At 66.8% G+C, this 55,555-nt stretch carries 54 protein-coding genes (2 of these 54 cut by a window edge); 16 read left to right on the top strand and 38 right to left on the bottom strand.

The window, feature by feature from the left end:
- The 5 genes from AAID08_RS01335 to AAID08_RS01315 all read right to left on the bottom strand — a co-directional run.
- A protein-coding gene (locus tag AAID08_RS01335; protein ID WP_054503682.1) for a DUF799 domain-containing protein crosses the window boundary here: on the bottom strand, positions 1 to 526 show its 5' portion. 122 nt of this gene lie to the left of the window's left edge; 526 of the gene's 648 nt are visible here — the first part of the coding sequence; the start codon lies at positions 524 to 526; the stop codon falls past the left edge of the window.
- A gap of 1 nt (position 527) precedes the next feature.
- On the bottom strand, positions 528 to 1,013 hold the full coding sequence (locus AAID08_RS01330; protein ID WP_054503683.1) for a DUF4810 domain-containing protein: 486 nt from the start codon (positions 1,011 to 1,013) through the stop codon (positions 528 to 530).
- Positions 1,014 to 1,024: 11 nt separating this feature from the next.
- Positions 1,025 to 1,702, bottom strand: a complete 678-nt coding sequence (locus AAID08_RS01325) for a CsgG/HfaB family protein (RefSeq protein WP_054503684.1) — start codon at positions 1,700 to 1,702, stop codon at positions 1,025 to 1,027.
- Positions 1,703 to 2,049: 347 nt separating this feature from the next.
- A complete protein-coding gene (locus tag AAID08_RS01320; protein ID WP_064528775.1) occupies positions 2,050 to 2,958 on the bottom strand; it encodes a DUF4261 domain-containing protein in 909 nt (302 codons plus the stop codon).
- 130 nt (positions 2,959 to 3,088) lie between these two features.
- On the bottom strand, positions 3,089 to 3,865 hold the full coding sequence (locus tag AAID08_RS01315; RefSeq protein ID WP_175143661.1) for a fused MFS/spermidine synthase: 777 nt from the start codon (positions 3,863 to 3,865) through the stop codon (positions 3,089 to 3,091).
- Between the two features lie 177 nt (positions 3,866 to 4,042).
- Between AAID08_RS01315 and AAID08_RS01310 the strand changes: the two genes are divergently transcribed.
- Together AAID08_RS01310 and AAID08_RS01305 are read left to right on the top strand one after the other, a co-directional pair.
- Entirely contained in the window at positions 4,043 to 5,134 is a 1,092-nt protein-coding gene (locus tag AAID08_RS01310; RefSeq protein WP_395757276.1) for a hypothetical protein, read from the top strand.
- Between the two features lie 138 nt (positions 5,135 to 5,272).
- A complete protein-coding gene (locus AAID08_RS01305) occupies positions 5,273 to 5,767 on the top strand; it encodes a hypothetical protein (protein WP_240317273.1) in 495 nt (164 codons plus the stop codon).
- A 49-nt stretch (positions 5,768 to 5,816) separates the two neighbouring features.
- Here AAID08_RS01305 and AAID08_RS01300 read toward each other — a convergent pair whose 3' ends face one another.
- From AAID08_RS01300 to AAID08_RS01275, 6 genes are all read right to left on the bottom strand, one after another.
- Positions 5,817 to 6,086: a hypothetical protein gene (locus AAID08_RS01300; protein WP_175167256.1), complete on the bottom strand. Its 270-nt coding sequence runs from the start codon at positions 6,084 to 6,086 to the stop codon at positions 5,817 to 5,819.
- Positions 6,087 to 6,860: a hypothetical protein gene (locus tag AAID08_RS01295; protein ID WP_395757275.1), complete on the bottom strand. Its 774-nt coding sequence runs from the start codon at positions 6,858 to 6,860 to the stop codon at positions 6,087 to 6,089.
- A gap of 73 nt (positions 6,861 to 6,933) precedes the next feature.
- Positions 6,934 to 8,415 (bottom strand): methylenetetrahydrofolate reductase C-terminal domain-containing protein, encoded by a 1,482-nt coding sequence (locus AAID08_RS01290; RefSeq protein ID WP_054503694.1) that lies wholly within the window; start codon positions 8,413 to 8,415, stop codon positions 6,934 to 6,936.
- A 77-nt stretch (positions 8,416 to 8,492) separates the two neighbouring features.
- The gene (locus tag AAID08_RS01285; RefSeq protein ID WP_054503695.1) at positions 8,493 to 9,002 is read right to left on the bottom strand and encodes a flavin reductase family protein; all 510 of its coding nucleotides are present in this window, start codon (positions 9,000 to 9,002) and stop codon (positions 8,493 to 8,495) included.
- A gap of 107 nt (positions 9,003 to 9,109) precedes the next feature.
- Complete coding sequence (locus tag AAID08_RS01280; RefSeq protein ID WP_175143653.1) at positions 9,110 to 10,138, bottom strand: methionine synthase; 1,029 nt, start codon at positions 10,136 to 10,138, stop codon at positions 9,110 to 9,112.
- A gap of 25 nt (positions 10,139 to 10,163) precedes the next feature.
- Positions 10,164 to 11,147 (bottom strand): DUF1852 domain-containing protein, encoded by a 984-nt coding sequence (locus AAID08_RS01275; protein WP_054503697.1) that lies wholly within the window; start codon positions 11,145 to 11,147, stop codon positions 10,164 to 10,166.
- Between the two features lie 277 nt (positions 11,148 to 11,424).
- Between AAID08_RS01275 and AAID08_RS01270 the strand changes: the two genes are divergently transcribed.
- Together AAID08_RS01270 and AAID08_RS01265 are read left to right on the top strand one after the other, a co-directional pair.
- Positions 11,425 to 12,210: a helix-turn-helix domain-containing protein gene (locus tag AAID08_RS01270; protein ID WP_395757274.1), complete on the top strand. Its 786-nt coding sequence runs from the start codon at positions 11,425 to 11,427 to the stop codon at positions 12,208 to 12,210.
- Between the two features lie 65 nt (positions 12,211 to 12,275).
- Positions 12,276 to 12,887 carry a GNAT family N-acetyltransferase gene (locus tag AAID08_RS01265; protein WP_336236032.1) on the top strand — a complete coding sequence of 204 codons (612 nt, stop codon included), beginning with the start codon at positions 12,276 to 12,278 and terminating at the stop codon, positions 12,885 to 12,887.
- 82 nt (positions 12,888 to 12,969) lie between these two features.
- Here the strand turns inward: AAID08_RS01265 and glmS are convergent, their stop codons facing one another.
- Positions 12,970 to 14,802 carry a glutamine--fructose-6-phosphate transaminase (isomerizing) gene (glmS, locus tag AAID08_RS01260; protein WP_064524576.1) on the bottom strand — a complete coding sequence of 611 codons (1,833 nt, stop codon included), beginning with the start codon at positions 14,800 to 14,802 and terminating at the stop codon, positions 12,970 to 12,972.
- 151 nt (positions 14,803 to 14,953) lie between these two features.
- On the opposite strand from glmS, the gene AAID08_RS01255 reads away from it, so the two are divergent.
- The gene (locus AAID08_RS01255; RefSeq protein ID WP_054503700.1) at positions 14,954 to 15,442 is read left to right on the top strand and encodes an Lrp/AsnC family transcriptional regulator; all 489 of its coding nucleotides are present in this window, start codon (positions 14,954 to 14,956) and stop codon (positions 15,440 to 15,442) included.
- Between the two features lie 102 nt (positions 15,443 to 15,544).
- Positions 15,545 to 15,895, top strand: a complete 351-nt coding sequence (locus AAID08_RS01250; RefSeq protein WP_240806481.1) for a hypothetical protein — start codon at positions 15,545 to 15,547, stop codon at positions 15,893 to 15,895.
- Positions 15,896 to 15,904: 9 nt separating this feature from the next.
- On the opposite strand, the gene AAID08_RS01245 is transcribed toward AAID08_RS01250, so the two are convergent.
- The 6 genes from AAID08_RS01245 to AAID08_RS01220 form a co-directional block, all read right to left on the bottom strand.
- Positions 15,905 to 16,975: a glycosyltransferase family 4 protein gene (locus tag AAID08_RS01245; protein WP_395757273.1), complete on the bottom strand. Its 1,071-nt coding sequence runs from the start codon at positions 16,973 to 16,975 to the stop codon at positions 15,905 to 15,907.
- Positions 16,972 to 18,294 (bottom strand): UDP-glucose/GDP-mannose dehydrogenase family protein, encoded by a 1,323-nt coding sequence (locus AAID08_RS01240; RefSeq protein ID WP_064524573.1) that lies wholly within the window; start codon positions 18,292 to 18,294, stop codon positions 16,972 to 16,974. The genes AAID08_RS01245 and AAID08_RS01240 overlap by 4 nt, the downstream gene beginning before the upstream one ends.
- 132 nt (positions 18,295 to 18,426) lie before the next feature.
- The gene (locus tag AAID08_RS01235; protein ID WP_054503703.1) at positions 18,427 to 19,827 is read right to left on the bottom strand and encodes an MFS transporter; all 1,401 of its coding nucleotides are present in this window, start codon (positions 19,825 to 19,827) and stop codon (positions 18,427 to 18,429) included.
- A complete protein-coding gene (glmU, locus tag AAID08_RS01230) occupies positions 19,824 to 21,197 on the bottom strand; it encodes a bifunctional UDP-N-acetylglucosamine diphosphorylase/glucosamine-1-phosphate N-acetyltransferase GlmU (protein ID WP_175167261.1) in 1,374 nt (457 codons plus the stop codon). Before glmU ends, AAID08_RS01235 begins: the two co-directional genes overlap by 4 nt.
- 63 nt (positions 21,198 to 21,260) lie before the next feature.
- A complete protein-coding gene (locus AAID08_RS01225) occupies positions 21,261 to 22,064 on the bottom strand; it encodes a PhaM family polyhydroxyalkanoate granule multifunctional regulatory protein (protein WP_343720017.1) in 804 nt (267 codons plus the stop codon).
- Positions 22,065 to 22,107: 43 nt separating this feature from the next.
- Positions 22,108 to 22,767, bottom strand: a complete 660-nt coding sequence (locus AAID08_RS01220; protein ID WP_175167263.1) for a glycine zipper 2TM domain-containing protein — start codon at positions 22,765 to 22,767, stop codon at positions 22,108 to 22,110.
- 131 nt (positions 22,768 to 22,898) lie between these two features.
- On the opposite strand from AAID08_RS01220, the gene AAID08_RS01215 reads away from it, so the two are divergent.
- Entirely contained in the window at positions 22,899 to 23,120 is a 222-nt protein-coding gene (locus AAID08_RS01215) for a DUF3717 domain-containing protein (RefSeq protein WP_054503707.1), read from the top strand.
- 85 nt (positions 23,121 to 23,205) lie between these two features.
- Here AAID08_RS01215 and AAID08_RS01210 read toward each other — a convergent pair whose 3' ends face one another.
- Genes AAID08_RS01210 through AAID08_RS01190 form a run of 5 tightly spaced genes read right to left on the bottom strand, consistent with a single transcriptional unit; the run spans position 23,206 to position 27,247 of the window.
- Positions 23,206 to 23,811 (bottom strand): SCO family protein, encoded by a 606-nt coding sequence (locus AAID08_RS01210; protein ID WP_054503708.1) that lies wholly within the window; start codon positions 23,809 to 23,811, stop codon positions 23,206 to 23,208.
- 18 nt (positions 23,812 to 23,829) lie between these two features.
- The gene (cyoE, locus tag AAID08_RS01205) at positions 23,830 to 24,720 is read right to left on the bottom strand and encodes a heme o synthase (protein ID WP_006392377.1); all 891 of its coding nucleotides are present in this window, start codon (positions 24,718 to 24,720) and stop codon (positions 23,830 to 23,832) included.
- Between the two features lie 13 nt (positions 24,721 to 24,733).
- Positions 24,734 to 25,768 carry a heme A synthase gene (locus AAID08_RS01200; RefSeq protein ID WP_054503709.1) on the bottom strand — a complete coding sequence of 345 codons (1,035 nt, stop codon included), beginning with the start codon at positions 25,766 to 25,768 and terminating at the stop codon, positions 24,734 to 24,736.
- A gap of 21 nt (positions 25,769 to 25,789) precedes the next feature.
- Positions 25,790 to 26,404 carry a hypothetical protein gene (locus AAID08_RS01195; protein WP_231132921.1) on the bottom strand — a complete coding sequence of 205 codons (615 nt, stop codon included), beginning with the start codon at positions 26,402 to 26,404 and terminating at the stop codon, positions 25,790 to 25,792.
- 45 nt (positions 26,405 to 26,449) lie between these two features.
- Positions 26,450 to 27,247, bottom strand: coding sequence for an SURF1 family protein (locus AAID08_RS01190; protein ID WP_054503711.1), 798 nt, complete (start codon positions 27,245 to 27,247; stop codon positions 26,450 to 26,452).
- A gap of 36 nt (positions 27,248 to 27,283) precedes the next feature.
- Here AAID08_RS01190 and AAID08_RS01185 point away from each other — a divergent pair, with 36 nt between their 5' ends.
- Entirely contained in the window at positions 27,284 to 27,484 is a 201-nt protein-coding gene (locus AAID08_RS01185; protein ID WP_006392373.1) for a twin transmembrane helix small protein, read from the top strand.
- A gap of 153 nt (positions 27,485 to 27,637) precedes the next feature.
- Here the strand turns inward: AAID08_RS01185 and AAID08_RS01180 are convergent, their stop codons facing one another.
- The 5 genes from AAID08_RS01180 to coxB all read right to left on the bottom strand — a co-directional run bounded on the left by AAID08_RS01180 (position 27,638) and on the right by coxB (position 31,810).
- Positions 27,638 to 28,513 carry a cytochrome c oxidase subunit 3 gene (locus tag AAID08_RS01180; protein WP_026383359.1) on the bottom strand — a complete coding sequence of 292 codons (876 nt, stop codon included), beginning with the start codon at positions 28,511 to 28,513 and terminating at the stop codon, positions 27,638 to 27,640.
- A 38-nt stretch (positions 28,514 to 28,551) separates the two neighbouring features.
- The gene (locus AAID08_RS01175) at positions 28,552 to 28,776 is read right to left on the bottom strand and encodes a DUF2970 domain-containing protein (protein ID WP_006392371.1); all 225 of its coding nucleotides are present in this window, start codon (positions 28,774 to 28,776) and stop codon (positions 28,552 to 28,554) included.
- A 6-nt stretch (positions 28,777 to 28,782) separates the two neighbouring features.
- Complete coding sequence (locus AAID08_RS01170) at positions 28,783 to 28,911, bottom strand: cytochrome oxidase small assembly protein (protein WP_020925592.1); 129 nt, start codon at positions 28,909 to 28,911, stop codon at positions 28,783 to 28,785.
- A 35-nt stretch (positions 28,912 to 28,946) separates the two neighbouring features.
- The gene (gene ctaD, locus AAID08_RS01165) at positions 28,947 to 30,554 is read right to left on the bottom strand and encodes a cytochrome c oxidase subunit I (RefSeq protein ID WP_049070636.1); all 1,608 of its coding nucleotides are present in this window, start codon (positions 30,552 to 30,554) and stop codon (positions 28,947 to 28,949) included.
- A 98-nt stretch (positions 30,555 to 30,652) separates the two neighbouring features.
- On the bottom strand, positions 30,653 to 31,810 hold the full coding sequence (coxB, locus tag AAID08_RS01160; protein ID WP_064524564.1) for a cytochrome c oxidase subunit II: 1,158 nt from the start codon (positions 31,808 to 31,810) through the stop codon (positions 30,653 to 30,655).
- 294 nt (positions 31,811 to 32,104) lie between these two features.
- Between coxB and AAID08_RS01155 the strand changes: the two genes are divergently transcribed.
- Complete coding sequence (locus tag AAID08_RS01155) at positions 32,105 to 32,911, top strand: NUDIX hydrolase family protein (protein ID WP_054503712.1); 807 nt, start codon at positions 32,105 to 32,107, stop codon at positions 32,909 to 32,911.
- Between the two features lie 99 nt (positions 32,912 to 33,010).
- Here AAID08_RS01155 and AAID08_RS01150 read toward each other — a convergent pair whose 3' ends face one another.
- Positions 33,011 to 35,857, bottom strand: a complete 2,847-nt coding sequence (locus AAID08_RS01150) for a cation:proton antiporter (RefSeq protein ID WP_054503713.1) — start codon at positions 35,855 to 35,857, stop codon at positions 33,011 to 33,013.
- Between the two features lie 189 nt (positions 35,858 to 36,046).
- On the opposite strand from AAID08_RS01150, the gene cpdA reads away from it, so the two are divergent.
- Complete coding sequence (cpdA, locus tag AAID08_RS01145) at positions 36,047 to 36,886, top strand: 3',5'-cyclic-AMP phosphodiesterase (protein ID WP_054503714.1); 840 nt, start codon at positions 36,047 to 36,049, stop codon at positions 36,884 to 36,886.
- 327 nt (positions 36,887 to 37,213) lie between these two features.
- On the opposite strand, the gene rpoH is transcribed toward cpdA, so the two are convergent.
- The 3 genes from rpoH to fghA all read right to left on the bottom strand — a co-directional run bounded on the left by rpoH (position 37,214) and on the right by fghA (position 39,942).
- Positions 37,214 to 38,098, bottom strand: a complete 885-nt coding sequence (gene rpoH, locus AAID08_RS01140) for an RNA polymerase sigma factor RpoH (RefSeq protein WP_006388088.1) — start codon at positions 38,096 to 38,098, stop codon at positions 37,214 to 37,216.
- Positions 38,099 to 38,292: 194 nt separating this feature from the next.
- The gene (locus tag AAID08_RS01135) at positions 38,293 to 38,982 is read right to left on the bottom strand and encodes a hypothetical protein (protein WP_054503715.1); all 690 of its coding nucleotides are present in this window, start codon (positions 38,980 to 38,982) and stop codon (positions 38,293 to 38,295) included.
- A gap of 96 nt (positions 38,983 to 39,078) precedes the next feature.
- The gene (fghA, locus tag AAID08_RS01130) at positions 39,079 to 39,942 is read right to left on the bottom strand and encodes an S-formylglutathione hydrolase (protein ID WP_395757272.1); all 864 of its coding nucleotides are present in this window, start codon (positions 39,940 to 39,942) and stop codon (positions 39,079 to 39,081) included.
- A 231-nt stretch (positions 39,943 to 40,173) separates the two neighbouring features.
- Here fghA and AAID08_RS01125 point away from each other — a divergent pair, with 231 nt between their 5' ends.
- The 5 genes from AAID08_RS01125 to AAID08_RS01105 all read left to right on the top strand — a co-directional run bounded on the left by AAID08_RS01125 (position 40,174) and on the right by AAID08_RS01105 (position 48,792).
- On the top strand, positions 40,174 to 40,965 hold the full coding sequence (locus AAID08_RS01125; protein WP_054503717.1) for a hypothetical protein: 792 nt from the start codon (positions 40,174 to 40,176) through the stop codon (positions 40,963 to 40,965).
- 368 nt (positions 40,966 to 41,333) lie between these two features.
- Positions 41,334 to 46,073 carry a glutamate synthase-related protein gene (locus AAID08_RS01120; protein ID WP_054503718.1) on the top strand — a complete coding sequence of 1,580 codons (4,740 nt, stop codon included), beginning with the start codon at positions 41,334 to 41,336 and terminating at the stop codon, positions 46,071 to 46,073.
- Positions 46,074 to 46,081: 8 nt separating this feature from the next.
- Positions 46,082 to 47,548, top strand: coding sequence for a glutamate synthase subunit beta (locus AAID08_RS01115; protein WP_054503719.1), 1,467 nt, complete (start codon positions 46,082 to 46,084; stop codon positions 47,546 to 47,548).
- A gap of 141 nt (positions 47,549 to 47,689) precedes the next feature.
- The gene (locus AAID08_RS01110) at positions 47,690 to 48,268 is read left to right on the top strand and encodes a chromate transporter (protein ID WP_054503720.1); all 579 of its coding nucleotides are present in this window, start codon (positions 47,690 to 47,692) and stop codon (positions 48,266 to 48,268) included.
- Complete coding sequence (locus AAID08_RS01105; RefSeq protein ID WP_054503721.1) at positions 48,265 to 48,792, top strand: chromate transporter; 528 nt, start codon at positions 48,265 to 48,267, stop codon at positions 48,790 to 48,792. Before AAID08_RS01110 ends, AAID08_RS01105 begins: the two co-directional genes overlap by 4 nt.
- Before the next feature lie 34 nt (positions 48,793 to 48,826).
- Here AAID08_RS01105 and AAID08_RS01100 read toward each other — a convergent pair whose 3' ends face one another.
- The 6 genes from AAID08_RS01100 to AAID08_RS01075 form a co-directional block, all read right to left on the bottom strand.
- Positions 48,827 to 50,164, bottom strand: a complete 1,338-nt coding sequence (locus AAID08_RS01100) for a cytosine permease (protein ID WP_054503722.1) — start codon at positions 50,162 to 50,164, stop codon at positions 48,827 to 48,829.
- 160 nt (positions 50,165 to 50,324) lie between these two features.
- Positions 50,325 to 51,314 (bottom strand): biotin-dependent carboxyltransferase family protein, encoded by a 990-nt coding sequence (locus AAID08_RS01095; RefSeq protein WP_049070609.1) that lies wholly within the window; start codon positions 51,312 to 51,314, stop codon positions 50,325 to 50,327.
- Positions 51,304 to 52,179, bottom strand: coding sequence for an allophanate hydrolase subunit 1 (locus tag AAID08_RS01090; protein ID WP_064524554.1), 876 nt, complete (start codon positions 52,177 to 52,179; stop codon positions 51,304 to 51,306). The genes AAID08_RS01095 and AAID08_RS01090 overlap by 11 nt, the downstream gene beginning before the upstream one ends.
- Positions 52,176 to 53,564, bottom strand: a complete 1,389-nt coding sequence (locus tag AAID08_RS01085; protein WP_395757271.1) for an acetyl-CoA carboxylase biotin carboxylase subunit — start codon at positions 53,562 to 53,564, stop codon at positions 52,176 to 52,178. Before AAID08_RS01085 ends, AAID08_RS01090 begins: the two co-directional genes overlap by 4 nt.
- A 3-nt stretch (positions 53,565 to 53,567) precedes the next feature.
- Positions 53,568 to 53,810, bottom strand: coding sequence for an acetyl-CoA carboxylase (locus AAID08_RS01080; RefSeq protein WP_049070603.1), 243 nt, complete (start codon positions 53,808 to 53,810; stop codon positions 53,568 to 53,570).
- A 39-nt stretch (positions 53,811 to 53,849) separates the two neighbouring features.
- Positions 53,850 to 54,620 (bottom strand): 5-oxoprolinase subunit PxpA, encoded by a 771-nt coding sequence (locus AAID08_RS01075; RefSeq protein WP_049070601.1) that lies wholly within the window; start codon positions 54,618 to 54,620, stop codon positions 53,850 to 53,852.
- A gap of 258 nt (positions 54,621 to 54,878) precedes the next feature.
- On the opposite strand from AAID08_RS01075, the gene AAID08_RS01070 reads away from it, so the two are divergent.
- A protein-coding gene (locus AAID08_RS01070) for a LysR family transcriptional regulator (protein WP_049070599.1) crosses the window boundary here: on the top strand, positions 54,879 to 55,555 show its 5' portion. Its footprint extends 241 nt past the window's final position; only the first 677 of its 918 coding nucleotides appear in the window; the start codon lies at positions 54,879 to 54,881; the stop codon falls past the right edge of the window.

Below are 55,555 nucleotides of genomic sequence, written 5' to 3'. Positions count from 1 at the left end.
CCACCTGGTCCACCACCGCCTGCACCAGCATGCCGATCAGGCCGCCGCCGCCATTGCTGGCCTGCACCACCTGCTTGCTGCCATCCCACAGCTTGGCGCCGGTGCGCAGATCGACCAGCGCGGCATCGATGGAGACCGTGATCGAACTGGAAAGGACGGCGTAGCTGGAGCCATACTGCTTGACGGTCATGTACAGCGCGGCATCGGCGCCGAAGATCTCGCGCAACCGCGGAGCCGGCAGCTCATGGATTTCTTCGGCGCTGGTCAGGCCGTTCTGCTTGAACGTCTCGTCCATCACCGCCACCGGGATCACGTAGTAACCCGATTCCGCCAGCGGCAAGGTTGCCTGCGACAAGACCGCGGCTGTCGCGGCCACGTCCACCGAGGTATTGAGCGGCGGCAGCACCAGGATAGACGCCGGCTTGCTCTCGCGGAAAGCGGCGTAGTCCACATTGCGTTGCGGCGCGGCGCAGCCGGCCAGCAAGGCCACCAGCGCCAGCACGGCGATACGGAGGGTCGTGGTCATGTCAGGCTCCCTTCTTGGTTGCTTGCTCAGGCGCGGCCTGGCTGGCGGGCGCCGCGGGTTTCGCCGCCTCGGGCTGGGCGGCCTGCGACGCGTTTTCCGCCGTCTTGCTGGCGTTGCGCAGCAGGAAGTCCATGAACGGCTTGGACTCCGGGAAAGCCGCCTTCTCGCCTTCCAACTGCTCCACGCCCTTGGCGCCTTCGCCCATCTTCAGATACAGCATGCCAAGATGCGCGCGGAAGCCCGGCGGCAGTTCCGCGTTGGTCGCCCGCGCGGTCTCGATGTTCTTTTCCATCGCCAGCGTCTGCGCCGCGTAATCGGCGCCGTCGTCCTTGAGGTAGGCGTAGACCGAAGGCTGGTATGACTGCCAGCTATACATGCTCTTGGGTTGCGCGCACGCAGTCAGCGCGCCCGCCAGGGCGGCCACCGCCAGGATGCGGCCGGCGCGCCCGAGCGCGACCGGGCGAACCATCGCCAGATTGTTCAACATGGGGCGCCCTTTCACTGTTGTACGGGCTGCCAGGCGCCCTGTTCGATACCGTCGACCAGGCGGTCGACGGCCTCGCGGATCGCCAGATCCAGCACCTTGCCGTTCAGCGTCGAGTCGTACCCGGCGGTGCCACCGAAGCCGATGACTTCGCGGTTGGACAGGCTGTATTCGCCGGCGCCGGACGCGGAATACACCACTTCGGACGTCGTCACGTCGACCACGTTCAGGTCGACCTTGGCATAGGCCACCTGTTCCTTGCCGCGACCGAGAATGCCGAACAACTGCTGGTCGCCCGTCACCTTGCGGCCGAAGGCGGTCACGTCGCCCGTCACCACGTAGCGCGCGCCCTTGATCTGGCTGGCCTTCTTGTTGAAGGCGGCTTCCTGGGCGATCTCGGAGAGGTTCTCGCGATCCATCACCTGGAACCGGCCGCTGCGCTGCAGGTGGCTGACGAGAATCGTCTTGGCCTGGCCGCCCAGCCGGTCCACGCCGTCGGAGAACACGCCACGCAGATAGTTGGTGCGGTTGTCGAACTTGCCTACCGAGATCGGGCTGCGCACGCCTTGATAGGGCTTGCTGGCCGCCGCCACGGCGGGGACCGCCACGGACTGGGAGCGTTCGGTGGCGCAACCCGCGACCACCAGCGACAACATCGTTACCGCGCCAAGCTGTACTGCCTTCTTCAACATGCCACTCTCCTGCTGGCCCGCGCCAAACCCGCCGGGCGTCGTTTGAAAGAAAGAAATCCGGCGGCGAGTATATACAATTGAATACAGAATTTATATTTGGAAGTGACGGATTGAAATGCGCTATTTCGTATTAATGGCCCCAACTTCGGCCATTTCCTCCTATGTGCGCGCTTCTATTTGTCCGATTTTTGAAATGCTGTGCCAGGGTGGAATTTTCTTGGGCCGCAACGCATCGGCAAGCGGCAGAATAATTTCCAAATGAAACGCAGCGAGAGGCAAGCAAGGTCATGTGACGGCGCCCCGGCCGGGGCGCCAATGGGCCGGACGAACGCCGGCCCGGCGGGACGTCAGTGTTGGGGGCCGGCTTCGGGCTGATTGATCTGCGAAGCGTCGATGATCTCCGCCACCAGCACCGGGCCAGGCCCCTGCAGGTAGTACTCGGCCTCCCGCGGCTCGCGCAGCTTCATGTAGCGGGCCTCGCCGATCTGCATGGTATGTCCGGCGGCCAACTCGGCGCCGCTGTCCAGCATGTAGGCCATGATGTTATTGAACATGCCGGAATACTCCTCGCCCTGGTGGTGACCCTCGGCCAGCACGGCGAAATCCGGCAGGCCGAAACGGTCGCCGCCGTAGGTGCGCATCCATACGCCCTGCACGCCTTCGACCTCGTATTTCACGAAGCCGCAATACAGCATGGTCAGCGGCAGCGAACGCAGCACCTCAAGGCTTTCGTCTCCCAGCGAATCGTCGGTGAACACGCCGGCGGGCAACGAGGTGTGCGCATGCTCGTTCAGCACCGCGACCGCGTTGAAGCGACCCAGCGCGCCAGCCACCGCGGCCATCGCCACGTACTGCTCCAGCGGATCCTCGTCGAAGCCCGCGTAGTACAGCAGAATGTGGCTGACGTGGGCGCGCACCTGCTCCTTGACCGGCGCGGGGTAGTGCGCGGGCGCCACGCAGACTTCCAGCGCCTCCTGGGGCAACGGCGCGTTCCAGCCCACCATGCGCACCACATGCCTGCCCCAGCCGACCATGCCCACCAGTTCCGGCATGTCCGGCTCGATCTCGGCGCGCGCCTGGCGCATTTCCGGGTGGTAGGCGCGCAAGGCCGCCGCCAGCGCGTCGGCTTTCAGGGCCAGCGGCGCCGCGAACACGACCTGCAGGCTCGATGGATTGTCGATATCGGGATTGGCCGTGAGGGCCGCGGTCTCGCCGGGCGTATCGGAGCGGCCGAAAAAGCGGGAGAAGATACTCATGGTGGGCGACCTGCCTGTCGGGGAAAGCGGGGATGCTATCAAGCCCTCGCGACACATTGGCCGGCCAGATGCAACCAAAGTCCGCCGCCCGCAACCAGATGTAGGGCGGCCGCGCAACCCGCCCCCGGTGCTACTTCAATTCCCGCGTGGCCCCGATCACGCGCAAGGTCGGCATCAACTGGCGCCAGGCATCCTTGGCGATCGCGGCCGGTCGCTTCAGGTCGGCCGCCGCGGGATCATCCAGCAGGTCGCCCTTGCAGGCGAAGACGATGCTGTTGGTCATGTCGTCGTCCACCACCTCGAACATGGCGCTGCCGAACGCGGTCCGCACCCGGTCCAGGTACTCGTGGTGATCCGGATGGTTGACGTGGAAGTTGATCACGAGGATGCCGTCGTCGCGCAGGGCGCGATGGCAGTCCGCGTAGAAATCCGCCGAACACAGCGCGTCAGGAATCCCGGCATCGTCAAAACCGTCGAGCAGCAGCACGTCGGCGGCCTCGCACAGGCCGCGCACATAATCGGCGCCGTCGGCCTGCACCACCCGGAAGCGATCGCTGTCGGGCGGGACCATGAACGCCTCGCGCAGCGCGATCACGGCCGGGTCGATCTCGACCACCGCGATGCGCGAACGCGTCAGGTAGCGATGGCAGAACTTGGCCAGCGAACCGCCGCCCAACCCCACCATCAGAATGTCGGCGGGCTCCGGGGCGAACAGCACGAAGCCCATCATCATCCGCGTGTACTCCAGGTCGAGCGCGTCGGGATTGAGCGTCGACATGCGGCTCTGGATGACTTTCTCGGAAAAATGCAGGGTGCGTGTGGTGCCGGCGGCCTGCACGTAGGGCCGGGCGACGTCTGGCGCCACCGGCGCGCTGGACAGGGACAAGGAGGAATCACGGGCGGACATGGGGCAGAAGATACCACCGCCGCCCGCCCGCGACGCGATCTCGGACCGATCCCCACCGCCTCCGGTTAAAGAATGCGCGCCGGACAGCCGTACATATCGTGTCACCTCGCCATCGCGGGCAGCGGCCGACCCGGCCCGCCCCCGATGCCATGTGCCCCGCCTTACCGGAACATCCCCATGCAGCCATTGGCCACCGACAACCTCCTTCCTCCCGCCGTCCCCGCCGGCAGCGACCCGCGCGCCGCCAGACGCGACGCCGACGCCGATGCCAAGGCGCAGAACCTGGAAACCACGACCAGCGACCGCCCGGTCTCGGTCCGCGTGGTGCTGAGCGACGACGCCCTCGAACGCGCCGCCAAGGCGCGCAAGGCCGCCTCGCAGATCGCCGTCGATGCGGCCCAGTCGCGCCAGGATTTCGCCCGTTCCCGCGTCTCGCAGATCAAGCAGCGCATCGAGATGCTCAAGAAAATGCTGATGTTCCTGGGCAAGGCCGCGGCCAAATCCATCCTTCTGGAACTACGTCAACTGGCCGGCGAACTCGGCCAGGCCGCCGCGGCGCTCAAAAGCAGCGCCAGCGCCGCGCCGGCCGCGAGCGCCGCCGACGCCACGGCGGCGCCCGTGGTGCAGGGTGCCAGCGGCCCCGCGACGGACGGCCCCGCCGCCACCGTCTCGCAGGCCGCCACGGCCGAAGACGCCAACGCCGCCGGGCCCGCGTCAGCCGATGCCGGCGACGCAGCATCGGCCCAGGCCGCCGTGCCCAGCGCCGCCACCGCCTCGCGCGCCGTGGCGGCCTATGCCGCCGCCAGCGACACCGCCGTCGCGACCGCCGCCGACACGGCCGAAGCGGCGGATCCCGCCCCCGCGGCGCAAGCCGCGACCCCGGCGCCGCGCGACGCCGCCAAGGACGTCTCGGTGCCCGGCGAGCAAGACAAACCCAATGCCGCCAGCGGCGACGACGACAAGTCGACGTCCGCCGCCGAATCCCGCCAGGAACGGCAGGTCGAGCAGAAGCGCCGCCAGGACGATGCCCAGGCGGTGCGCGACGCCATCCGCGCCATGAAGGAACTGCTCGCCATGCTCAAGAGCAAGCTGCGCATGCAGGACAAGGCCACCCAGAAACAGGTCGCCGAGGTGCAGGACGCCCTGGCCGACGCCGAAAAATCGGCCCATGCGATCGAAGGCGGCGGCCCGACCGGCGCCGGCCTGGACAGTGGCGGCGTGGGCGGCGCCAGCATGGAGGCCGGCGGCGGCATGACGGCGTCGGCCTGAGCGGCCGGCGGAATACCGCCACTCGCGGCGCCCGCGGTCGCCCCCTGACATTGCGCCCCGGCGGCGCGCACCCCGCGGCAAACGGCCTATGATGACGCTCCGTCCCTCTTGCCATGGCGGCCGCCGCCGCCCACCGCGATGTCCCTCATCCGCCCGCTCCTGCTCATCCTGCTGGCCCTGCCGTTTCCGGCCATGGCCCAAGCAGACGTCGATGACACCGCCGCACAGGCCCGTGCCACCCTGAAGCAGCGGTCGCTGGAACCCGAATGGATAGACGAGTGCTTCCTTGCCAGCAATCCATTCCGCTACTGCATCTATCTCGATAAACAAGCCGGCGGATTCCGTGTCGCCGACGTGCAATTGCACGAGCCCTACCAGGTCTACCTGTTCGACAACGGGCCTGACTATCCACAGGACGGGCGCTACCGCATCCGCCTGAACGGCAAGATCGGCTATGCCGACGAAGAAACCGGCGCCATCGTCGTCGCCCCCGTCTACGACTGCGCCTTTCCGTTCAAGGACGGCAGGGCCAGCGTGGGCTTCGGCTGCAAGGAAGAAAGCGATGGCGAGCATCGCTGGTGGTCGGGCGGAAACTGGCAGGTCATTGATAAGAACGGAAAGACCGTCAAATAAGAACCCGGTTACACGCCCGCGCCTTCATGATCCGGCGCGCCCCACGACATCATCGCGTCCAGCAGAACCACCGCAGGCGCGCCTGCGAATCGTGCGCGTCCGGGTCGTCATGCTCGAACCCCACCTCCACCCCACCGGCGGTGGTCACAACGAAGTGGAACTCGATATCGCCACAGGCGGTGATCAACGGAAAGCAGCGCGGATCGTCCCGCCGATAGGCGCGGTCCAGATCGCTGGGGTTGTAGAGCTCGTCCGCCATGCCCAAGGCGACGAACACGGCTTCGGGCGTGTTCGGGCCGCGCGGCATCCGGCGCGGCAATCATTCCATCCGTAGCGTATCGATGGTCGTCGTCGTCCTGGCCCTGGGCGTCGTGCTCTCGACGACCAGCGCGACTCCAAGCTGACGCAGGAAGGCATAGCGCAGCTTGCGCACCGACAAACCGCTTTCATTGGTCTCCACGCAATCCAAATCGATGGCTTGCCCGGGAATTCGCTCATGCACTTGATTCGCGGGATAATCCGTGCCGCTGGCGCAGGCGAGCGTTTGCCTGGGCCCGGTTCGCCGCCCTTCCCATCCGCCCTCGCTCTCGAGCGTGAACCGGGCATTTTCCGGCGGATTGGCCAACACATCGCCCGGCCATTGCTGGATGTCGCGCGCCATCCAGCGCGGCGGCACCTGCGCGGCCTTGAATCCGCCGGCCTGATGGATCAGCAGCGCCAGGCTGCGATAGTTGAGCGCCAACACGTAGTTGACCGGCAGGCCATTGAGCTTGCCGATATAGATACTGCGCAACGTGCCGTCGTCGCGATCATTGTGGAACGTCAATTCGTACTCGCTGTCCACCGCGACGTGGTCGATGCCGACGGTATGCTGGGTGCCCGTCATGCGCAAGGCGCGAAACCCCATGGGCTGCGTGCCCGCCGCCGGCAGCCTGGCCCGCACCGCGGGCGGCAGGGCATCGGGCAACAGGGTGCGCGCGGTGTAGGCATCGGCATTGAGCGCGACTTCGCGGGTCGACACGGGTTGCGCGCAGCCCGCCAGCACGGTAACGGCGGCCAGCAAGGCCAATCTGGAAATCGTCTCGACACGCATGGGATGGGCTCCACGTCAGGCAACAGGCAGGCAAACGCCAAGGCGTGGTGCATTCTGAGGGAGCATCGAGGTATCAACCAGACTTTGGCAACGATTGGCAATCATTGCCCCGCGTCGGATCCTCCGGCTTGAACCATTCGGGCCACGAGCTGCGATGCCGGTCGCCCGCCTCGATACAGGGAATCAACGTCTGCGCCAGCGCAGGCAACCGATCCGCGGACTTGGCGATCCGATACTTGACGCTGTGCACGCATTCCCGGTCGCCGAATTCGCATCGATTGAGCCGGGTGCCGCCGCAGGGGCCGTTCGCCAGGCCTTTGGGACAGGTCTCGGGGCAGACGTAGAGTGTGTCCTGCAAGCGGCAGGTGCCACAGGTGTCACAACCCACCAGCGGCCGCTTGAATGTCCGTTCGACCGCGAGCAGCGCCCGCGCCGCCACGCCGGTCTTCCAGAACGGCCGCGTCACACTCCAGCCAAAGGCGCTGCCGAGCCATCCCGTGCGATCGAAGAGCTGTTCATGCACCGTGGAAAGCAGCGTATAGCGCAAACGCTCCCCGGGAGTGGCCGCGACATCGGACTGCCCCAGCTCCCACGCGTCAATGCCAGGGGCGAAGCCTGTCTGGGGCATCCCGGGCATCCGCCAACTCGCCTGCCATCGATCCATCCAGTCGGACAGCGAGGCCACCGCATCCCGTTGCTCGGCGATCGCCTGCTCCAGCAACAACAATTCGTCCAGCGTGTGCACTCCGGACAGATGCACACCGGCATAACCCATCCATTGCAGACCCACGATCTGCAGCGCCAGCCGCTCGAGGCTGCGCGCGCTGGCATCGGCGGGCGAAATCTCTTGCTCCCTGCCCAGCAATTCGCGCATGGCGTCGGTGATGACGATGCCGGGCACATCCTGCAACGCCGCCGCGCGCCTGTGGGTCAGCCGCATCACACAGGCCAGCATGGGTTTGACGCGGCCCTGGGCGCGCATCCAGGCCTGGGCTTCGAGATGCTTGGCGGCGTCGAAGCCCAGTTGCAGGGTCAGGAAATCCGCGCCGGCCAGCAGTTTCTTCTGCGCCTTCAGGTACTGCGCGGCGCCTTCTTCCTCACGGTATTTGAACGGGTTCAACGCCGCGCCCAGCAGCCAGTCCGGGCCGTGCTCGCGGGCAATCTGCAGCGCGGGCACCGACTCCAGATAGCGCACGGGCGCCCGTCCCGGATCATGGCCAGGCAGGCGGTCCCCACTGAGCAGCAGCAGTTGCGACAGGCCCCGCGCCTGCATCGCGTCCATCTGGCCCAGCAGGTCGGCGCGCGCGCGATCCTTGCCCGAGAAATGCAACAGCGATGAAGCCGGATCGCCCAGCGCCCCGGCCCCCTGCAGGGGGCTCAGGTCGGAATGCAGGCCGACGCGGTCGGCGAAGGCAGGCAGCAACGGCCAGCCGGCCAGGTGCCCGCGTTGCACGATACGCTCGAGCGCGGCCCGGCGCGCGGGAGACTGTTGAGGAATGATCTCCAGCACGCAGGCGAAGCGTCTCGCGTTCAACGCCTGTTTCAATGCACTCAAGACAGCTCGATACCAAGTCGTTCAGGGGCGCCGCGCCACCTCGCGCCGCAACGGATTCGGCCAGCGGCGATTGGCGCTCAAGCCGCGCCGTGCGCGGCGATGTTGCGATATTGCCCTTTGAAATACAGCAATGGCTGCGTGGCCGCCGCTTCCTGCAGATTCAGCGCCTTCACTTCGCCAATCACGATCACGTGGTCACCGGCGGCGTATTCCGCGTGGATCTCGCAATCGATCCAGTGCAGGCTGCCGGCAATGAGCGGATTGCCCAGCGGCGATTCCTTCCAGTCGATGCCGCGCCACTTGTCTGTGCCACGCCGGGCGAACTGGTTGGACACCTCGACTTGCGCATCCGACAGGATGTTCACGGCAAAGCGGCCCGCCTGGCGGATCTTGGGATAACTGGCCGAATTGGACATCACGCTGAACGACACGAGCGGCGGGCTCATCGACACGCTGTGGAACGACTGGCAGGTAAAGCCGATCGGCTCGCCATCGATGTGGGTGGTGACCACCGTGATACCGGACGCGTAGTGCCCGAGCGCTTCACGAAAGCGCAACGGCTCGATGGCGGGACTGGGGAGTGACATGGTAGGGACTGCCAAAACTGGCGACTGGGTGCAGCGCGAATGCTATGTAAGGCCTTGCGGGCAGGCCCGTCGCAAGCAGCTTGCGACGGCCATTTCCCGTCTCGAAATCAGTTCGAGAGTTCGTTGCGGACGATCTCCGCGCCTGCGCTCAGCGAGCTCAGCTTGGCGCGCGCGATCGCACGCGACAGCGGAGCCATGCCGCAGTTGGTGCACGGATAGAGCTTGTCGGCGTCCACGAACTGCAGCGCCTTGCGCAAGGTGTTGGCCACTTCCTCGGGCGTCTCGATGGTATTGCTCGCCACGTCAATGGCGCCCACCATCACCTTCTTGCCGCGAATCAGCTCAATGAGCTCCATCGGCACGTGGGAGTTGTGGCACTCCAGCGAAACGATGTCGATATTGGACTTCTGCAGCTTGGGGAAGGCTTCCTCGTATTGCCGCCATTCCGAACCCAGCGTCTTCTTCCAATCCGTATTGGCCTTGATGCCGTAGCCATAGCAGATGTGGACGGCGGTTTCGCACTTCAGCCCTTCGATGGCCCGTTCCAGCGTGGCGACGCCCCAGTCATTGACCTCGTCGAAAAAGACATTGAAGGCGGGCTCGTCGAACTGGATGATGTCGACGCCGGCCGCTTCCAGCTCCTTGGCTTCCTGGTTGAGGATCGTGGCGAATTCCCAAGCCAGCTTCTCGCGGCTCTTGTAGTGATCGTCATACAGCGTGTCGATCATCGTCATCGGACCGGGCAGGGCCCACTTGATCGGCTGCTTGGTCTGCTGGCGCAGGAACTTGGCATCCTCGACGAAGACCGGTTTCTTGCGCGCCACCGCGCCCACCACCGTCGGCACGCTCGCGTCATAGCGGTCGCGGATGCGGACGGTCTTGCGGTTCTCGAAATCGACGCCGTCCAGGTGCTCGATGAACGTCGTCACGAAATGCTGGCGCGTCTGTTCGCCATCGCTGACGATGTCGATGCCCGCGTGCTGCTGTTCCTGCAGCGACAGGCGCAGGGCATCCTGTTTGCCCTCGATCAGTCCGCCATCCTGCAATTTCCAGGGCGACCACAGGGTCTCGGGCTCTGCCAGCCAGGAAGGTTTGGGCAGGCTGCCGGCGGTGGAGGTGGGAAGCAGTTTTTTCACAATAAGACCTGATGCTCTTTATTAATCAATGTGGGGTGGCCGCGGACCACTGCTCAAGAACCGTCTGATACGGCTTGATGAAGTTTTCCTCGACGAACTTGCCCTGCTCGACAGCCAGCCGGCTACGCTCTTCCCGATCGTAGACAATGCGGGTCAGGGAATAATCCTGGTGCTTCAGGCTCGGCTGGTAGGACTTCCCGGCAGCCGAGTTGGCGTTGTAGATCTCGGGCCGATAGATCTTCTGGAAGGTATCCATCGTGCTGATGGTGCTGATCAGCTCGAGATTGGTGTAATCGCCCAGCAGATCGCCGGTGAAATAGAACGCCAGCGGCGCGGCGCTGTTGGGCGGCATGAAGTAGCGCACCTTCATTCCCATTTTCTTGAAATACTCGTCCGTCAGCGAATACTCGTCCTGCAGGTATTCGACGCCCAGCACGGGATGCTGGTTTTCGGTGCGCTGATAGACCTTGCTGCTCGAAACGCTCAGGCAGATGACGGGCGCCTTGTGGAAGTTTTCCTTATAGGTGCTCGAATTCACGAAGCTCTTGAAGAGCTTGCCGTGCAGGTCGCCAAAATTCTCCGGCGTGCTGAAGGCGGTCGTATTCTTGTTGTGCTCCAGCAGCAGCACGCTGAAGTCGTAATCCCGCACGTACGAGGAAAAGTTATTGCCTACGATGCCCTCGAAGCGTTCATTGGTATGCCGGTCGAAAATGCTCGTCTTCAGCACTTCGATCAGCGGCAGGCCGTTACCGCTGCTTTGGCCTTCGATATTCAATTCGACGGAAATGATCTCGAGCTTTACGGAATAGCGATCGCCCTTGGGATTATCCCAGTGCGCCAAGGCGTTGAAGCGATTGTCGATCATCCTGAGCGTATTGCGCAGATTCTCCTGACGGCTCTCCCCCCGGGCCAAATTGGCGAAGTTGGTCGTGATTCGCGTATTGTCCGCGGGACGATAATCCTCATCGAAACAAATGCTCTTGATGGCAAATGTAAACTCTTTACTCATTCTGATCCGGCGCTCAAATTTCTGACAAAAAGCTCGCGTCTATTTTCCGCCGTCATTTATTTCCAAATTTCTTCGGATTTTTGATTTGGCAGTCTTGACACTTTCAATATTCGAGCCGTATTTTATGTTGCGCCTTCCATGAATAAAAATGATTTTATTTGGATGAAATCATTAGTTCTGCTCATGCTCTGGCCGAGGCCGGGCGCCCCCATGCCAGCGGGACATGGTCCGGCAGGGCAACGTCCGGCCGCGCGGCGCGCCAGGGCGTCGCGCTAACATGGCCGTCATGGGGTCGTTCAATCGCCGTCAATTCACCGGTATCGAGGTCGCGCACATCGCGGACGGCACGCGCGGCTTTGCGCCCCATTTCCACGACGAATTCGTGATCAGCGTCAATGTGCGGGGCTGGGAAAAAATCAAGCTCGACAGGAAATGCTTCGACGCCGCCGAGGGTGACGTCACGCTCTACAACCCGGCGCAGGTCCAAAGCTCCCATGTCATCAGTGAGTCGTGGCAATTCGCGAGCATGTATGTGGACCCGGCCGCCCTCCCGGTCCTGCTCGGCATCAACCCGGAAACCGTTTTCGACAAGCCCCTGCTGCAAGCGCCAGGCATTGCAGCCAGGCTGCGCGGCGCCATCCTGTCAGCGCTGAACCGGAACACGCCCGAGAGCGTGGCGCAGGAAGGGCTGGTCCACGTTTTCGACGAACTGTTGCAGATGGCGGGATCGGGCGGACCCGCGACATCCAGGCACGTGCCGGCGTCCATCAGCGGCATCGCCGACCGCCTGCGCGACGACCCTGCCTTGCCGACGCTGACGGACCTGGCGGCATCGGCGGGGATGACGCCCGTGCAGCTCGTTCGGGCCTTTTCCAGGGTCTATGGCATGCCCCCGCTGGCGTGGCGCTGGAACCAACGGGTTGCCGAAGCGCGCAAGAGAATCGCCCAAGGCGAGAACATTGCGGCGGTGGCGCTGGACCTGGGATTTGCCGACCAGTCCCACCTCACGCGCAGGTTCCGGGCCGTCGTCGGCGTCCCGCCCGGCCAATGGCGCGACGGCTGAAATAGCGTTCAAGACAGGGCCGCGCGCCCGCGGGCATAGTGCTGCCGTTACTGAACGAGCAGACTATGACCGCCGCCTCTTCGCCCATTCCCATCGGCTACACCGCCGTCCCCCGCGGACACATTGCCAGTGTCGTCACCGACCTCGAAATGCTGTCCAGGCCCGACTTGCCCGGCGCTTCCTTGCCCCAAGGTTTCGAGCTGGCCCCGGTTGCCGGAATCGGCCTGGATGCCTACCGCGCGCTGTTCCGCAAGGTCGGGGCCGACTGGCTGTGGTTTTCACGCCTTTTCATGGAAGACGGCGAGTTGGCCGCCATCCTCGCGCACCCCGACGTCGACATCCACATTGTCCGGACCGGACTTGGGGACGTTGGCATTCTGGAGTTGGACTTCCGCACGGAAGGGGAATGCGAGTTGGCGTTCCTGGGGCTCACCGCGGACTGCACGGGCCGGGGCGTGGGCCGCGCGCTGATGAGCAAGGCAGTGGAACTGGCCTGGGTGCGGCCCATCACCCGGATGTGGGTCCACACCTGCACCTACGACCATCCTTCGGCACTGCGCTTCTACATGAAAGCGGGCTTCAAACCGTACGCAATCCGGGTGGAAGTGCAGAGAGATCCGAGGTTGAGCGGCGACTTGCCGAAAACTGCCGCCGCGCACGTCCCGATTATCGACTAGCCGCCGCGGCCGGCTCGGGTCGGCGCCGACCGGCAATGGAAAGGGGCCGCCACGGCGGCGGCCCCGCGTCCTCGCCGCGATATCACTCCACCGTCACGCTCTTGGCCAGGTTGCGCGGCTTGTCCACATCGGTGCCGCGGGCGCAGGCCGTGTGGTACGACAGCAGTTGCAGCGGCACCGTGTGCAGGATCGGCGACAGCTTGCCGTAGTGCTCGGGCATGCGGATCACGTGCATGCCTTCGGCGCTCTGGATCTTGCTGTCGGCGTCGGCGAACACGTACAGCTCGCCGCCGCGCGCGCGCACTTCCTGCATGTTGGACTTCAGCTTTTCCAGCAGCTCGTCCTTGGGCGCGATGGTGACAACGGGCATGTGCTCGGTCACCAGGGCCAGCGGGCCGTGTTTGAGTTCGCCGGCCGGGTAGGCCTCGGCGTGGATGTAGCTGATTTCCTTGAGCTTGAGCGCGCCTTCCAGCGCGATCGGGTAATGCATGCCGCGGCCCAGGAACAGCGCGTTTTCCTTCGAGGCAAAGCGGTCGGCCCAGGCCATGATCTGCGGTTCCAGCGCCAGCACCGAGCCGATGGCCACGGGCAGGTGGCGCAGCGCCTTCAGGTGTTCGGCCTCCTGCTCGTCGGTGAGGCGGCCGCGCACCTGCGCCAGCGCCAGCGTCAGCAGGAACAGCGCGGTCAACTGCGTGGTGAAGGCCTTGGTCGAGGCCACGCCGATTTCGACGCCGGCGCGGGTGATGTACGACAGCTTGCACTCGCGCACCATGGCGCTGGTGGACACGTTGCAGATGGTCAGCGTGTTTTCCATGCCCAGCGAGCGGGCGTGCTTGAGCGCGGCCAGGGTGTCGGCGGTTTCGCCCGACTGGGAGATCGTGACGACCAGCGAACGCGGGTTCGGCACGCTGTCGCGGTAGCGGTATTCGCTGGCGATTTCGACGGCCACGGGGATCTTGGCGATCGATTCGATCCAATACTTGGCGGTCAGGCCGGCGTAATAGCTGGTGCCGCACGCCAGGATCAAGAGCGAATCGATGTCCTTGAAGATCTTGTAGGCGTCGTCGCCGAACAGCTCGGGCGTGATGGACTCGATGTCCTGCAGCGTGTCGCCGACGGCGCGCGGCTGCTCGAAGATCTCTTTCTGCATGTAGTGGCGATAGGGGCCGAGCTCGGCCGCGCCCGTATGCACGTGCACCGTGTGCACTTCGCGCTTCACATCCTTGCCATTGGCGTCCACGATCCAGACGCGCGCCAGTTGCAGATCGACGACGTCGCCGTCTTCCAGGTAGATGATCTGGTCGGTGGTGCCGGCCAGCGCCAGCGCATCCGATGCCAGGAAATTCTCGTTCTGGCCCACGCCCACCACCAGCGGCGAACCCTGCCGCGCGCCGACCACGCGGTGCGGCTCATCGCGGCAGAACACGGCGATGGCGTAGGCGCCGTGCAGGCGGCGCACGGCGTTCTGCACGGCCTCGAACAGGTCGCCGGCGTACAGATGGTTGACCAGGTGCGCGATCACTTCAGTGTCGGTCTGGCTTTCGAAGACGTAGCCCACGGCCTGCAGCTCGGCGCGCAGTTCGTCGTGGTTCTCGATGATGCCGTTGTGCACCAGCGCGATGCGCGGTTCGTCGTTGCCCAGGCGCGAGAAGTGCGGATGAGCATTGTGCGTGGCCGGCACGCCGTGCGTGGCCCAGCGGGTGTGGGCAATGCCGGTGAAGCCTTGCAGATGGTCCTGCGCGACCTGCTCGGCCAGCTCGGCCACGCGCTGGGTGCTGCGCGTGCGGCGCAGGTGGCCGTCGGCGTACACGGCGACGCCGCAGGAGTCATAGCCGCGGTATTCCAGCCGCTTCAGGCCTTCGACCAGGATCGGGGTGATGTCGCGCTGGGCGACGGCGCCAACAATGCCGCACATAGGAGAGACTCCTGAAAGTTCGAGTACGGAACGCATTGTGCGCGTCCCGACAAGAAATTTGATTTCTTTATCTGGTCATATTTGACAGTTTATTCACTTACATATTTGTGATTAAATAATATTGCATAAATAATCCATTCATGAATTAATCATGCAAAACCAGCCGATCACCCTGCCGGAATTGGACGATCTGGACCTGCGCATCCTGGAACAGTTGCAAGACGACAACTCGCTGACCAACCAGGAGCTGGCCGCGCGCGTGCACGCCTCGCCGCCGACCTGCCTGCGGCGGGTGCGGCGCCTGGTGGAAGAAGGCGTGATCGCGCGCCAGGTGGCCATCCTGGCGGCCGGGAAGCTGGGCAGCACGCTGACCGCCATCGTCGAGATCACGCTGGACGTGCAGGCGGCCGAAAGCCTGGACGCCTTCGAACAGATCATGTTGGCAGAACCGGCGGTGCTGCAGTGCTACCGCGTGTCGCCGGGGCCGGACTTCGTGGTGATCGCGCAGGTCAAGGACATGCCGGCCTATCACGCGCTGGCGCACCGCGCCTTCACCGCGCACGCCAACGTGCGCAACGTGCGCACGTTCTTCTCGGTGCACCGCGCCAAGTTCGAGACCCGCATCGACGTGCGCGGGTAATCGGCGGCCATCCACACGGAATCCACCGATGATCGGGCGCCCGGCGGATAATACAAACCGGATCGGTCCACAACGCCAACGCGCCATAAGCAGGAGCCTGCCGTGCCGACGCAGTCCACCCGGTATCTCGAAATGATCGCGACACACCTGAACGCGCCCTACGGACAGGTCGTGACGCCATTTCATGTCGCCGCCGCATTGCGCGCGGGCGACTTCGGCGCAGTCTCCGGCGACGCCTTGGTCAAGGAACTGCTAGCCAGCATGTTCATAGAACTGGAACCCGAATTCATCGGCAGGGCCTGCTACGAAGCAGGTGTCAGACTCGAGGAGGCGCAGGCGCTGTACCAGCAGGCCCGCGCGCAGTACGGCCTGCCCAGGGCCGCGCAATGGGCCAAGGCCAGATTGGCGCAATGGGCGGACATGGGCGCAAGCGGCCGCATGCGCGCCCCTTGAAGCGCGCGATCAGCGCGCGCCCTTCGCCGCCAGCAGCCGCTCGAACTGCGCCAGGTAACGATTGCCCATCTTCTGCACGTCGTGCTCGTCGCGCACGTACTGATACGCGCGCTCGGTGATCTCCTGGCGGAACGCGGCATCATCCAGGCAACGCGCCATGCCCTGGGCCATGGCATGGAAATCGGCCACCGCGCACAGCACGCCGCGCCCGTCGGCCAGGCTTTCCTTCAAGCCGCCAGCGTCAGTGGACACCACCGGCACCCGCTGCAGGAAGGCGTCCAGCACGCTGCTGCCCAGCGCCTCTTCCTCGGAACTCATGACGAACACGTCGAGGATGCTGTAGAAATCCTCGACGCCCTTGCGAAAGCCCGCGAAACGGTAGACGTCCTCGACGCCCAGCGCGCGCGCCTCGTCGCGCGCCTGCTGTTCGCGGTCGCCGCCGGCGCCGAAATGCAGGAAGACGAAATCGCGCCGCGTCCGGGCCAGTTCGGCCACCGCGCGCACCAGCGTCACCGGGTCCTTGTCGCGGATCAGCGCGGCCGACGTGGCCATGACCTTCTTGCCTTCCAGATCGAACTCGCGCACCAGCGCGGCGACGTTCTCCTGGTTGATCTGGTGCGGCTCGACCGCGCTGCGGATGATGACCGGGTCCAGCCCCAGGCGCCGCGGCTCGCTCGCGGCCATGTCGCTGATCGCCACGAACAGGTCGGTGTGGCGCCACTTGAAGCCGGTCTTCCATTCCTCGTTGGGCTTGACCACGAACGAGGTGCGGCGCGAAAACGCCACCGGGCGCCGGTGCAGCCACTTGGTCAGCACCGCCCAGGTGACGGTGTTGGCGGTCTGGGCGTGGATGATGTCGTAGCCGCTGCCCGCGCGCGCCAGGAACGCCAACTGCGCCGGCACGTTGCGGACGGTGTGCGCCACGAAGCCCTCCTGGCGCACGCGCTCGGCCAGCGGGCCGCCTTCGCGGCACAGCACTTCGACCTGGTGGCCGGCATTGCGGAACGCGCGCATGCAGTACAGCGTCTGGCGTTCGCCCCCGCGCCAACCCTTTTCGAAGTTGAGCTGCAGGATCTTCATGCGCGGCCGATGCCCGAGTACTCAAAGCCCTGCGCGCGCACGTCGGCGGGCGTGTAGAGATTGCGGCCGTCGATGATCAGCGGCGTCTTGAGCAGCGCCTTGACGCGGTCGAAGTCGGGCGCGCGGAAGACCTTCCACTCGGTGGCGATCAGCAGCGCGTCGGCGCCGTCCAGCGCGTCGTACATGTCGGTGGCGAAGCTCACGCCGGGTTTGCCATCGAGGACGCGGGCGGCCTCGTGCATGGCCACCGGATCGTAGGCGCGCACGGTGGCGCCGCGGCGCGTCAGCTCGGCGATCACGGTCAGGCTGGGCGCCTCGCGCATGTCATCGGTATTGGGCTTGAAAGACAGGCCCCACAGCGCGATCCTGCGGCCGCTCAGGTCCTCGCCGTAGCGGTCCACCAGCTTTTCCGACAGGCGGAACTTCTGCGCGTGGTTGGCAGCCTCGGCCGCCTCGATGACGCGCATCGGCAGCGCATTCTCGGCGGCGGTGTTGACCAGCGCCTGCACGTCCTTGGGGAAACACGAACCGCCATAGCCGGCGCCCGGATAGAGGAAGTGATAGCCGATGCGCGGATCGGCGCCGATGCCGCGGCGCACCTGCTCGATGTCGGCGCCCAGCGCCTCGGCCAGGTTGGCCATCTCGTTCATGAACGAGATGCGGGTGGCCAGCATGGCGTTGGCGGCGTACTTGGTCAGCTCGGCCGAGCGCACGTCCATCACCATCAGGCGATCGTGGGTGCGCTGGAACGGCTCGTAGATGCGGCGCATGACGCCGATGGTGTAGTCGTCGTCGGCGCCGACGATGACCCGGTCCGGGCTCATGAAATCGTTGATCGCAGCGCCTTCCTTCAGGAATTCCGGGTTGGAGGCGACGCTGAACGGCACCTCGACGCCGCGCCTGGCCAATTCCTCGGCCACCGCGGCGCGCACCTTGTCGGCGGTGCCGACCGGCACGGTGGACTTGTCCACGATCAGCTTGCGGGTGGTCATGTGGCGGGCGATGTTGCGGGCCGCGGCCAACACGTACTTCAGGTCGGCCGAGCCGTCCTCGCCCGGCGGCGTGCCGACGGCGATGAACTGCACGTCGCCGAAGGCCACGCTCTGGGCCACGTCGTCGGTGAAATGCAGGCGGCCGGCCTGCACGTTGCGCCGCACCAGGTCTTCCAGGCCGGGCTCGTAGATGGGGATCCCGCCCTGGCGCAGCAGGGCGATCTTGGCCGCGTCCACGTCCAGGCACATGACGTCGTTGCCCATGTCGGCCAGGCACGCTCCCGACACCAACCCTACGTAACCGGTACCCACGACCGTGATCTTCATGCCTGAACGCCTTAAAAATAGGTAATCGTCGCGCCGGGACGAACCGTCACCGCGCCGGCCGCCATTATAGAAGCCGTGCGGCCCACGGGTTTGGCGGCGGCCGGCGGTCCCGCGCCGCCTCCGCCCCGGCCGCTATGGTTCCGACGGCGCCCGCAGCTTGCTGAACCGCACGGTGTTCACGACAACCGCCAGGCCGGCGCAGATCGTGCCCAGCACCAGCGCCAGCCCGGGGCCGTGCGCTGCACTGACGCTGAAAGCGATCGCCACCAGCGCGGTGCCGAAGCTCTGCCCGAACACCCGGGTCGTGGCCTGCAGGCCGCCTGCCGCGCCGCTGCGGGCGCGCGGCGCGGCCGACAGCATGGCGCGGTTGTTGGGCGTCTGGAAGAAGCCGAAGCCCACGCCGGCCACGAACATGCCGGCAATGATCGGCACGTTGCCCACGGCCGCCGGCAGCGCCGCCAGCCACAGCATGCCCGCCACCATGGTGGCCGCGCCGACGCCGCTCAGGGTGGCGGCGGAGTAACGGTCCGACAGGCGGCCCGCCACCGGCGCGATCAGCGCCGTGCCCACCGGCCAGGCGCCCATCAGCAGGCCGACCTCGAGATAAGGCCGGCCCAGCACCTGCTGGAAATAGAACGGCAGCGACACATACGACGCCATCTGCGCCGCGAAGGTGCAGGCCGACGCGCCCACCGCGAATGCCAGCGGCCGGATGCGCAGCAGGTCGACCGGCACCAGCGGCGCGGGCTGGCGGCTGGCGCGGCGCACCAGCACCAGGCCGGCCACGGCCGCGATCGCCACCAGGCCGATGCCGCGCAGCAGGTCCTGGCCCATCATGTCGATGCCGGAGATGAACACGCCCAGCGTGGCCATGCAGAGCAGGGCGCTGATCCAGTCCAGCTTGACGTCGTTGCGCGGCACCTCAGGCAGATGGCGCAGGCCGAACATGGCCAGCACGCAGATCGGCAGATTGACCGCGAAGATCCACGGCCACGGCGCCACCGACAGGATCGCCGAGCCGATGGTCGGCCCCAGCACCGACATCACCGCCACCGTGGTGGCGTTCAGGCTGATTCCGCGGCCCAGCATCTTGAGCGGATAGATATTGCGCACCAGGCCGCCGAACAGGCACATCAGCGTTGCGGCGCCCACGCCCTGGAATACCCGCGCCGCCGTCAGTTGCACCAGCGAGCCGGCCAGCGCGCAGCCCAGCGAGGCCAGCGTGAACAGCACCAAGCCGAAAGTGAACATGCGGCGAAAGCCGATGCGCTCGGCCAGCGCCGACAGCGGCAGCAGCATCATCACCACCGCCAGGTTGTAGGCATTGACCACCCACACCGCCTGCGCCGGCGACGCGTTCAGGTCGGCCGCGATGGTCGGCAGGGCGACGTTGGCGATGGTGGTGTCCAGCACTGACAGGCTGATGCCTGTCATGACGGTCGCCGCGGCCCAGTAGCGGCGCGGGACCGGCAGGCCGTCCGGCGCGGCGGGCTTGGCGCCGCCGGCCGGGGTTTGCGACGCCGGCGGCGTCACGACTTCTTGACCGGCCGTTGCCAACCGTCGATGGTGAGCTGCTTGACGCGCGACACCGTCAGTTTCTCGGCCGGCGCATCGCGGGTCAGCGTGGTGCCAGCGCCCAGCGTCGCGCCGCGGCCCACGCGCACCGGGGCCACCAGTTGCGTATCCGAGCCGATGAAGGCGTCGTCCTCGATGACGGTGCGGTGCTTGTTGACGCCGTCGTAGTTGCAGGTGATGGTGCCCGCCCCCACGTTCACGCGCGCGCCGATATCGGCATCGCCGATGTAGGCCAGGTGGTTGGCCTTGCTGTCGGCGCCCAGCACGCTCTTCTTGATCTCGACGAAGTTGCCCACATGGGTGCGGTCGCCCAGCTCGGCGCCCGGACGCAGGCGCGCATACGGGCCGATGCGCGCGTCGCCGCCCACCTGGGCCTGCTGCAGATGGCTGAAAGCCTCGATCTGCGTGCCCGCGCCGATGCTCACATCGCGCAGCACGCAATGCGGGCCGACGCGCACCCCGTCGGCCAGCGTCACGCGGCCCTCGAACACGCAGCCCACGTCGATAAAGACATCACGACCGCAATTCAGCGTGCCGCGCACATCGAAACGCGCGGGGTCGGCCAGCGTCACGCCTGCCTCGAGCTGGCGACGCGCCTGCTCGGCCTGCCAGCGGCGCTCCAGTTCGGCCTGCTGCACGCGGCTGTTCACGCCCAGCGTCTCCCACGAGGCGCCCGGCTGGGCCGCGCCCACCGGCACGCCATCGACCACGGCCAGGCCGACCACGTCGGTCAGGTAGTACTCGCCCTGGGCATTGTTGTTGTCGATGCGCGAGAGCCAGTCCTTGAGCCGGGCAGTCGGCGCGGCCAGGATGCCGGTGTTCACTTCCTTGATGGCGCGCTCGGCTTCGGAGGCATCCTTGTGCTCGACGATACGGCAGACATTGCCGCCGGCGTCGCGCACGATTCGTCCATAACCGGTGGAATCGGCCAGCACTTCCGTCAGCACCGCGGCGCCGGCGCCACGCGCCTGCAGCAGGCGGCGCAACGTCTCGGGTTGCACCAGCGGCACGTCGCCGTACAGCACCAGCGTCACGTCGTCCTCGCCGTCGCCTTCGCGCAGCAGCGGCACGGCCTGCTGGACCGCGTGGCCGGTGCCTTGCTGCGGCTGCTGCAACGCGAATTGCAGATCGTCCTGGCCCGCGAAAGCCTGCTTGACGCGGTCGGCGCCATGGCCGACCACCACGATGACGCGGGCCGGCTCGAGCTGGCGGGCGCTGTCCAGCACGTGTGCCAGCATCGGTTTGCCGGCCAGGGTATGCAGCACCTTGGGCAGGTCGGACTGCATGCGCTTGCCGAGTCCGGCGGCAAGAATCACTACATTAAGCATAGGTTCCGGTATTTGAATGCGCCCGCTACCGCCATCCGGCGGTCCGGGACGGGATTGAAAAAATCAGGGCTTGCCGTCGGCAGGCCCGTTGTTCTTGGTGGCCGACTTGGCGGCCGTCTTGGCCGCCGGCTTGCGCGCGGCCTTGCGAGCGGGCTTGGCGACCGTCTTGGCGGCCTTGGCCGCCGGGGCGGCCGCGGCTTGCGGGCCGCCCGGCTTGGCCTTGGACTTGTCGGCCTCGGGCGCCGGCTGGCTGCCCGGCATCGATGCGGCCGTGGCCGCCGCGATCTGGTTGAACTGCTGTTGCAGCAGGTCCCACCAGGCCTTGGAGGCCGATTGCGCCGCCGCGCCCATCTGCTCGCTCATGCCGGGCTGGGCGCCAGCCGCGCCGCCCTCGGCCTCGGACGCCTTGGCCTCGGCCTTCGCGGCGTCGGCGGCATCTTGCGACGCGCCTTTCGACGTGTTCCTGGCGACCGGCGCGGGTTTCAGGCCCAGCACCACTTCCAGCGGCGACGCCGCGCCGCTTTCGCGCACCGCGCCCAGGTCCAGATTGGCGGCCGAGTCGACAAAGGCGCGCAACGTGCTGATGGTGGAGCGCTGCACTTCCATGCCCTGGATCGTGCTGGACAGCATCGACAGGTTCATGCGCAGCCAGTTTTCGACCGAGCGCAGTTCGGTGATACGGCGGTCCAGGTCTTCCAGGTTCATGGGCGGCGCCATCGGCAGGCTGCTCGCCAGCCCGCCCGGCCCGGTCAGGCCGGCCCAGGCCTGGCGCATCATTTCCATGCTGGCCAGCAGCGGATTGCCCGACAGGTCGGAATTCTGGCCCATGCCGGGCAGGACGAACGGGTTGCTGTGTTGGTCGCTCATTCCTGTCTTCCCATAGATCGCAAAGCGCCGCCGGCCTGACTGGTCACCCCGGCAGCAGCTGATTATTCTCCACGCGCACATGGTCGCCGGACGCAAACGCGAACGGTTGCGCGCTGCGGAACTGCCGCGTGCTGCCGTCGTTCATGCGAACCGTGAGCTCATAGTGCGTCACCGTTTGTTGCTGCCTGATATTACGCTCAACTTCACGGCCTGCCAAAGCGCCGCCCACCGCGCCCAGCACGGTCAGCGCCGTCTTGCCGTTGCCGCCGCCGAACTGGTTTCCGACCACGCCCCCGGCGACGCCGCCGGCGATCGTGCCGACCAGGTGGTCGCTATTGTCCTTGACCGGCACCTGCACCTGGCGAATGGTTTCCACCACGCCGCAGGTGCGGCAGGCCTGTGCCGCCGGCGCGGGAGCGGGCGCCGGCGCGGGACGGCCCTGGGCCTGGACCTGGGCCTGTGGTCGTGCGCCCGGGGCTTGCGGCTGGGCGGGCGCGGGCTGCGCCGGAGCCAGGTTGGCGGCCTCGGGCCCGGCCTGCGCGAGCGCCGGGTCCTCGGCGTGCGGCGTGGCCGATGGCGTCGGCAGCCAGCCCATCACGGCGGCGACACCGACCGAGCACATGACGATCACCGCGATGGCGGCGGCCGCGACCAGCGGATGCAGGCCGCGGCGGGAAGATTCGGTTGGGACGGGGTAATTCATGACGATGCTCCATCGTTACTAACCGGCAGTGGTATAGCACCCGGATGCGGTTTCGGCATGTTGCGATGGTGACGCTTCATTGCTGCGCCAGGGCGGGTGGACAGCCCGCGGCATTCGTGGACAATAGGACCATGAATGCCATCACCTTGCCTCAGATCGAAGCGGCCATCAACTATTGGCGCAATGTGTCGCCGTCGACCGGCGACGAATCACGCCTGTGCCCCGAAGCCGCCGCGCTGGCCGCCCCCTATGCCCTGATGATCATGTCGCACCGCCGCGAAATCCCCGCCGCCGAACTCAGCGACCAGGCCCGTGCCGCGCTGTCCGGCTGGACGGCGGCGGGCGGCGTGTAAAGCCGGCCGGCACGCGCCAGGCCTGGGATAAGCAGCCGGTGCGCCGCGGACCGCCTGAGGGCGGACCAGGCAAGCGCGTCCCGGATCAGCCCTTGAGCAGGGCCTGGATATCGTGCACCAGGGCGTCGACCCCGATGTTGTTGTTGGCCAGCACGCGCGATTCGCCCTTGCCGTCCAGCAGGTAGAAAGCCGCGGTGTGGTCCATGGTGTAGTTGCCGTCCTTGGTCGGCGCCTTGGCGTAGTAGGCCTTGAACGAGGCCGCCGCCTTCTTCACCTGGTCCGGCGTGCCGGTCAAACCCAGAAAACGTGGGTCGAACGCCGTTACGTATTGCTTGAGCACGTCCGGCGTGTCGCGCTCGGGATCCACCGTGATCAGCAGCACCTGCACGCGGTCGGCGTCCGGGCCCAGCTTCTTCATCACCTCGGTCAGCTCGGCCAGCGAGGTCGGGCAGACGTCCGGGCATTGCGTGAAGCCGAAGAACACCACCACCGCCTTGCCGGCGAAATCCTGCAACGTGCGCGTCTTGCCGTTGTAGTCCGACAGCTCCAGGCCGCGGCCCAGTTGGGTGCCGCTGATGTCGCTGCCCTTGAATTGGGGCGCGTTGTCGCCGCAGGCGGCCAGGGCGGCAGTGAACGCGGCGGCCGTGGCCAGGCGCAGGGCCAGGCGCCGGCTGGCGGAAAATACGGACATCGACTTATCTCCAGGGGGTCAGATCAGCGCGACCCAGTGGTCCACCAGCAGGGCGCCGAACAGCAGCGCCAGGTAGAGAATGGAAAAACGGAACATGCTGCGCGCCAGCTCGTCGCTGTAGTTGCGGTACAGCCGCCAGGCGTACGACACGAACATGCCGCCCAGCACCAGCGCCGACGCCAGGTACAGCGCGCCGCTCATGCGGATCGCGGTGGGCAGCAGCGTGGTGGCGACCAGCGCGATGCTGTAGAGCAGGATCTGCAGGCGCGTGAACTGCTGGCCATGCGTCACCGGCAGCATCGGCAGGCCGGCCTTGACGTAGTCATGGTTGCGATACAGGGCCAGCGCCCAGAAATGCGGCGGCGTCCAGATGAAGATGATCAGCACCAGCAGCCAGGCCTCGGCCGGCACGGAATCGGCCACCGCCGCCCAGCCAAGCGCCGGCGGCATGGCGCCCGACAGGCCGCCGATGACGATGTTCTGCGGCGTGCGCGGCTTCAGGATGATGGTGTAGATGACGGCGTAGCCGACGAAGGTGGCGAAGGTCAGCCACATGGTCAGGGGGTTGACCAGCGTGTACAGCACGAACATGCCGGCGCCGCCCAGCAGGCCGGACAGGCTCAGCACCTGGAACGCGGAAATGGTGCCGCGCGCGGTGGCGCGCCGCGCCGTGCGCAGCATGCGGGCGTCGACTTCCTGCTCGATCAGGCAGTTGATGGCGAAGGCGGCGGCCGCCAGCAGCCAGATGCCGAGCGTGCCGAACAGCACGCGGCGCATGTCCGGCACGCCCGGCACGGCCAGGAACATGCCGATCACCGCGCAGAACACCGCCAATTGGGTGACGCGCGGCTTGGTGAGAACGAAATACTGGCGGAGCAATCCGGATTGGGGAGCGGCAAGACTGGTCATCATGCACCCTATTTTAAACGCGCACCGAATTGGGGCCGTAGCCCCCGGCCGGCGCCCCGCCCGCGGTGGACAGGCGCACCATCAGGACCACCGCGGCCAGCGTCAGGCCGGCGGCCCCGCCATTGTGCAACACCGCGATCAACAAAGGCCACTGGAAGAAGATCGTCGTCAGGCCGGTCAGCAACTGCGCGCCCAGCAGCGCCAGCATGAGCGTGGCCGGTCCCCGCAGGCCGCGGTCGGCCCGCAGGCGCCAGGCCAGCACGCCCAGGTAGGCAAACACGACGAAGGCAAAATTGCGGTGCACCCAGTGGATCGCCGTCAGCGCCGGCTGCGAGATCATTTCGCCGGACGGCAGTTCGCCCAGCCCGCGGATGATGGAATAGCCGCCATGGAAGTCCATGTCCGGCACCCACTTGCCGTGGCACATGGGGAAATCCATGCAGGCCAGCGCCGCGTAGTTGGTGCTGACCCAGCCGCCCAGCGTCACCTGGATCAGCAGCAGGATGAAGCCGCCGACCACCCACGGTTTGAAGCGCCGCGCCGCGGCGGCCACCGCATGGTGCGGGCGTTCACGCGCCGACAGCCAGGTCATCAGCGCCAGCACCGACAGGCCGAACACCAGGTGCGCCGTGACCACGGCGGGCATGAGCTTGTGGGTCACGGTCCAGGCGCCGAACGCACCCTGCACGCACACCGCCACCAGCGTCGTCACCGCCAGGGCCGGCGAGCGGCCCAGTTCGCGGCGGTAGCGCCAGGCCATGTAGACGATGCCGATGATCAACATGCCCAGAATCGAGCCGACATAGCGATGGATCATCTCGATCCAGGCCTTGGACAGCGTCACCGGCCCGAACGGCATGGCCTGCGAGGCCTCGTGGATATCGCCCATCGCCCCCAGCGGCGTGACGCTGCCGTAGCAGCCGGGCCAGTCCGGGCAGCCCAGGCCCGAGTCCGTCAGGCGCACGAAGGCGCCGAACATGATCAGGTCCAGCGTCAGGAACCAGGTGAAGAAGACGAGTTTGCGATACCGCGCTTTGATGCGTTCCATGGAAATCAACTAAATACCGATTCAACCGATGCGCGAGTTATAGACCAGCTTGCTGATGTCCTTGCGCACCTTCACGCCGTCGGCGTCGGCGGGATACTGCATCATCAGGTTGCCCAGGGGATCGATCACCCAGATCGGCTGCGCCAGGCCGGGCTGGCCGGCCGCGGCGTCGCGCGCCAGCAGGAAGCGCGCCAACTGGTCCGGATCGGCGCGCAGCATGATCGTGCCCTGGTAGGCCTCCAACACCTTGTCCGGCACCGGTCCATCGTCGGTGATGAACCAGACGCGCGCCAGGCGATCGACGTTCTTGCCCTGGCTGGCGTGGGTATTGCGGGTGATGTAGAGCTTGCGGGCGCAACTTTCCGGGCAGGCCGCGCCGTCGGCCGCGACCAGCAGCCACTTGCCCTTCAGGCTCTGCAGGTCGAACGGCTTGCCGTCCAGCGTGGTCAGCTTGAGCGCCCCCGGCGCCGGCACGGGCCGCTGCGGCTCGACCAGTTGGCCGTAGTTGCTGGCGTCCGCCGGCCACCATTGCGGGTTCATGTAGACCACGAAGGCCGCCACGATAGGCGCCAGCGTGCACAGGAACACCAGCACCATCGGCGTCAGCGAGCGCCGGGCGGGTTTGGAAGCAGTCATGTCGCGAGCCACGTGGGTCATGGATTCTGTTGTCGGGAGAGGCGGTCAGGCCGCCGGATCGTCGGCCGCGCGCTGGCGCATGCGCTTGATGGCGCCCCCCAGCACCACCAGCCAGGCGATGGCGGCAAACAAGGCGAAGGAAAACCACTCGACGGCGTACACCGTGTTTTGCTGGAAATTCACCGACGGCTGCGGCCAGTCGTGCACCAGCCCGTCGTCCTCGCCCAGGCCGAACTGGCTCACCACCGTGGGCAGCAGGGTCAGTCCGGTGGCCTTTGCGTAGGCCTCCAGCGGCAGGTTCTGCACCTGCGGCACGACGCCGCCGGGCGCCGGCAGCGAGGCCGGCAGGCTGGAGGCGTCCTGGCCCCCCAGCGACCACAGCTCGAACATGCGCGGCACGCGCGGCGACAGCTCGCCCTTGATGGTCTGTACGCCTTCAGGCGCGGCGGGCAGCACCGGGGCGCCCTGGCCCTGGATCACCCGCGGCAGCCAGCCGCGCAGCACCAGCACCGCCGTGCGCTTTTCCGCATCCAGCAGCAGCGGCGTGGCCAGCCAGTAGCCCGGCTTGCCATCGTGGTTGCGGTTGTCCAGCAGTACACTGAATTCAGGCAGCCAGGTGCCGCTGGCCTGCGCCACGCGCCACGGCTTCAGGTCGGCCGGCGCGGTCGACGGCGCCAGCACCAGCGGCGCTTGCTTGCGGCCGGCCTCGATAGCCGCCAGAATGTCGCGTCGCTCGTCGGCCCGCCGCAGTTGCCACTGGCCCAGCGAGGCCAGGATCACCACGGCGATCCCCAGCAGGAGCAAAGCGGCTACCGTGTAGCGGGTTGAATGCGGTCGGGCCATCTGTATTGAATCAATCGATTTTGTCCGGAGACCATCATGCGCGTTTTCGTCGTACTGGCCTTCATCGGTATCCTGGCCAGTCTGGCATCCGCCCTGGTCTACCTGATGCGGGACAAAGGCAGCACCAACCGCACGGTCAACGCGCTGACGGTGCGCATCGGCCTGTCGGTGGCGCTGTTCCTGTTCGTGCTGTTCGCCCACCACATGGGCTGGATCGAAAGCACCGGGCTTAGATAGCCCCGCTGGCCGCCGGTTCCCGGCGCGCGTCCAGCCACCTATTGGAACACGGACCGCCATCGAGCGAAGGGCGAGGCCGGCGGCGCCGGTTTCCCGGCGGCCCGCCAGCCTCGCCCCGTCCAGCCGCCGGCCCGGCAGCGCCGGGCCCGCGCCTCAGAACCAGTAGACGAACAGGTACAGGCCCAGCCACACCACGTCCACGAAGTGCCAGTACCAGGCGGCGCCTTCGAAGCCGAAGTGGTGATCGGGCCGGAAATGGCCGCGCATCAGGCGGATCAGGATGACCGTCAGCATCGTGGCGCCCAGGATCACGTGGAAGCCGTGAAAGCCCGTCAGCATATAGAACAGCGAACCGTAGGCGCCCGAATTGAACTTCAGGTTCAGCTCGGTGTACGCATGGTGGTATTCGGCGGCCTGGCAGGCCACGAAGATGAAACCCAGGATGACCGTGGCGGCCAGCCAGAACATGGTCTTGCCGCGATGGTTCTCGCGCAGCGCGTGGTGGGCGATGGTCAGCGTCACGCCCGAGCTCAGCAGCAGCGCGGTGTTGATCGTCGGCAGCCAGAAGGGGCCCACGGTCTGGAAGTGCTCGACCACGCCGGCCGGACCGAAGTTGGGCCACACCGCCTGGAAGTCGGGCCACAGCATCAGGCGGTGGTCCATGTCGCCCAGCCACGGCGTGGTGATGGTGCGCACGTACCACAGGGCGCCGAAGAACGCCGCGAAGAACATCACTTCCGAGAAGATGAACCAGCTCATGCCCCAACGGTACGACCCGTCGATGCGCTTGCTGTTCATGCCGGCCTCGGATTCCTGGATGGCGTCGCCGAACCAGTAGTACAGCACCACGATCAGCGCGATGAAGCCGACCAGCACCGACCACTTGGCCCAGCTCACGCCGTTGATCCAGCCGGCGGCGCCCAGGCCCATGAGCAGCAGCGCCACCGCCGTGCGCACGGGATGACCCGAATCGGCGGGCACGTAGTAATAGGGTGCCTCTTTACCTTGAACCGAGTGGCTTGCACTCATGGCTTTCTCCCTGGTACTGATTTATAGAATTAAGTGATTCAAGTCAGGCTGGAAACCGCCCAACGCACAATTAACACCAGCACGGTCACGAAGATCGCCGCCGCCAACAGTCCCGCCACGATCACGTGCACGGGATTGAGCCTGGCGCTGTCCTCGCGGTAGCCCGCGCCCTTGCGGACGCCGAAAAACCCCCACGCCACCGCCTTCATCGTCTGAAGAAAACTCAGCTTGCGCTGGGCGGATTCACGCAGGTCGTCGCTCATGGTTCGCTAGCCGCCGATGGCTTTGCCCGCCAGCAGCGCCGAACCGCGGAACACGGTCCAGGCGAACACGGCGATGACGAATACCAGCAGAACCAGTCCTGCGATCTTGTTGCGTCGGCGCTGCTCGGGGGTCATGGCCATGCTGCCTGTTGCGGGTTTCGGATCGGCGCTCACTTGACTTCGGGCGGCGTCTCGAAGGTGTGGAACGGCGCGGGCGACGGCACCGTCCATTCCAGGCCTTCGGCGCCTTCCCACGGCTTGGCGGTGGCCTTCTCGCCCTTGCCCATGTAGCAGCGCAACACCGCCCACAGGAAGATCAGTTGCGACAGGCCGAACCAGAACGCGCCAATGGTGGCGATCTGGTGGAACGTCGTGAACTGCGCGGCGTAGTCGGCGTAACGGCGCGGCATGCCGGCCAGGCCCAGGAAGTGCATCGGGAAGAAGGTCACGTTGAACGAGATCAGCGTCGACCAGAAATGCAGCTTGCCCAGCTTTTCGCTGTACATGCGGCCGGTCCACTTGGGCAGCCAGTAGTAGGTGCCGGCGAACAGCGCGAACAGCGAGCCGGCCACCAGCACATAGTGGAAGTGGGCCACCACGTAATACGTGTCGTGCACCTGGATGTCGATCGGCGCCACCGAGAGGATCAGGCCGGTGAAGCCGCCCATGGTGAACACGAAGATGAAACCGATCGAGAACAGCATCGGCGTCTCGAACGTCATCGAACCGCGCCACATGGTGGCGACCCAGTTGAACACCTTCACCCCGGTCGGGATGGAGATGAGCATGGTGGCGTACATGAAGTAGAGCTGGCCGGTCACCGGCATGCCCGTGGTGAACATGTGGTGCGCCCACACAATGAACGACAGCACGGCGATCGAGGCGGTCGCGTACACCATCGAGGCGTAGCCGAACAGCTTCTTGCGGGCGAACGCGGGCACGATGGCCGACACGATACCGAACGCCGGCAGGATCATGATGTAGACCTCGGGGTGCCCGAAGAACCAGAACACGTGCTGGTACAGCACCGGGTCGCCGCCGGCGGCGGCGTTGAAGAAGCCGGTGCCGAAGTGGCGGTCGGTCAGCACCATGGTGATGGCGGCGGCCAGCACCGGCATCACGGCCAGCAGCAGGAACGCGGTGATCAGCCAGGTCCAGCAGAACAGCGGCATCTTCATCAGCGTCATGCCCGGCGCGCGCATGTTCAGCACGGTCACGATGATGTTGATGGCGCCCATGATGGAGGACGCGCCCATGATGTGCATGGCGAAGATGGCCAGGTCCATGCCCGGGCCCATCTGCAGCGACAGCGGCGCGTACAGCGTCCAGCCGGCGGCGGTGGCGCCGCCCGGCACGAAGAACGAGGCCGTCAGCATGATCGCGGCCACCGGCAGCAGCCAGAAGCTGAAGTTGTTCATGCGGGCGAACGCCATGTCGGACGCGCCGATCTGCATCGGGATCATCCAGTTCGCGAAGCCCACGAACGCCGGCATGATGGCGCCGAACACCATGATCAGGCCGTGCATGGTGGTGAACTGGTTGAACAGCTCGGGGCGGAAGAACTGCAGGCCCGGCTCGAACAGCTCGGTACGCAGCAGCAGCGCCAGCGTGCCGCCTTCGAGCAGCATGACGAACGAGAAGATGAGATACATCGTCCCGATGTCTTTGTGGTTGGTGGCGAAAAGCCAGCGGCGCCAGCCGGTGGGGGTGGCGTGGTGGTGGTCATCGTGACCGTGGCCGTGGCCCGGCGACACGTGGTCTACAGTGACGCTGCTCATGATGGACTCCTTCCTGCTGAGTGCCGGCTCCGTTCCACGGAACCGGCAGGGTATCTCTGACTAAACGGAACCAGCTCTGCGTTGGGAAGCGGGCGCGATCAACGCGCGGCCGCCACGTCCTTCGGCATCACTGTCGGGTCCTGCCCCTTGCCGGCGTTGCTCCAGGCATGGCGCGTATAGCTGATGACCGCGGCGATCTCGACATCATTGAGCTGGGGACCGAACGCCGCCATGGCGGTGCCGGGCTTGCCCTTCAGCACGGTGTTGATCTGGGCGGCTTTGGGGCCCAGCACAACCTTGTCTCCATCGAGGGCGGGGAAGCTGCCCGGGATGCCCTTGCCGTTGGCCTGGTGACAGGCCACGCAATTGGCGGCGAAAACCTTCTCGCCACGGGCAACCAGTTCGGCTTCCGTCCACTCTTTATTGGGATCGTCGGCGTTTGCCGCCATCTTCTTCTTTTGGTCCTCAACCCACTTATCGTAGTCCGCTTGCGCCAGGACTTCCACGACGATGGGCATGAAGGCGTGGTCCTTGCCGCACAGTTCGGCGCACTGGCCACGGTAGATACCGGGCTTTTCGGCGCGGAACCAGGCGTCGCGCAGGAAACCGGGGATCGCGTCCTGCTTGACGCCGAAGTCCGGGATCATCCAGGAGTGGATGACGTCGGCAGCGGTCAGGACGACGCGCACCTTCTTGTCCACGGGCACCACCATGTGGTTGTCCGTTTCCATCAGGTAGAACTGGCCCTTGGGCTCGCGGCCTTCGATCTGGGCGCGCGGCGTGGACAGGGTGGCGAGGAACTTGACGCCAGCGGCGGGGCCGTCGAGGTATTCGTAGCCCCACTTCCACTGGTAGCCGGTGACCTTGATGGTCAGGTCGGCGCTGGAAGTGTCTTTCATGGCGACGACCGTCTTGGTGGCCGGCAGCGCCATGGCGATGACGATGATGAAGGGGATGATCGTCCAGGCCACTTCCACGCCGAGGTGTTCGTGGAAGGTCGCGGCCTTGTGTCCGCGGGATTTCCGGTGCGCCCAGATGGAGTAGAACATCACTCCGAAGACGCCCACGAAAATCACAATACAGATCGTGAGCAGTAGCCAGTGCAACCACATGACATCACGCGTGATCTGCGTAACGCCTTCATGCAGGTTCAGCTGATTGACCTTCGGGCCGCCGGGCATGTCTTGCACCTGGGCAATGGCCGCGCTGCCAATCAGCAGCGCACAAGCGCCCAGTATCCCTCTCCACTTCTTCATGCTTACCTCGAAACACGGCGCGAGGGCCCTTGTCGCCTGTTGGCACGGATGTCACTGCAACAGGACTACGCGCAATTATTAGATGGCAGGGTTAGGCAGGGGGAGATAGAGCGGCCCCCGCGTTCCCACTCGAAATCACAAAGAAACTGGCGGATTATAGCGGACGCGCAAATGGATGTAAGTTTGTGCTCTTGAATTCATACCGCCCGCCCCCATCTGCGCGCGTTCGTTCACGACCCAGGGTAAACAGGGGTGGCATAAAATCGCGGACAGTCTTATTAACACCGCCTCACGATGCCCAAACAGTTGTCCGATCTGTATGCCGCCCTGAGCGCACGGGCCCAGGAGCCTGCCCCGGTTGGCGCGCACGCGCTCTATATAGCGGGGCGCCGCTGCGGCTGGGCCACGCATGCCGCCTGCGATGCCTTGCGGGGCGCCGCCCATATCGAGTCCGATGCCGACGCCTTGCACATCGGCGCGAGGCTGTCGCCCGGCCCGGCCCTCGACGCGGCGCTCGAACAGGTCGCGCAACTGTTGCGCCAAGCCAACTGCCTGCGCGGTTGGCGCGATGAATTACTCGACGTGCTGGATGGCGACACCGCGCTCGGCGTCATCGAACGCGCGGCGATGCGGCCGCTGGGCCTGTTGACCAAGGCCGTCCACCTGAACGCCTGGACGCCCGATGGCCGCATCTGGATCGCCCGGCGCGCGCTCAGCAAATCCACCGACCCCGGCATGTGGGACACCCTGGTGGGCGGCCTGGCCGGCCGCGGCGAAGACCTGGACGTTGCGCTGGTGCGCGAATGCGGCGAGGAAGCCGGCCTGGACGCGCCGGACCTGGCGCAGCGCTCGCCGCTGCGCACCATCCTGCGCATCCACCGCCGCCTGCCCGAGGGCTACCAGGTCGAGGACGTGCTGACCAGCACCTGCGTGCTGGCGGCGGACGCGCGGCCCGCCAACCGCGATGGCGAAGTGATGGAAATCGCGGCCGCCGACGTCGACACCGTGGTGCGGCGCGTGGCCGACGGAGAGTTCACGCTCGAAGCGGCGCTGGTGATCATCGAAGACATCATGCAGCGCCGGGCGGCCGGCGAAATCTGAACCGGCGCTCCCGCGCGGCGGGCCGATGCGCCCAGCGGCGCGGGGCTCAGACAGCGCGCGGCACGACCGCGCCGGCCTGCCGGCGCGCACCTGCCCGCATCAGGCGCTGGCGCCTCCCGGCGCCGCATCCGTCTCGCGCGCATCGGCCTTGTGCGCGTCGGCCTGGCGCGTCTCCACTTGTTGCAACGGCGCGGCGTGCGTCTCGACCTGTAGCGGCTGCGCGGGACGCGCCTCGACAGGCCGTGTCTCGACCTGCCGCGGACGTTGTTGCTGCGGCTCCGACCCGCTTCCCACTGCCGGCAGCGCCACCGCTGCGCCCGGCTCGGCCGCCCGCAACGCCTGCACCGCCCGCGTATCGAGGCCGCTCTGCACCCCCGCGGCCTCGGCCGCTTCCGCCGCCTGTGAGGGCGAAGGCGCCGACGCAGGCGCGGGAGCGGGCGCGGGCGTCGCGTTGGCCTGCGAGAACTGCTTCCAGACCTCGATCGCCCGCAGGCGCTGCTTGGCCACCACCTGGATGCGTTCGCGCAGGTTTTCGTCGCGGGCAAGCAGGGCGTGGAAATCACGCGACGACAGCATCAGCAGCTTGCTGTAGCCCAGCGAGGTCACCTCGGGCGCGATCTGCTGTTCGCCCAGCAGGCCGAGTTCGCCGAAGAACTCGCCGCTGCCCAGTTCGATCATGGTGTTGTCCGGCAGGTGCACCGCCACCGCGCCCGACGCCACGAAGCACATCTCTTCGCCATGCCGCCCCTTGGTCAGCACGCGCTGGTCGGGCAACGACAGGCGCGGCTTGAGCAGCTTGCTGATGGCGCGCAACGAATCGGCCGACAGCCCCTCGAACAGCGGCACGCGCTTGATCAGGTCGGCCGCGCTCATTTCGATGTCCAGCGGCGGATGCGTGTCGATGTGCGCCCAGCGGCTCTTCAACTGCGCCATCAGGTCGGCGTAGACCTCGCCGCTGATCAGGAACTGCTCCAGCATGTCGCGATAGCGGATCCGTTCCAGCTCGCGCGCCACCCGGCCGAGGTAGCTCTCCTGCAGCCACTGCGCGTACGACGGATATTGCAGGTTCAGCGCCTGCATCGCGTTTTCGATCAGGTCCAGGCGGCGCTGGTGCAGCGACACGATGCGCTGCGTGGCGGTTTCGCCCAGCAGCGGCGTGATCTGCTCGCGCGCGAACACGATAAGGCGCTGGGCCACCGATCGCTTGCTCATCAGGTTGGCGAAACGCTGGCCCAGTTCGCGCGCCAGCCAGCCCTGGAAACCGAACAGGTAGTGCAGCCGCAAGGCCAGCCGGAAGCCGGTGGAATAGCGCACGTCGGCAATGATGGCGCGCTCGAAGCCCGGCACCCCGCCCATTCGGATCGCGTCCTCCAGCCGTTCGGCCCGCGCCAGCAGCGTTTCCGCCATGCGCCAGTCGACGATCTGCGCCTTGAGGATGTCGAAGAACATTTCCTCCTCGCGCTGCGCCACGATCGCCAGCCCGACGGCCACCCGCTGCTCGTCGCTCATCTGGCTGACCTGGCCATCGTGCACGCTGGTCAGGCTGGCGTCGAACACCGCGCGGATACGGTCGCGCACCTCGCTGCCGATGTGCTCGGTCTTGGCCACTTCTTCGGTCTTGCCCTGCAGGTCCTCCAGCGCCACCGCCAGCGCCTGGTTGCGGATGGTGCGCTCGACCGGCGACAACTGGTTCAGCCCCAGCATGCGGATCAGCGGCCGCAGGCTGATGCCGTTGACGAACAGCGTCAACAGCACGAAACCGGTGGTGGCCACGGCGATGAACTGGCGCGCCTCCTCGGGCACGCCGGTCTGCTCGGTCACGGCCAGGGCCAGGGCCAGCGACACCGCGCCGCGCAGGCCGCCCCAGAGCATCACCACCTTGTAGGGATTGCTGACCTTGGTGCCCAGCTTGGTCAGCCCCAGCAACGGCAGCAGCCCGAACACCACGATGGCCCGCGCCACCAGCGTCGCCACGAACACCACCGCCACCAGCACCAGTTCCTGCCAGTCGGCGGCCGCCATCAGCTTGGGAATCAGCATGGCCGCGAACAGGAAGATGAGGGAATTGGCCCAGAAGCCGAATTGTTCCCAGGCGCTCGACAGGTATTCGAAGGTGGTCGGCGACATGCGGGTGCGGCCGGTCGACCCCACCACCAGGCCGGCGATCACCGTGGCGACCACGCCCGACACGTTCAGGTAGTGCTCGGAAATGAAGAAGGACAGGTAGGCCAGCGTCAGCGTCAGCGTGATCTCGGCCGTGGGAAAGCCGCGCAGCCAGGCGAACAGGAAACAGGCCAGCCGCCCCATGGCGAAACCGGCGATGCCGCCGCCGATGAAGTGCACAATGAAGTCATTGAAGATGCCGCTGGCGGTCAACTCGCCATGGCCGCCCAGCACGGCCAGCAGCACCGAGTACAGGGCGATCGACGCGGCGTCGTTGAACAGGCTTTCGCCTTCGACCAGCGTGGTCAGGCGCTTGGGCGCGCCCACTTCGCGGAAGATGCCCACCACCGCCACCGGGTCGGTGGTCGCCACGATGGCCCCCAGCAGCAGGCAGACCACCAGGCCATAGGGCGAGATCGCGTCCAGCGTCACGCCCACCACCACCGTGCACACCACCACGGCGACGATCGCCATCATCAGGATCGGGCCGATGTCGTCCATCAGCCGCCGTACGTTCATGGACAGCGCGGTTTCGAACAGCAGCACTGGCAGGAACACCATCAGGAAGGTCTCGGAGGAAATCTCGAACCGCTCCAGCGAATCCAGGAAGTCGCCGATCCAGCTCGGCGCCCAGCCATGGACGTGCACGATGATGCCCAGCAGGCAGCCGACGATTGCCAGCAGCACCGAGTAGGGCAGCTTGAGGCGGCCAGCCAGCGGCGGCATGAAGCACACCAGGGTCAACAGCCCGGCCAGGCCGAATACGAGAAAACCTACATCCATGGATAACGCCGCGTCCCGATCATGAAGCTTGTGAGAAGTTCCACAAGAATAGCGGGTTTTCCAGTCGATTCCGGCGAACGGCTATTTCCGGCGCACGTTTCGTTACCCCGATCGGGTGGGGCGATACGCGCCGGGACATGTTTTTTAGGTAAGGTAGGAGCCCGTGCAGAAACTTCGCAGGAGCCGCACTTGGCACGCGTCCATACCCTGGCCCGGCGCACCGACGCCCCAGCCATGCTCGTCCAGTTGACCGATTGCCACCTGTTCGGCGAGCCGGACACCGTGATGCTCGGCGTCAACACCGATGCCAGCCTGCGCGCCGTGCTGCGCCAGATCGAGGCCGACGGCAAGCACCCCGACCTGCTGCTGGCCACGGGTGACCTGTCCCAGGACGGCGAGCCCGCCGCCTACCAGCGCCTGGCCGCCATCCTGGGCGCCGCGCCGGCGCTGGAGGGCGCCCGGATCCGTTGCCTGCCGGGCAACCACGACCTGCCTGTGGCGATGCGCCATGAACTGCCAGAATGGTCGGTGCCCGTGACGGACGTGGGCGCCTGGCGCGTGGTTTCGCTGGACACCACCGTGCCCGGCTCCAACGCCGGCCACCTGCCCGACAGCCAGCTCGATCTGCTGGAAGCGGCGCTGGCCGAGGCGCCCGGACGACACACGCTGCTGGCCATGCACCACAACCCGATGCAGATCGACAGCCACTGGCATGATTCGATGATGATCGACAACCCGCAGGCGCTGTTCAAGCTGTTGGCGCGCTGGCCGCAGGTGCGTGTGCTGCTGTGGGGCCACGTGCACCATGAGTTCGACCGCCGCCGCCACAACCTGCGCATGCTGGCCACGCCCTCCACCTGCTTCCAGTTCAGCATCCGCGACGGCAAGCATGTGGTCGACAACCTCGCCCCCGGGTATCGCTGGATCAAGCTCTACCAGGATGGCTCGATGGCCACCGGCGTGCGGCGCGTGCAGGACGCCCTGTGGCATGCAACGCAGCCCGGTCCGGCCAGCGCGCAGGCGGCCTGAACGGCCCGACGCGTTTCGCGCGCGCAATAAAAAACGGGGCACCATATGCGTGGTGCCCCGCAAGCATCCGTCTCATAGGGGAGGGGAAAGAGGAGAAGCCGAGACGGATGACAAGACTGCCAACCAAAGTTTGCGGTCTACGTGAAGTTAGGCGGGGCGCACTGCATTAAGTTTCTGAAATCGGCGGTTATTTCGCGGCGAATTTGTATCAATTTATTGGTGCGACGCGACAATGGCCGCCACGGCCCCTTCCGTGGGTCGGGGCGGTCGGCGGCGTAAATGGAAAGGGCCGCGAATCGCGGCCCTGGGCATGGATGCGGCGGGAAATCAGGCGGCCAGGTTGCCGCGCATCTTCTTCAACGCGGCGGCCTCGATCTGGCGGATGCGTTCGGCCGACACGCCGAATTCCTGCGCCAGCTCGTGCAGCGTGGCGCCGCCGTCGTCCTGCAGCCAGCGGGCCTCGACGATGCGGCGCGAACGCGGGTCGAGTGCTTCCAGCGCGCTCGACAGGCCCGAGCTCTGCAACTGGTCGCGGGCGGCGCGTTCCAGCACGCGGGTCGGCTCCTGGCGGCCTTCGTCGGACAGGTAGGCGATGGGCGCGTAGCTGTCGTCATCGTCGTCCTGGTTCTCGAGCGACATGTCGCGGCCGGACAGGCGCACTTCCATTTCGCTGACATCCTCGCGGCGCACGTTGAGTTCGCGCGCGATGTGATCGACCTGTTCCGGATCCAGCGTCTGGCCGTCCGGGCGCATGCTGCGCAGGTTGAAGAACAGCTTGCGCTGCGCCTTGGTGGTCGCCACCTTGACCAGCCGCCAGTTGCGGATGATGTATTCGTGGATTTCGGCCTTGATCCAGTGCACGGCGAACGACACCAGGCGCACGCCGCGCTCGGGGTCGAACCGCTTGACGGCCTTCATCAGGCCGACATTGCCTTCCTGGATCAGGTCGGCGTGGGGCAATCCATAGCCCAGGTACTGGCGCGCGACCGACACCACCAGGCGCAGGTGCGACAACACCAGCTCGCGCGCGGCGCCCAGGTCTTCGCTGTCGCGCAGGCGGCGGCCGAGTTCGGTTTCGCGTTCGGCCGACAGGACCGGCAGGCGGTTCACGGCCGAGATGTAGGCATCGATCGTGCCGAGCGCGCCCGGATTGGCGATGGCCAACGCCAGAGCGTTGCCGGACGTGGCCAACGAGGTACTGGGTTGCTTCATTGCGGCGGTCTCCGGAAAGCGAAGGGGTAAAGACATGGATTCGATGTTAGCACTCTAGTAAAGGGAGTGCTAATTCGACTATTGCGACGCGTCAAAGTTTCCTCCACGCGATGCGGCCCCATTTTAAATTCCGAGCTGCGCGCAGGGCCATCCGCCTTGCCGGGCAGGCCATCACACGGCTCCGGACGCGTTGGCTACCACCCCAGCCGCTTCAGTCCCGCCGCGGTGGCCTCGCCATCCGGGCGTACGAACAACGCGCCGCGGGGATCCATATAGACCTGGTATTTCGCGCCATCGAACAGCGGCATGTAGGCCGCGCTGCCAAATTGGACATCGACGAAGGGAAACCAGTTCGGGAAGCTCTGTTTGAGCGACCCCAGGTCCGGCGCCGGCCAGTCGTCCAGCGCATGCACCGAACGCGTCGCCGAGGCCTCGCGCGCGGCGTCGCTGTAGCGGCCGGACAGGCGCTCCAGGCGATACAGCGGCGACACGCCCGCCATCAGGGCCGGCAGGCGCCAGCGCACCACGCGGGCGTCGATCTGCCATTGGTCGCCATACAGCACATATTGCTTGGCGCCCACGCCCGGCGCGGCGGCGCTGACCTGGAACTGGCCTTCCGCCTGCTGGCGGACCTCGATCCGGGCCACCGGTTCGTCGGTGGTCAGCTTGAAGAACTGGACCAGCGACAGCGCCAGCAGCCCCGACACGCCGCCCAGCAACAGCAGCAACAGGCCGAACACGCGCCGCACGGGGCGGAACTGGAAGGTGCGCCGGCCGCGCTCGTCGCGCGGGCCGCCCTTGCCCAGCAGCATCGCCAGGCCCGGCAGGAAGACGACCACCGCGGCCAGCAGAATCCAGACGAAGGGAGCGATTCCGTTGATCAAATCAGCCGATCCTATGCAAAGGGCGCCGCGGCCAGGGGCCGGGCGGGAGCCGCCGCGGGCCTGCCACGGCAGGCCGCCCAGTATAGAAGCGAGGGGTCAGGCGACCGGCTTTCCAAGCCGCTCGACGTGAAACCGGATGTGATCCTCGATGAAGGTCGAGATGAAGTAATAGCCATGGTCGTAGCCTTCCTGGCGGCGCAGCACCAGGGGCTGGCCGGCGCTGGCGCAGGCGGCCTCGAATACCTCGGGATACAACTGCTCGGCCAGGAACTGGTCGGCGGTGCCCTGGTCGACCAGGATGCCGCCGGGGAATGGCTGGCGCAAGCCGCGCATCAGGGCCGAGGCGTCGTAGGCGGCCCAGTCGTCGCGGTTCTCGCCCAGGTAGGCGCCGAACGCCTTCTGGCCCCACGGGCACTGGCTGGGCGCGGCGATCGGGGCGAACGCCGAGACCGACCGGAACTTGCCCGGGTGACGCAGCGCCAGCACCAGCGCGCCGTGACCGCCCATCGAATGGCCGAAGATGCCGACGCGCGCGGCGTCGCCGGGCAGGGCGGTGGTGACGATGCCATGCAGCTCGCGGGTCACGTAGCTATCCATGCGGTAGTGGGCGCGCCAGGCCGTGGTGGTCGCGTCCAGGTAGAACCCAGCGCCGGTGCCCAGGTCCCAGCTCTCGTCTTCGCCCGGCACGTTGGCGCCGCGCGGACTGGTGTCGGGCGCCACCAGCATCACGCCCAGTTCGGCGGCCAGGCGCTGGGCGCCCGCCTTGATCATGAAGGTTTCCTCGGTGCAGGTCAGGCCGGCCAGGTAGAACAGCACCGGCACCGGGCCGTGCTCGGCCTGCGGCGGGACGAACACCGAAAACCGCATCGGCAGGCCGATCTCGGCCGACTCATGGCGGTAATAGCGCTGCGCCCCCCCGAAACAACGATGCTGGGAAATGAGTTCCAGGGAGGCGGGCATGGGAGGTCTCCGGGTCTGAGGCTGAAGAAAATTCGGTCGGAATTAGGGTATATCCACGGTACGAGGATCCGTCGCCGAATGTTAACCTGCCCGAATCGGAGTCCTTTCCACAAAAAGTAGCGATTCCGCGCCCATATTGTGATCGCGGGGCTTGACCAGCGTTCACCGTGGCACTATTTATATACGTGAGAGAAGACAACCCGTTCTTCTGGAAGCGCAAGCCCTGACACTATGGCCCGTCTGCCCCGTCTGTACGCCCCTGGGCTGCCCCAACTGGTGCAGGCCAATTTCATTCAGCCGCTGGCGGCGGCATCGCAGCCCGCCCCGGCCGATATCCTCAATCAGCTTGCCACGTGGCTGGGCGAATCGGCCCAGCGCCACCGCGTGTCGGTGCATGGCTGGCTGCTCGCCAACGACCGCATCCTGCTGCTGGCCACCCCCGCCGACGAGGAAGGCCTGCCGCGCCTGATGCAGACGCTGGGCCGCAACCTGGCGGCGCGCCTGCGCGGCGGTCGGGTGTTCGCGGGCCGCTATCGATCCGCCCTGCTCGAGCCCGGCGCCTGGGTGCTGCCCGCGCTGGTCTGGCTGGAAACCTATCCGGTGCGCAGCGGCGCGTCGCAGGATCCCGATTCCTGGCCTTGGTCCTCGGCCTCCAGCCATACCGGCAATACCACGGCAGCGCCGGCGCAGTGGCAGTCCGACCATGCCGACTACTGGGCCTGCGGCAACACGCCCTTCGACCGCCAGGCCAACTACCGCAAGCGCCTGCAGGACGGCCTGTCGCGCGAGGAAAGCCAGCGCATCGACCAGGCCGTTTCTGGCCAGTGGGCGCTGGGCGGCCCGAGCTTCATCGCCAGCCTGGCCCATACCGCCAGCCGCCGCGTGGCCCCGGGCCAACGCGGACGGCCGCGCAAAAAGCCGGCCGCGCCGGCCGCCGCCGAGTCCGGCGGCGATACCGGGGGGGCCGCGACGCCGGCGTCACCGCCATCCAACGGAACCTCCGGAAGCGGATCATCCTCCTGACCAGGCGCCTTCGGGCGCTTTTTTCATGCCGCCGCAATCTCCGAGGCGGCAGGATCGCGTGCGTTCGCACGCCAGCCGAGAGGCGCCGACCGGCCTCCGAATTCGCCAAAAAGCATCACAATAATTGGGGACAAAACATGGCGAAATCGAGGGATTCACCCCCTTGAGGCCCGTGCGGGTCGGCGCACTGTCGCCGCAAGCCTTGATTGGTGCGGGCCTTGTTATGTCCCCATATTAATGCTCTATGACGGTGCAATGAATAAATTAGGGTCGCACCCCTTATGTTTCTATTGCACCCTACTGCCTACGGGGGTATTGTCCGTTCCTGCACTGCAACATTAGAACGCAGTCTTACTGCGGAGCGCGCCATGCCCCAAATCACCCCGAACGAATCCTGTCCCACCCCCAAGGCGACCCCGATCGATGCCAGCCGCATCGGCCTGCCGCCGGCCCAGGGCCTGTACAACCCCAAGAACGAGCATGACGCCTGTGGCGTGGGCTTCGTGGCGCACATCAAGGGCAAGAAAAGCCACGCCATCATCCAGCAGGGCCTGAAGATCCTGGAAAACCTCGATCACCGCGGCGCGGTGGGCGCGGACAAGCTGATGGGCGACGGCGCCGGCATCCTGATCCAGATCCCGGACACGCTTTATCGCGACGAGTTCGCCCAGCACGGCATCACCCTGCCGCCGCCCGGCGAATACGGCGTGGCCATGGTGTTCCTGCCCAAGGAAACCGCCTCGCGCCTGGCCTGCGAACAGGAACTGGAGCGCTCGGTGCGCGCCGAGGGCCAGGTCGTGCTGGGCTGGCGCAACGTGCCCGTGGACGTCGACATGCCGATGTCGCCCACCGTGCGCGACTGCGAACCCGTGATCCGCCAGTTGTTCATCGGCCGCGGCGCCGATGTGATGGTGCCCGACGCGCTCGAACGCAAGCTGTACGTGATCCGCAAGACCGCCAGCCACGCCATTCAGAACATGCACCTGGCGCACGGCAAGGAATACTTCGTGCCCTCGGCCTCGGTGCGCACCGTGGTCTACAAGGGCCTGTTGCTGGCCGACCAGGTCGGCCGCTACTACCGCGACCTGGCCGATCCGCGCACCGTGTCGGCGCTGGCGCTGGTGCACCAACGCTTCTCGACCAACACCTTCCCGGCCTGGCCGCTGGCCCACCCGTACCGCATGATCGCCCACAACGGCGAAATCAACACGGTCAAGGGCAACTTCAACTGGCTGCGCGCCCGCGAAGGCATGATGCAGTCGGCCGTGCTGGGCGACGACCTGAAGAAGCTGTACCCCATCGTCTATGAAGGCCAGTCGGACACCGCCACGTTCGACAACTGCCTGGAACTGCTGGTGAACTCGGGCTACTCGCTGGCCCACGCCATGATGATGATGATCCCGGAAGCCTGGGAACAGCACACGCAGATGGACGAAAGCCGCCGCGCCTTCTACGAATACCACGCCGCCATGATGGAGCCGTGGGACGGCCCCGCCGCGGTCGCGTTCACCGACGGCCGCCAGATCGGCGCCACGCTCGACCGCAACGGCCTGCGCCCGGCGCGCTACCTGGTGACCGACGACGACATGGTCATCCTGGCCTCGGAAGCCGGCACCCTGTCGATCCCCGAGAACCGCATCGTCAAGAAGTGGCGCCTGCAGCCGGGCAAGATGTTCCTGATCGACCTGGAACAGGGCCGCATCATCGACGACGCCGAGATCAAGCTGCAACTGGCCAACAGCCGTCCGTACCGCCAGTGGATCGAACGCCTGCAGATCAAGCTCGAATCGCTGCCGGCCCCGCGCCAGGCCGCCGTCGCCACGCAATCGTCGGTGTCGCTGCTGGATCGCCAGCAGGCCTTCGGCTGGACCCAGGAAGACTACAAGTTCATCCTCGAACCCATGGCCTCGACCGGCGAGGAAGTGATCGGCTCGATGGGCAACGACGCCCCGCTGGCCGTGCTGTCCGACCGCGCCAAGCCGTTCTACAACTATTTCCGCCAGTTGTTCGCCCAGGTCACCAACCCGCCGATCGACCCGATCCGCGAGCAGATGGTGATGTCGCTGGTGTCGTTCATCGGCCCCAAGCCCAACCTGCTGGACATCAACAACGTCAACCCGCCGCTGCGCCTGGAAGTGTCGCAGCCGGTGCTGGACTTCGCCGCCATGGCGCAGATCCGCGACATCGAGCAGGTGACGGGCAAGAAATTCCGCAGCTTCGAGCTGGACATCACCTACCCGGCCGCCTGGGGCCCCGAGGGCATCGAAGCCCGCGTGGCCGCGCTGTGCGCGCGCGCCGTGGACGCGGTGCAAAGCGGCTACAACATCCTGATCGTGTCGGACCGCCTGGTCGACAGCGAGCGCGTGGCCATCCCCGCCCTGCTGGCCACCTCGGCGGTGCACCAGCACCTGATCCGCGCCGGCCTGCGCACCAACACCGGCCTGGTGGTGGAAACCGGCTCGGCCCGCGAAGTGCACCACTTCGCGCTGCTGGGCGGCTATGGCGCCGAAGCCATCCACCCCTACCTGGCGCTGGAATCGCTGGGCAAGATGAGCGACCCGGAAAAGGCCGTCAAGAACTTCATCAAGGCAATCGGCAAGGGTCTGAACAAGGTGATGTCCAAGATGGGCATCTCCACCTACATGTCCTACACCGGCGCCCAGATCTTCGAAGCGGTCGGCCTGCAGAGCAGCCTGGTGAACAAGTACTTCACCGGCACCGCCTCCAACATCGAAGGCATCGGCATCTTCCAGGTGGCCGAGGAAGCGCTGCGCCAGCACCGCGCCGCCTTCGGCAGCGACCCGGTCCTGGCGAACGACCTCGAAGCGGGCGGCGAGTACGCCTACCGCGTGCGCGGCGAAGAGCACATGTGGACGCCGGATTCCATCGCCAAGCTGCAGCACGCCTCGCGCGCCAACAACTACCGCACGTACAAGGAGTACGCGCAGATCATCAACGACCAGAGCCGCCGCCACATGACGCTGCGCGGCCTGTTCGAGTTCCGCTTCGATCCGTCGCGCGCCATCCCGCTCGATGACGTCGAGCCGGCCAAGGACATCGTCAAGCGCTTCGCCACCGGCGCCATGTCGCTGGGCTCGATCTCGACCGAGGCCCACTCGGTGCTGGCCGTGGCCATGAACCGCATCGGCGGCAAGTCCAACACCGGCGAAGGCGGCGAAGACGAACTGCGCTACCGCGCCGAAATGCGCGAAGGCCGCAGCACCATCAAGGACGGCGACACGCTGGCCTCGGTGCTCGGCTCCGAACGCATCGAAGCCGACGTCGCGCTCAAGAAGGGCGACTCGCTGCGCTCGAAGATCAAGCAGGTGGCCTCCGGCCGCTTCGGCGTCACCGCCGAGTACCTGTCGTCGGCCGACCAGATCCAGATCAAGATGGCGCAGGGCGCCAAGCCCGGCGAAGGCGGCCAGTTGCCGGGCCACAAGGTCTCGGAGTACATCGCCAAGCTGCGCTACTCGGTGCCGGGCGTGGGCCTGATCTCGCCGCCGCCGCACCACGACATCTACTCGATCGAAGACCTGGCGCAACTGATCCACGACCTGAAGAACGTCAACGCCAAGGCCTCGATCTCGGTCAAGCTGGTGTCGGAAGTCGGCGTCGGCACGGTGGCCGCGGGCGTGGCCAAGGCCAAGGCCGACCACGTCGTGATCGCCGGCCATGACGGCGGCACGGGCGCCTCGCCGGTCTCGTCCATCAAGCACGTCGGCACGCCCTGGGAACTGGGCCTGGCCGAAACCCAGCAGACGCTGGTGCTGAACCGCCTGCGCAGCCGCATCCGCGTGCAGGCCGACGGCCAGATGAAGACCGGCCGCGACGTCGTCATCGGCGCGCTGCTGGGCGCCGACGAATTCGGTTTCGCCACGGCGCCGCTGGTCGTCGAAGGCTGCATCATGATGCGCAAGTGCCACCTGAACACCTGCCCGGTGGGCGTGGCCACGCAGGATCCGGTGCTGCGCAAGAAGTTCCAGGGCAAGCCCGAGCACGTCGTCAACTTCTTCTTCTTCATCGCCGAGGAAGTGCGCGAGATCATGGCCCAGTTGGGCATCCGCAAGTTCGACGACCTGATCGGCCGCGCCGACCTGCTGGACATGCGCTCGGGCGTCGAGCACTGGAAGGCGCAGGGCCTGGACTTCACCCGCGTGTTCCACCAGACGCAGTCCGATGCCGAAGTGCGCCAGACCGAAGAACAGGATCATGGCCTGGCCGGCGCGCTGGACCACCAGTTGATCGAGCGCAGCAAGCCGGCGCTGGAGCGCGGTGAGAAGGTCTCGTTCATCGTGCCGGTTCGCAACCGCAACCGCACCATCGGCGCCATGCTGTCGGGCGCCGTGGCCGCGCGCTACGGCCACGACGGCCTGCCGGACGACACCATCCACATCCAGTGCAACGGCACCGCCGGCCAGAGCTTCGGCGCGTTCCTGGCCCATGGCATCACCATGGACCTGGTGGGCGAAGGCAACGACTACGTCGGCAAGGGCCTGTCGGGCGGCCGCATCATCGTGCGCTCGCCCAATGACTTCCGCGGCTTCGGCCCCGACCACATCATTGCCGGCAACACCGTCCTGTACGGCGCGCTGGCGGGCGAGGCCTTCTTCAACGGCGTGGCCGGCGAACGCTTCGCGGTGCGCAACTCGGGCGCCGCCACGGTCGTGGAAGGCACCGGCGACCACGGCTGCGAATACATGACGGGCGGCACCGTGGTGGTGCTGGGCGCCACCGGCCGCAACTTCGCCGCCGGCATGTCGGGCGGCGTGGCCTATGTGTGGGATCCGGAACGCACGCTCAAGCAGCGCGCCAACCTGTCGATGGTCGAACTGGAAGCCGTGCTGCCGCACGCGGAACAGCAGGCCCAGAACAACATCGACGTCTGGCACAGCGCGCAGCGCGGCGGCGAGCGCGAGACGGATGAAGCCATCCTGCGCCGCCTGGTGGAAGACCACTTCCGCTACACCGGCAGCTTCCGCGCCCGCGAAATCCTGGGCGACTGGGAAGCCTCGCGCGGCAAATTCGTAAAGGTCATGCCGACGGACTACCGCCGCGCATTGGGTGAAATGTGGCGTGCAGCCAACCCGCAACAACTGGCTGCGTGAGGGATACCATGGGAAAGATTACCGGCTTTATGGAATACCAGCGCCTGCAGGAGGCCTCCGAGGCCCCGCAGAAGCGGCTGAAGAACTGGCGCGAATTCGTGCTGCACCTGACCGACGACCAGGCCAAGCAGCAGGCGGCGCGCTGCATGGACTGCGGCATCCCGTTCTGCAACAACGGCTGCCCGGTCAACAACATCATCCCCGACTGGAATGACCTGGTGTACAAGCAGGACTGGCGCCGCGCGCTGGACGTGCTGCACTCCACCAACAACTTCCCGGAATTCACCGGCCGCATCTGCCCGGCGCCGTGCGAGGCCGCCTGTACCTTGAACATCAACAGCGACGCCGTGGGCATCAAGTCCATCGAGCACGCCATCATCGACAAGGGCTGGGCCGAGGGCTGGGTGACGCCGCAAGTGCCGGCGCGCAAGACCGGCAAGAAGGTCGCCGTGGTGGGCTCCGGCCCTGCCGGCCTGGCCTGCGCGCAGCAACTGGCGCGCGCCGGCCACTCGGTGACGCTGTTCGAGAAGAGCGACCGCATCGGCGGCCTGCTGCGCTACGGCATCCCCGACTTCAAGCTGGAAAAGCACCAGATCGACCGCCGCATCTCGCAGATGGAAGCCGAAGGCGTGGAATTCGCGCCCTCGACCTACGTCGGCAAGCCGACCGACCCGGTGGCCGACGGGCTGACCGTGCGCACCCCGGACTCGCTGCTGGCCGAATTCGACGCCGTGGTGATGAGCGGCGGTTCGGAAACCCCGCGCGACCTGCCGGTGCCGGGCCGCGAGCTGTCGGGCGTCTATTTCGCCATGGACTTCCTGCGCCAGCAGAACAAGGCCGTGGCGGGCGACCGCCTCACCAACCAGACGCTGGCCAAGGGCAAGCACGTGGTGGTGATCGGCGGCGGCGACACCGGTTCCGACTGCGTCGGTACCAGCAACCGCCATGGCGCCGCCTCGGTCACCCAGTTCGAACTGCTGCCGCAGCCGCCCGAGTCCGAGAACAAGGCCATGACCTGGCCCTACTGGCCGCTGAAGATGCGCACCTCGTCCTCGCACGAGGAAGGCTGCGAACGCGACTGGTCGGTGACCACCAAGCTGCTCAAGGGCAGCAACGGCAAGGTCGAGAAGCTGGTCGGCGCCCGCGTCGAGTGGTTCAAGGATGAATCGACCGGCCAGATGAAGATGCGCGAGGTCGAAGGCTCGGAATTCGAGATCAAGGCCGACCTGGTGCTGCTTGCCATGGGCTTCGTGTCGCCCGTGCAGGCCGTGCTGGATGCCTTCGGCGTCGACCGCGACGCGCGCGGCAACGTGCGCGCCAACACCGACGACTACCGCACCAACGTGGAAAAGGTCTTCACCGCCGGCGACATGCGTCGCGGCCAGTCGCTGGTGGTCTGGGCCATCCGCGAAGGCCGCCAGTGCGCGCGCTCGGTGGACGCCTACCTGATGGGGTCGAGCGACTTGCCGCGCTGACCGCGCTGCTGCCGCGCCGGTCACCGACCCGGCCCCCGCTTTCGCCGCCCGGCACGTCGTGCCCGGCGGCGAAATTCTTTCAGCCAGCCGACATTTCGCATTGCGTAAGATGCGGTCATTGACCCCATCGCGCCGCCCGCCATGTCCTCCGCTGACCCCGCCGTTGCCGCCCCGCCGACACTGCCGCAGATTTTCCTGGCCTTCGCCAAGGTCGGCCTGACCAGTTTCGGCGGCGGCCTGAGCGGCTGGATGATGCGCGAATTCGTGCAGCAGCGGCGCTGGCTGTCCGAAGCCGATTTCCTCAGCGGCCTGGCGCTGGCGCAGTCGTTCCCGGGCGTGAACGTGGTGAACCTGGCCATCTGGATCGGCTTTCGCCTGCGCGGCGGCGCCGGCGCGCTGCTGGGCGGCCTGGGCATCACCGTGCCGCCGATGCTGGTGGCCATCGGCGCGGCCGCGCTGTTCGCCAGCATGGCGCAGTCGCAGGGCCTGCACGTGGCCATGGCGGGCGTGGCGGCGGCGGCGGTCGGGGTGTCGCTGCAGACCGGCCTGCGCGCCGCCCGGCGCGCGCTGCAGGGCTGGGTGCCGGCCGCCGTCATGGGCGCGACCTTCGCCGCCATCTTCCTGCTGCGCCTGCCGCTGCTGTGGGTGGTGGGCGCGATGGCGCCCCTGTCGATCGGCATCGCCTACGCGCGGCTGCGGCGCCGGGAGCGGCAACCATGAACCTGGCCACGCTGCACGACCTGTTCTCGGTGTTCACGCCGCTGTCGTTCCTGACGGTCGGAGGCGGCCAGAGCATCCTGCCCGACATCCACCGCCAGGCGGTGGACAGCTATGGCTGGATCAGCGAATCGCAGTTCCTGGATTACTTTGCGCTGTCCCGCATCACGCCGGGCCCGGCGTCGCTGCTGGTGACGCTGATCGGCTGGCAGGTGGGCGGGTGGCTGGGCGCGATTGCCGCGTCGATCGCGATCTTCCTGCCCTGCTCGCTGTTGATCTACGCGCTGGCGCGGGTCTGGGCGCGCTACCGCCAGGCCACCTGCGTCCGCGCCATCGAGGCGGGCCTGGTGCCGGTGGCCGCCGGCATGATCCTGGCCTCGTCGTGCACGGTACTGCGGGCCGCCGAAGGCGGCGCCTGGGCCTGGGGCGTGGCCGCGGTCTCCACGCTGGCGCTGGTCTACACGCGCATCAGCCCCTTCCTCATGCTGGCGCTGGGCGCGCTCGTGTTCCTGGCCGCGCTGGCCTGAGCCGGCGCCCCGACCAGCGAGGGACGCCGCGCGACTAGGCGCCGCCGCGCTGCATCCGCGGCCCCGAGACCGCCGCCTGCCCCAGCCAGTACACCGCGCCCGCCACCACAAAACTCGCCGGCGCCGCGAAGGTCGCGGCGATGCCGTTCAGGTGCATCAGCACCAGGCCGCTGGCCGCGCCCGCGAACCAGGCGCCGAGGCCGCGGCGGTTGTAGGCGCTGCCCCCGCCTGGCGTCGGCGCGGCTTCGTCCACCGCCAGGATGTGCACCAGCGCCACGGCGACCCACGCCACCACGAAGATGCCCTGGTAGGCCAGCGCCTGCAGCAGATAGGCGAACACGTCGAACAGCATCAGCGCATATGACACCGCGCCCACGATCACCGCCCAGGCGGCCTTGGACAGGCGCGCTCGGCCGAAGCGCGCGAAGAAGGCCTGCATGTTGATGGTGGCCAGGTAGTAGTTGGCGGTATTGATGCGGGTCTGCGTCACCCAGACGAAGAACAGGCCGCCCAGCCCCATCAGCTTGAGCAGCGCCAGCACCACCGATACTTCGCTCAGGGCGCCATCGCCGGGAATGATGGCGACCAGGTAGATGCCGGCCACGCCGTTTAGCAGGAAGGTCACCAGGTAGAACGGCATGCCGAAGTTGTAGCGGCCGTGGTAGCGCGCGTCTTCGCGGCGGCCGAAGCGCGCGTAGTCGAAGGTGAACATCATCAGGATCCACACGCCCATGTAGTACACGTAGGCGTCCCACCAGCCTCCCGCCACCGGCCCGCCGGCCGGGCCGAACGCCAGCCAGGCGTCGCTGTAGCCGTACTCGCGCGTGGCCAGCGCCACCGCCAGCAGCAGGCCGCCCAGGTAGAAGGGCAGCAGCACGCCGTTGAACTTGTCGAGCCAGCGCTGCACGCTGCCGAAGATCAGCAGCACGCTGTAGACGACCACCAGCAGCGCGAAGGCCCAGTAGGGCACGGCCGGGAACATGTGGTGCGCGGCGACCGCCATCACCGAGCCCTCGAACACGGCGTAATAGATGGCGGTGGCAAAGAAGATCAGGGTGGCCAGCGCCGCGCCCGAGGTGCCGAACACGCTGCGAGAGAACAGCGCCACCGACTGGCCGGTGCGGATGGCGTAACGCGAGATCACGGCGTTGATCAGGCCATAGGAAATCACCGACAGCACCATGCCGATGATGGCGTTGCGGGCGCCGTAGTTGAGCGCCAGCGTGGCGCCGACCACGATGTAGAAGATGGCGCTGCACACGGCCCACCAGGCCATGGTGAGCGGGAATCGGCCCATGCGATCGGCATCGGCCACGGTGGCTAGGGAAGTGTCCCGGTCGGAGGACGAGGAGCTGGAAGCAAGGTTGGCCATGGAGGCTCTCCTGACGTGCTGAAGAACCGCGGAATGCGGACGGGTACGGCGTGCAGCGTGCAGCGTGTGAAACTCAAATGCACAGGCGCGAGCGCGCCCGTCCGGCCCGTCGGAACGGGCCGGAAGGAAAGCGGCAATCAACGGGAAAGCGGGGCGGAGATCAGCCCAGGGCGGCGCGCAGCCGCTCGAGGCGGGCGCGGTAGTCCTTGCGGGCCTGCAAGGCCGTCTCCAGCGTGACCCGCTCGAAGCGGGCCTGCTGGTTGGGCTGCATCTGGCCGACCTTGTCGAGGTCCGCGCTGATCACGGTGCCGATCATGGCGTAGCCGCCGCCGGACACGGCATCGCGATGCAGGATGATGGGTTCCACCCCCGCCGGCACCTGGATCGAACCAATGGGATAGCAGGCGTCGACGATGTTGGACGGATCGGCGCCGGCGCCGAACGGCTGTTCGCGCGGCTGGAACTTCAGCGCGCGGCCCTTCTTGTAGCGGTAGCCGATGCGGTCCGCCTCGGAGGTCACGCTCCAGGCGTCCTCGTAGAACGAGGCGGCCGATTCCGGCATCAGGCGATGGTCGTAGAGGCCCGGCACCACGCGCAGCACCTGTTCCTTGGGACACTCGCTGGCGAGCGCCGCCGGCAGCGCGCGGCCGACCCGCGTCCCGGGGCGCGGCGCGCCCACGCGCAGGCGATCGCCGGCCTGCAGGCGGCGGCCCTCGAAGCCGCCGATGGCGCCCAGCGTGTAGGTCGAGCGGCTACCCAGCACCTCGGGCACGTCGATGCCGCCGGCGATCGCCAGGCAGGCGCGCGCGCCGGCCTGCACGAAATCGAATGACAGCCTGGCGCCGGCCGGCACCGCCAGCGCGGTGTTGCAGGCCTGTGCCTGGCCATCGATCTTGGGCGTCATGGTGGCGCCGGTGACGGCAATCACCGCGGCGCGGGTGAAGCGCAGTTCGGGCCCCATCAGCGTGCATTCCAGCACCGCCGCGTCCTCGGGGTTGCCCACCAGCAGGTTGGCGGCGGCCAGCGCGTACTGGTCCAGCGCGCCCGAGGGTGGAATGCCCAGGTGGTAGTAGCCCTGGCGGCCACGATCCTGGACCGACGTCGCCAGCCCGGGCTTGATCACTTCGATGAGCGGTTCGTCATGCGACATGGAGCGTCTCCAGAAGGCGGGCGTTGTACTGTTCGGGCGCCGCCATGAATTCGGACAGCGAGAACGACACGGGACGGATGTCGAGCTGGAAGGTGCCGGCCTCGACCCGCGCCACCGCGGCGTCGTACTCGCCGCGGCTGATCGGCTTGAACTTGACGATGTCCCCGGGACGGAAGAACACCATCGAGTCGCGCAGGTGCGCCTGGCGCTGCGCGGGCTCGAAGATCGGCGCCGGCGTCACGCCGAACATCTGGTAGCCGCCCGCGCCGCGCACGGAATAGATGCAGGCGAAGCAACCGCCATGTCCCACCGTGTGCTTGGGCGTGTCGGTGCGCGGCCGCAGGTACTTGGGCACTTCCAACTGGCGTTCGCGTTCGACCATCTGGAACATGAACGGCAGCCCGGCCACGAAGCCGACCATCGACACGAACCACGGCGCGCTGGAATGCGCGGCGATGAATGCATCGGTATCGGCAAAGCCGTTGATGCGCGCCGCGTATTCCAGGTCGGTCGAGTCGGGGTCCTGGTGGCGCTCGCGAAAGCGCATCAGCGTCTCGTGGGTCCAGGGGTCGTTGTAGAGCACCGGCACCTGGATGACGCGGGTGTCGAGCCGCAGGTTGTCCAGGTCGATGGTGGCCTCGATCTCGCGCAGGATGGCCAGCATGGCCTCGGGCGCGACCTGCTCGGGGTCGTAGCGGATCTGGTACGAAGCGTTGGCCGGGCAGATCTCGGTGACGCCGGGCACGGCGCGTTCGCGCAGCGCGCGCGTGATCGCCATGCCCTTGAAGAACGCCGCCAGCGACATCGATTCGCTGATCTCGGCGAAGATGAATTCATCTCCGCCATGGGTGTAGCGCACCGTCATTGGGTCCCCTCCCGCTGCTGCATCCAGCTTTCCAGATAGTTGGTGTGATAGTCGCCCGCCAGCACGCCCGCGTCGGCCACCAGGGCGCGATGCAGGGACAGCGTCGACGGCACGCCTTCGAATTCGGTTTCATCCAGCGCGCGCGCCATGCGAGCCAGCGCGGCGTCGCGGTCCTCGTCCCACACGATCAACTTGGCCAGCAGCGAATCGTAATAGGGCGGCACCACGCTGCCGGCATACACCATCGAGTCGATGCGCACGCCCGGACCGGCCGGCCAGCGCACGTGCGACACGGTGCCGGGGCCGGGCGCGAAGTTGCGCGCCGGGTCTTCGGCGTTCAGGCGGCATTCGATGGCGGCGCCGCGCATGACGATGTCCGCTTGCTTGAAACGCAGCGGCTCGCCGTCGGCGATGCGCAGCATCTCGCGCACCAGGTCGATGCCGGTGATGGCCTCGGTGATGGGATGCTCGACCTGGATGCGCGTGTTCATCTCGATGAAGTAGAACTCGCCGCGGGTCTCGTCGTACAGGTATTCCAGCGTGCCGGCGCCGCGATAGCCCACCGATTCGGTCAGGCGCAGCGCCGATTCGCACAGCGCCTGGCGCAGCGCGGGGCTCAGCGCCGGCGACGGCGCTTCCTCGAACACCTTCTGGCGGCGGCGCTGCAGCGAGCATTCGCGCTCGAACAGGTGCACCGCGCGCTCGCCGTCGCCCAGCACCTGCACCTCGATATGGCGGGCGCGCGGCAGGTAGCGCTCCAGGTAGACGCCGCCATCGCCGAACGCGGCGCGCGCCTCGGCCTGGGCCATGGGGATGGCCTCGCGCAGCTGCGCCTCGTCGGCCGCCACGCGGATGCCGCGTCCGCCGCCGCCGGCACTCGCCTTGATCATCAAGGGATAACCGATCTGCGCCGCATGGCTCAGGGCCTCGTCCAGCGAGCCGACCACACCCTCGCTGCCCGGCACGGTGGGCACGCCCGCCGCCTTGGCGCAGGCGCGCGCCGCGGCCTTGTCGCCCATGCTGCGGATGGTGCGGGCATCGGGCCCGACGAACACCAGGCCGGCGTCGGTCACGGCCTGCGAGAAGTCGGCGTTCTCGGCCAGGAAGCCATAGCCCGGATGGATCGCGTCGGCGCCGCTGTCGCGCGCCGCCGCCAGCAGGGCCTCGGCGTTCAGATAGCTGCGCGTGGCGTGCGCCGGTCCGATGTGCACCGCCGCGTCCGCCAGGCGCACCGCCAGGGCGTCGCGATCGGCGTCGCTGTAGACCGCCACCGTGCGCATGCCCAGCTCGCGCGCGGCGCGAATGACCCGCAGCGCGATCTCGCCGCGGTTGGCGACCAGCAGGGTGTGGATGCGGCGCGGCCGGTAGAAGGAATGCACGCCCATACCTCAGCCCTCGATCCGCAGCAGCGCCTGGCCGGGTTCGACCGGGTCGCCGTCGGCCACCAGGATCTCGGCGACCACGCCGCCGATCTCGGCCTCGATCTGGTTGAACTGCTTCATCACCTCGACGATGCCGACCACGTCGCCGGGCTGGATGGCGGCGCCCACCTCGACGAACGGCGCGGCGTCGGGACTGGGACGGCGGTAGAAGGTGCCGGGCAGAGGGCTCTGGATTTCTTGCTGCGACATGGGGTTTTCTCCTTGGAATGTATGGGAATGATGGACGGATCAGGACAGCCGCGGCGGCGCGATGCGGATGCCGTGCGCCTCCAGGCGGGCGCGGGTGGCCTGCACCAGCGCCAGCGCGCCGGGGGTGTCGCTGTGGATGCAGACGGAGTCGAAGCCGATCGGAATGTCGCGGCCATCCACGGTGCGCACCTTGCCGTCGGTGCACGCGCGCAGCACCTTGTCGGCCACCTGCTCCGGATCGAGCGCCTGGGTGTAGCGCGTGAACACGATCGAGCCGCTGGCGTCGTAGTCGCGGTCCGCGTAGAACTCGCGCACCACCGGCAGGCCCAGCTCGCGCGCCACCTTGCAGGTCAGCGAGTTCTCCATGCAATACAGCATCAGCGTGGGCTCCAGGTCGCGCAGCGTCTGCACCAGGCGGCGCGACAGGGTTTCGTCGCGCGCGGCGCGCATGTAGAGCGCGCCATGCGGCTTGACGTGCTGCAGCCGCAGGCCATAGAGGCGGGCGAATTCGCGCAGGGCGCCGACCTGGTAGACGATGTCGTTGACCAGGCCCTCGGCGTTCTCGTTCAGATCGCGGCGGCCGAAGCCGACCAGGTCGCGAAAGCCGGGATGCGCGCCGATGCCGATGCCATGCTCGCGCGCCATCACCACGGTGCGGTTCATGATGTTGGGATCGCCGGCGTGAAAGCCCGTGGCGATGTTGGCCGAGCTGATCAGCGGCATGATGGCGTCGTCGACGTCATCGCCGATCTTCCAGGAACCAAATCCCTCGCCCATGTCGGAGTTCAGGTCTATCGTCGCCTTGCTCATGAAACAGGATCTCCTTCCATCTGCGGCCCGGTGGCCCGCGCAATGCCTGCACAGTAGCGAAGCGCCCGAGGGATAAAAAGTTCTTTTTTCGGATCAACGGTTATCTGAATTTTTGATGCCCCGCATTACGCACCAAATCAGGGCAATTACCGGATTCCTATGAAATTTCAGGGATTTCCCTGAGATTCGGTGCACCCCTATGGCGCGGATAAACAGATATTCTGGTGGCTGACTATCTATTAATCAGATATCGCCGCCATGTCGCTTACCCTCCGGCAGCTCAAGTATTTCGTCGCGGCCGCCGAACTCGGGCAGATCTCGCAGGCGGCCATCCAGTTGGCGATCTCGCAATCCGCCGTCACCACCGCCATCCGCGAACTCGAGGAGATCGTGGGCTCGCCGCTGTTCCAGCGCAGCGCCAGCGGCGTGGCGTTGACCGAGACCGGGCGCGGCTTCCTCAACCACGCCTACAACATCCTGTCGTCGGTCGACGAGGCGCTGCGCATGCCCAGCGCCGACGGTCGCGAGAGCGGGAGGTTGCTGCTGGCTGCGTCCTATACCGTGATCGGCTACTTCCTGCCGTACCACCTGCAGCGCCTGTCGCAGCTCTATCCCAACCTGGACATCCAACTTCACGAACTGAACCGCAACGCCATCGAGGAAGGCTTGATCGCACACCGCTACGACATGGCGGTGCTGCTGACCTCGAACGTGGTGAACCCGGAACTGGCCGTCGAGCATTTCTTCGGCTCGCCGCGGCGGCTGTGGGTGCCGGCGCGACATCCGCTGCTGGCGCGCGACACTGTCACGCTGGAAGACGTGGCACACGAACCGTTCATCATGCTGACCGTCGACGAGGCCGCGCACACCGCGCTGCGGTACTGGAGCGAGACGCCGTTCCGCCCCGACGTGCGCCTGCGCACCTCTTCGGTGGA

The sequence above is a fragment of the Achromobacter sp. EB05 genome, assembly GCF_044232075.1.
Taxonomy (GTDB): domain Bacteria; phylum Pseudomonadota; class Gammaproteobacteria; order Burkholderiales; family Burkholderiaceae_B; genus Achromobacter; species Achromobacter dolens.
Note: the sequence above shows the minus strand (reverse complement) of the source record. Positions and strands in the feature narration are given on the sequence as shown.

What these genes read in the sequence shown, in the direction of transcription:
- AAID08_RS01330 (WP_054503683.1), bottom strand. Translation starts at nt 1,013, where the DNA reads ATGTTGAACAATCTGGCGATGGTTCGCCCGGTCGCGCTCGGGCGCGCC.
- AAID08_RS01325 (WP_054503684.1), bottom strand. Translation starts at nt 1,702, where the DNA reads ATGTTGAAGAAGGCAGTACAGCTTGGCGCGGTAACGATGTTGTCGCTG.
- AAID08_RS01320 (WP_064528775.1), bottom strand. Translation starts at nt 2,958, where the DNA reads ATGAGTATCTTCTCCCGCTTTTTCGGCCGCTCCGATACGCCCGGCGAG.
- AAID08_RS01315 (WP_175143661.1), bottom strand. Translation starts at nt 3,865, where the DNA reads ATGTCCGCCCGTGATTCCTCCTTGTCCCTGTCCAGCGCGCCGGTGGCG.
- AAID08_RS01310 (WP_395757276.1), top strand. Translation starts at nt 4,043, where the DNA reads ATGCAGCCATTGGCCACCGACAACCTCCTTCCTCCCGCCGTCCCCGCC.
- AAID08_RS01305 (WP_240317273.1), top strand. Translation starts at nt 5,273, where the DNA reads ATGTCCCTCATCCGCCCGCTCCTGCTCATCCTGCTGGCCCTGCCGTTT.
- AAID08_RS01295 (WP_395757275.1), bottom strand. Translation starts at nt 6,860, where the DNA reads ATGCGTGTCGAGACGATTTCCAGATTGGCCTTGCTGGCCGCCGTTACC.
- AAID08_RS01285 (WP_054503695.1), bottom strand. Translation starts at nt 9,002, where the DNA reads ATGTCACTCCCCAGTCCCGCCATCGAGCCGTTGCGCTTTCGTGAAGCG.
- AAID08_RS01275 (WP_054503697.1), bottom strand. Translation starts at nt 11,147, where the DNA reads ATGAGTAAAGAGTTTACATTTGCCATCAAGAGCATTTGTTTCGATGAG.
- AAID08_RS01270 (WP_395757274.1), top strand. Translation starts at nt 11,425, where the DNA reads ATGGCCGTCATGGGGTCGTTCAATCGCCGTCAATTCACCGGTATCGAG.
- AAID08_RS01265 (WP_336236032.1), top strand. Translation starts at nt 12,276, where the DNA reads ATGACCGCCGCCTCTTCGCCCATTCCCATCGGCTACACCGCCGTCCCC.
- glmS (WP_064524576.1), bottom strand. Translation starts at nt 14,802, where the DNA reads ATGTGCGGCATTGTTGGCGCCGTCGCCCAGCGCGACATCACCCCGATC.
- AAID08_RS01255 (WP_054503700.1), top strand. Translation starts at nt 14,954, where the DNA reads ATGCAAAACCAGCCGATCACCCTGCCGGAATTGGACGATCTGGACCTG.
- AAID08_RS01245 (WP_395757273.1), bottom strand. Translation starts at nt 16,975, where the DNA reads ATGAAGATCCTGCAGCTCAACTTCGAAAAGGGTTGGCGCGGGGGCGAA.
- AAID08_RS01240 (WP_064524573.1), bottom strand. Translation starts at nt 18,294, where the DNA reads ATGAAGATCACGGTCGTGGGTACCGGTTACGTAGGGTTGGTGTCGGGA.
- glmU (WP_175167261.1), bottom strand. Translation starts at nt 21,197, where the DNA reads ATGCTTAATGTAGTGATTCTTGCCGCCGGACTCGGCAAGCGCATGCAG.
- AAID08_RS01225 (WP_343720017.1), bottom strand. Translation starts at nt 22,064, where the DNA reads ATGAGCGACCAACACAGCAACCCGTTCGTCCTGCCCGGCATGGGCCAG.
- AAID08_RS01220 (WP_175167263.1), bottom strand. Translation starts at nt 22,767, where the DNA reads ATGAATTACCCCGTCCCAACCGAATCTTCCCGCCGCGGCCTGCATCCG.
- AAID08_RS01215 (WP_054503707.1), top strand. Translation starts at nt 22,899, where the DNA reads ATGAATGCCATCACCTTGCCTCAGATCGAAGCGGCCATCAACTATTGG.
- AAID08_RS01210 (WP_054503708.1), bottom strand. Translation starts at nt 23,811, where the DNA reads ATGTCCGTATTTTCCGCCAGCCGGCGCCTGGCCCTGCGCCTGGCCACG.
- cyoE (WP_006392377.1), bottom strand. Translation starts at nt 24,720, where the DNA reads ATGACCAGTCTTGCCGCTCCCCAATCCGGATTGCTCCGCCAGTATTTC.
- AAID08_RS01200 (WP_054503709.1), bottom strand. Translation starts at nt 25,768, where the DNA reads ATGGAACGCATCAAAGCGCGGTATCGCAAACTCGTCTTCTTCACCTGG.
- AAID08_RS01195 (WP_231132921.1), bottom strand. Translation starts at nt 26,404, where the DNA reads ATGACTGCTTCCAAACCCGCCCGGCGCTCGCTGACGCCGATGGTGCTG.
- AAID08_RS01190 (WP_054503711.1), bottom strand. Translation starts at nt 27,247, where the DNA reads ATGGCCCGACCGCATTCAACCCGCTACACGGTAGCCGCTTTGCTCCTG.
- AAID08_RS01185 (WP_006392373.1), top strand. Translation starts at nt 27,284, where the DNA reads ATGCGCGTTTTCGTCGTACTGGCCTTCATCGGTATCCTGGCCAGTCTG.
- AAID08_RS01180 (WP_026383359.1), bottom strand. Translation starts at nt 28,513, where the DNA reads ATGAGTGCAAGCCACTCGGTTCAAGGTAAAGAGGCACCCTATTACTAC.
- AAID08_RS01175 (WP_006392371.1), bottom strand. Translation starts at nt 28,776, where the DNA reads ATGAGCGACGACCTGCGTGAATCCGCCCAGCGCAAGCTGAGTTTTCTT.
- AAID08_RS01170 (WP_020925592.1), bottom strand. Translation starts at nt 28,911, where the DNA reads ATGACCCCCGAGCAGCGCCGACGCAACAAGATCGCAGGACTGGTTCTG.
- ctaD (WP_049070636.1), bottom strand. Translation starts at nt 30,554, where the DNA reads ATGAGCAGCGTCACTGTAGACCACGTGTCGCCGGGCCACGGCCACGGT.
- coxB (WP_064524564.1), bottom strand. Translation starts at nt 31,810, where the DNA reads ATGAAGAAGTGGAGAGGGATACTGGGCGCTTGTGCGCTGCTGATTGGC.
- AAID08_RS01155 (WP_054503712.1), top strand. Translation starts at nt 32,105, where the DNA reads ATGCCCAAACAGTTGTCCGATCTGTATGCCGCCCTGAGCGCACGGGCC.
- AAID08_RS01150 (WP_054503713.1), bottom strand. Translation starts at nt 35,857, where the DNA reads ATGGATGTAGGTTTTCTCGTATTCGGCCTGGCCGGGCTGTTGACCCTG.
- rpoH (WP_006388088.1), bottom strand. Translation starts at nt 38,098, where the DNA reads ATGAAGCAACCCAGTACCTCGTTGGCCACGTCCGGCAACGCTCTGGCG.
- fghA (WP_395757272.1), bottom strand. Translation starts at nt 39,942, where the DNA reads ATGCCCGCCTCCCTGGAACTCATTTCCCAGCATCGTTGTTTCGGGGGG.
- AAID08_RS01125 (WP_054503717.1), top strand. Translation starts at nt 40,174, where the DNA reads ATGGCCCGTCTGCCCCGTCTGTACGCCCCTGGGCTGCCCCAACTGGTG.
- AAID08_RS01120 (WP_054503718.1), top strand. Translation starts at nt 41,334, where the DNA reads ATGCCCCAAATCACCCCGAACGAATCCTGTCCCACCCCCAAGGCGACC.
- AAID08_RS01115 (WP_054503719.1), top strand. Translation starts at nt 46,082, where the DNA reads ATGGGAAAGATTACCGGCTTTATGGAATACCAGCGCCTGCAGGAGGCC.
- AAID08_RS01110 (WP_054503720.1), top strand. Translation starts at nt 47,690, where the DNA reads ATGTCCTCCGCTGACCCCGCCGTTGCCGCCCCGCCGACACTGCCGCAG.
- AAID08_RS01105 (WP_054503721.1), top strand. Translation starts at nt 48,265, where the DNA reads ATGAACCTGGCCACGCTGCACGACCTGTTCTCGGTGTTCACGCCGCTG.
- AAID08_RS01100 (WP_054503722.1), bottom strand. Translation starts at nt 50,164, where the DNA reads ATGGCCAACCTTGCTTCCAGCTCCTCGTCCTCCGACCGGGACACTTCC.
- AAID08_RS01095 (WP_049070609.1), bottom strand. Translation starts at nt 51,314, where the DNA reads ATGTCGCATGACGAACCGCTCATCGAAGTGATCAAGCCCGGGCTGGCG.
- AAID08_RS01090 (WP_064524554.1), bottom strand. Translation starts at nt 52,179, where the DNA reads ATGACGGTGCGCTACACCCATGGCGGAGATGAATTCATCTTCGCCGAG.
- AAID08_RS01085 (WP_395757271.1), bottom strand. Translation starts at nt 53,564, where the DNA reads ATGGGCGTGCATTCCTTCTACCGGCCGCGCCGCATCCACACCCTGCTG.
- AAID08_RS01080 (WP_049070603.1), bottom strand. Translation starts at nt 53,810, where the DNA reads ATGTCGCAGCAAGAAATCCAGAGCCCTCTGCCCGGCACCTTCTACCGC.
- AAID08_RS01075 (WP_049070601.1), bottom strand. Translation starts at nt 54,620, where the DNA reads ATGAGCAAGGCGACGATAGACCTGAACTCCGACATGGGCGAGGGATTT.